At 69.4% G+C, this 57,671-nt stretch carries 47 protein-coding genes and 3 pseudogenes (2 of these 50 cut by a window edge); 24 read left to right on the forward strand and 26 right to left on the reverse strand.

The features are described from left to right. The 5 genes from ATK30_RS05005 to ATK30_RS05025 all read left to right on the forward strand — a co-directional run. Nucleotides 1–855, forward strand: partial view of a hypothetical protein gene (locus tag ATK30_RS05005; protein ID WP_051173144.1) — the 3' portion only. The gene continues 168 nt to the left of window position 1, outside the view; the window shows 855 of its 1,023 coding nt (coding positions 169–1,023); its start codon lies beyond the left edge, outside the window; the stop codon is at nt 853–855. Nucleotides 856–1,040: 185 nt separating this feature from the next. Continuing rightward, complete coding sequence (locus ATK30_RS45550; protein WP_200864550.1) at nt 1,041–1,358, forward strand: pilin; 318 nt, start codon at nt 1,041–1,043, stop codon at nt 1,356–1,358. Nucleotides 1,359–1,362: 4 nt separating this feature from the next. Continuing rightward, the gene (locus tag ATK30_RS05015) at nt 1,363–3,492 is read left to right on the forward strand and encodes a hypothetical protein (protein WP_043839064.1); all 2,130 of its coding nucleotides are present in this window, start codon (nt 1,363–1,365) and stop codon (nt 3,490–3,492) included. Further along, nucleotides 3,489–4,652: a PrgI family protein gene (locus ATK30_RS05020; protein ID WP_037817383.1), complete on the forward strand. Its 1,164-nt coding sequence runs from the start codon at nt 3,489–3,491 to the stop codon at nt 4,650–4,652. Before ATK30_RS05015 ends, ATK30_RS05020 begins: the two co-directional genes overlap by 4 nt. Beyond that, nucleotides 4,649–6,493: a VirB4 family type IV secretion system protein gene (locus tag ATK30_RS05025; RefSeq protein WP_244194521.1), complete on the forward strand. Its 1,845-nt coding sequence runs from the start codon at nt 4,649–4,651 to the stop codon at nt 6,491–6,493. Before ATK30_RS05020 ends, ATK30_RS05025 begins: the two co-directional genes overlap by 4 nt. Nucleotides 6,494–6,521: 28 nt before the next feature. Here the strand turns inward: ATK30_RS05025 and ATK30_RS05030 are convergent, their stop codons facing one another. From ATK30_RS05030 to ATK30_RS05040, 3 genes are read right to left on the reverse strand one after another with little or no spacing between them, the layout of a single operon-like run. Beyond that, nucleotides 6,522–8,297, reverse strand: coding sequence for a hypothetical protein (locus tag ATK30_RS05030; protein WP_101434544.1), 1,776 nt, complete (start codon nt 8,295–8,297; stop codon nt 6,522–6,524). Continuing rightward, on the reverse strand, nt 8,294–8,605 hold the full coding sequence (locus ATK30_RS05035) for a helix-turn-helix domain-containing protein (RefSeq protein WP_101434545.1): 312 nt from the start codon (nt 8,603–8,605) through the stop codon (nt 8,294–8,296). Before ATK30_RS05035 ends, ATK30_RS05030 begins: the two co-directional genes overlap by 4 nt. A gap of 4 nt (nt 8,606–8,609) precedes the next feature. Continuing rightward, nucleotides 8,610–9,695, reverse strand: coding sequence for a tyrosine-type recombinase/integrase (locus tag ATK30_RS05040; RefSeq protein WP_101434546.1), 1,086 nt, complete (start codon nt 9,693–9,695; stop codon nt 8,610–8,612). A gap of 411 nt (nt 9,696–10,106) precedes the next feature. Between ATK30_RS05040 and ATK30_RS05045 the strand changes: the two are divergent. From ATK30_RS05045 to ATK30_RS05085, 9 genes and pseudogenes are all read left to right on the forward strand, one after another. Beyond that, nucleotides 10,107–10,430: pseudogene (locus tag ATK30_RS05045) on the forward strand (GP88 family protein); the annotation flags it as partial. A gap of 93 nt (nt 10,431–10,523) precedes the next feature. After that, on the forward strand, nt 10,524–12,011 hold the full coding sequence (locus ATK30_RS05050; RefSeq protein WP_101434547.1) for a tyrosine-type recombinase/integrase: 1,488 nt from the start codon (nt 10,524–10,526) through the stop codon (nt 12,009–12,011). Then, nucleotides 11,995–13,935: a hypothetical protein gene (locus ATK30_RS05055; RefSeq protein ID WP_101434548.1), complete on the forward strand. Its 1,941-nt coding sequence runs from the start codon at nt 11,995–11,997 to the stop codon at nt 13,933–13,935. The genes ATK30_RS05050 and ATK30_RS05055 overlap by 17 nt, the downstream gene beginning before the upstream one ends. Next, nucleotides 13,932–16,031 (forward strand): integrase, encoded by a 2,100-nt coding sequence (locus tag ATK30_RS05060; RefSeq protein WP_167441835.1) that lies wholly within the window; start codon nt 13,932–13,934, stop codon nt 16,029–16,031. The genes ATK30_RS05055 and ATK30_RS05060 overlap by 4 nt, the downstream gene beginning before the upstream one ends. Continuing rightward, complete coding sequence (locus tag ATK30_RS05065; RefSeq protein ID WP_101434549.1) at nt 16,028–16,468, forward strand: hypothetical protein; 441 nt, start codon at nt 16,028–16,030, stop codon at nt 16,466–16,468. Before ATK30_RS05060 ends, ATK30_RS05065 begins: the two co-directional genes overlap by 4 nt. A gap of 96 nt (nt 16,469–16,564) precedes the next feature. After that, a pseudogene (locus ATK30_RS05070) lies at nt 16,565–17,074 on the forward strand (GP88 family protein); the annotation flags it as partial. Between the two features lie 42 nt (nt 17,075–17,116). Further along, on the forward strand, nt 17,117–19,618 hold the full coding sequence (locus tag ATK30_RS05075) for a type IV secretory system conjugative DNA transfer family protein (RefSeq protein WP_051173148.1): 2,502 nt from the start codon (nt 17,117–17,119) through the stop codon (nt 19,616–19,618). A gap of 70 nt (nt 19,619–19,688) precedes the next feature. Then, nucleotides 19,689–20,723, forward strand: coding sequence for a replication-relaxation family protein (locus ATK30_RS05080; protein WP_037817374.1), 1,035 nt, complete (start codon nt 19,689–19,691; stop codon nt 20,721–20,723). 6 nt (nt 20,724–20,729) lie between these two features. Beyond that, the gene (locus ATK30_RS05085) at nt 20,730–21,683 is read left to right on the forward strand and encodes a M23 family metallopeptidase (protein WP_101434550.1); all 954 of its coding nucleotides are present in this window, start codon (nt 20,730–20,732) and stop codon (nt 21,681–21,683) included. Between the two features lie 58 nt (nt 21,684–21,741). On the opposite strand, the gene ATK30_RS05090 is transcribed toward ATK30_RS05085, so the two are convergent. Then, nucleotides 21,742–22,017 (reverse strand): helix-turn-helix domain-containing protein, encoded by a 276-nt coding sequence (locus tag ATK30_RS05090; protein ID WP_037817372.1) that lies wholly within the window; start codon nt 22,015–22,017, stop codon nt 21,742–21,744. 365 nt (nt 22,018–22,382) lie between these two features. On the opposite strand from ATK30_RS05090, the gene ATK30_RS44625 reads away from it, so the two are divergent. After that, nucleotides 22,383–22,952, forward strand: a complete 570-nt coding sequence (locus tag ATK30_RS44625) for a hypothetical protein (protein ID WP_134662596.1) — start codon at nt 22,383–22,385, stop codon at nt 22,950–22,952. 491 nt (nt 22,953–23,443) lie between these two features. On the opposite strand, the gene ATK30_RS05095 is transcribed toward ATK30_RS44625, so the two are convergent. Next, a complete protein-coding gene (locus tag ATK30_RS05095; protein ID WP_134662597.1) occupies nt 23,444–23,938 on the reverse strand; it encodes a hypothetical protein in 495 nt (164 codons plus the stop codon). Between the two features lie 87 nt (nt 23,939–24,025). On the opposite strand from ATK30_RS05095, the gene ATK30_RS05100 reads away from it, so the two are divergent. The 3 genes from ATK30_RS05100 to ATK30_RS05110 all read left to right on the forward strand — a co-directional run bounded on the left by ATK30_RS05100 (nt 24,026) and on the right by ATK30_RS05110 (nt 26,515). Beyond that, nucleotides 24,026–24,328 carry a transposase gene (locus tag ATK30_RS05100; RefSeq protein WP_143271353.1) on the forward strand — a complete coding sequence of 101 codons (303 nt, stop codon included), beginning with the start codon at nt 24,026–24,028 and terminating at the stop codon, nt 24,326–24,328. 195 nt (nt 24,329–24,523) lie between these two features. Continuing rightward, on the forward strand, nt 24,524–25,597 hold the full coding sequence (locus ATK30_RS05105) for an IS110 family RNA-guided transposase (protein WP_101434552.1): 1,074 nt from the start codon (nt 24,524–24,526) through the stop codon (nt 25,595–25,597). A gap of 36 nt (nt 25,598–25,633) precedes the next feature. Beyond that, complete coding sequence (locus tag ATK30_RS05110; protein ID WP_043836095.1) at nt 25,634–26,515, forward strand: IS3 family transposase; 882 nt, start codon at nt 25,634–25,636, stop codon at nt 26,513–26,515. 23 nt (nt 26,516–26,538) lie between these two features. Here the strand turns inward: ATK30_RS05110 and ATK30_RS05115 are convergent, their stop codons facing one another. From ATK30_RS05115 to ATK30_RS05150, 7 genes are all read right to left on the reverse strand, one after another. Then, nucleotides 26,539–27,114 (reverse strand): DUF3560 domain-containing protein, encoded by a 576-nt coding sequence (locus ATK30_RS05115; RefSeq protein WP_043836097.1) that lies wholly within the window; start codon nt 27,112–27,114, stop codon nt 26,539–26,541. Nucleotides 27,115–27,189: 75 nt separating this feature from the next. After that, complete coding sequence (locus ATK30_RS05120) at nt 27,190–27,771, reverse strand: hypothetical protein (RefSeq protein ID WP_134662599.1); 582 nt, start codon at nt 27,769–27,771, stop codon at nt 27,190–27,192. Nucleotides 27,772–28,016: 245 nt separating this feature from the next. Then, on the reverse strand, nt 28,017–28,469 hold the full coding sequence (locus ATK30_RS05130) for a hypothetical protein (RefSeq protein ID WP_043836101.1): 453 nt from the start codon (nt 28,467–28,469) through the stop codon (nt 28,017–28,019). A gap of 130 nt (nt 28,470–28,599) precedes the next feature. After that, nucleotides 28,600–29,604, reverse strand: coding sequence for a DNA glycosylase AlkZ-like family protein (locus ATK30_RS46015; RefSeq protein WP_244194914.1), 1,005 nt, complete (start codon nt 29,602–29,604; stop codon nt 28,600–28,602). 252 nt (nt 29,605–29,856) lie between these two features. Next, nucleotides 29,857–34,326, reverse strand: coding sequence for a hypothetical protein (locus ATK30_RS05140; protein ID WP_101434553.1), 4,470 nt, complete (start codon nt 34,324–34,326; stop codon nt 29,857–29,859). Nucleotides 34,327–34,338: 12 nt separating this feature from the next. Beyond that, nucleotides 34,339–35,142, reverse strand: a complete 804-nt coding sequence (locus ATK30_RS05145; RefSeq protein WP_009075875.1) for a hypothetical protein — start codon at nt 35,140–35,142, stop codon at nt 34,339–34,341. Next, the gene (locus ATK30_RS05150) at nt 35,142–36,605 is read right to left on the reverse strand and encodes a hypothetical protein (protein ID WP_101434554.1); all 1,464 of its coding nucleotides are present in this window, start codon (nt 36,603–36,605) and stop codon (nt 35,142–35,144) included. The genes ATK30_RS05145 and ATK30_RS05150 overlap by 1 nt, the downstream gene beginning before the upstream one ends. A gap of 77 nt (nt 36,606–36,682) precedes the next feature. Here ATK30_RS05150 and ATK30_RS05155 point away from each other — a divergent pair, with 77 nt between their 5' ends. Beyond that, a complete protein-coding gene (locus ATK30_RS05155) occupies nt 36,683–37,123 on the forward strand; it encodes a PPOX class F420-dependent oxidoreductase (protein ID WP_101434555.1) in 441 nt (146 codons plus the stop codon). Between the two features lie 200 nt (nt 37,124–37,323). Beyond that, nucleotides 37,324–39,369 (forward strand): annotated as a pseudogene (locus tag ATK30_RS05160) (PQQ-dependent sugar dehydrogenase); the annotation flags it as partial. Between the two features lie 48 nt (nt 39,370–39,417). Here ATK30_RS05160 and ATK30_RS05165 read toward each other — a convergent pair. From ATK30_RS05165 to uvrC, 5 genes are all read right to left on the reverse strand, one after another. Further along, a complete protein-coding gene (locus ATK30_RS05165; RefSeq protein ID WP_101434557.1) occupies nt 39,418–40,392 on the reverse strand; it encodes an LLM class flavin-dependent oxidoreductase in 975 nt (324 codons plus the stop codon). A gap of 1,193 nt (nt 40,393–41,585) precedes the next feature. Beyond that, nucleotides 41,586–42,575 carry a DNA-binding protein WhiA gene (whiA, locus tag ATK30_RS05170; protein WP_093574335.1) on the reverse strand — a complete coding sequence of 330 codons (990 nt, stop codon included), beginning with the start codon at nt 42,573–42,575 and terminating at the stop codon, nt 41,586–41,588. 36 nt (nt 42,576–42,611) lie between these two features. Then, a complete protein-coding gene (locus ATK30_RS05175; protein WP_037359138.1) occupies nt 42,612–43,574 on the reverse strand; it encodes a gluconeogenesis factor YvcK family protein in 963 nt (320 codons plus the stop codon). 1 nt (nt 43,575) lies between these two features. Further along, complete coding sequence (rapZ, locus tag ATK30_RS05180; protein ID WP_020658140.1) at nt 43,576–44,433, reverse strand: RNase adapter RapZ; 858 nt, start codon at nt 44,431–44,433, stop codon at nt 43,576–43,578. Between the two features lie 50 nt (nt 44,434–44,483). Further along, nucleotides 44,484–46,523: an excinuclease ABC subunit UvrC gene (gene uvrC / locus ATK30_RS05185; RefSeq protein WP_101434558.1), complete on the reverse strand. Its 2,040-nt coding sequence runs from the start codon at nt 46,521–46,523 to the stop codon at nt 44,484–44,486. A gap of 193 nt (nt 46,524–46,716) precedes the next feature. On the opposite strand from uvrC, the gene ATK30_RS05190 reads away from it, so the two are divergent. Continuing rightward, nucleotides 46,717–47,502, forward strand: coding sequence for an exodeoxyribonuclease III (locus ATK30_RS05190; protein WP_101434559.1), 786 nt, complete (start codon nt 46,717–46,719; stop codon nt 47,500–47,502). Nucleotides 47,503–47,506: 4 nt separating this feature from the next. Here ATK30_RS05190 and ATK30_RS05195 read toward each other — a convergent pair whose 3' ends face one another. The 5 genes from ATK30_RS05195 to rpe form a co-directional block, all read right to left on the reverse strand. Beyond that, nucleotides 47,507–47,953 carry a PH domain-containing protein gene (locus ATK30_RS05195; RefSeq protein ID WP_101440641.1) on the reverse strand — a complete coding sequence of 149 codons (447 nt, stop codon included), beginning with the start codon at nt 47,951–47,953 and terminating at the stop codon, nt 47,507–47,509. Between the two features lie 5 nt (nt 47,954–47,958). After that, entirely contained in the window at nt 47,959–48,465 is a 507-nt protein-coding gene (ribH, locus tag ATK30_RS05200) for a 6,7-dimethyl-8-ribityllumazine synthase (protein WP_037814621.1), read from the reverse strand. Next, a complete protein-coding gene (locus tag ATK30_RS05205) occupies nt 48,462–49,793 on the reverse strand; it encodes a bifunctional 3,4-dihydroxy-2-butanone-4-phosphate synthase/GTP cyclohydrolase II (RefSeq protein WP_101434560.1) in 1,332 nt (443 codons plus the stop codon). Before ATK30_RS05205 ends, ribH begins: the two co-directional genes overlap by 4 nt. Before the next feature lie 33 nt (nt 49,794–49,826). Further along, the gene (locus ATK30_RS05210) at nt 49,827–50,432 is read right to left on the reverse strand and encodes a riboflavin synthase (protein WP_101434561.1); all 606 of its coding nucleotides are present in this window, start codon (nt 50,430–50,432) and stop codon (nt 49,827–49,829) included. Between the two features lie 83 nt (nt 50,433–50,515). Then, entirely contained in the window at nt 50,516–51,199 is a 684-nt protein-coding gene (rpe, locus tag ATK30_RS05215) for a ribulose-phosphate 3-epimerase (RefSeq protein WP_101434562.1), read from the reverse strand. Nucleotides 51,200–51,367: 168 nt separating this feature from the next. On the opposite strand from rpe, the gene phoA reads away from it, so the two are divergent. After that, nucleotides 51,368–52,771 carry an alkaline phosphatase gene (gene phoA, locus ATK30_RS05220; RefSeq protein WP_101434563.1) on the forward strand — a complete coding sequence of 468 codons (1,404 nt, stop codon included), beginning with the start codon at nt 51,368–51,370 and terminating at the stop codon, nt 52,769–52,771. 120 nt (nt 52,772–52,891) lie between these two features. Here the strand turns inward: phoA and ATK30_RS05225 are convergent, their stop codons facing one another. The 4 genes from ATK30_RS05225 to fmt form a co-directional block, all read right to left on the reverse strand. After that, nucleotides 52,892–53,179: an EthD family reductase gene (locus tag ATK30_RS05225; RefSeq protein WP_101434564.1), complete on the reverse strand. Its 288-nt coding sequence runs from the start codon at nt 53,177–53,179 to the stop codon at nt 52,892–52,894. 115 nt (nt 53,180–53,294) lie between these two features. After that, on the reverse strand, nt 53,295–53,801 hold the full coding sequence (locus tag ATK30_RS05230) for a flavoprotein (RefSeq protein WP_101434565.1): 507 nt from the start codon (nt 53,799–53,801) through the stop codon (nt 53,295–53,297). Beyond that, nucleotides 53,798–55,222 (reverse strand): RsmB/NOP family class I SAM-dependent RNA methyltransferase, encoded by a 1,425-nt coding sequence (locus tag ATK30_RS05235; RefSeq protein WP_101434566.1) that lies wholly within the window; start codon nt 55,220–55,222, stop codon nt 53,798–53,800. Before ATK30_RS05235 ends, ATK30_RS05230 begins: the two co-directional genes overlap by 4 nt. Next, nucleotides 55,219–56,145, reverse strand: coding sequence for a methionyl-tRNA formyltransferase (gene fmt / locus ATK30_RS05240; protein WP_101434567.1), 927 nt, complete (start codon nt 56,143–56,145; stop codon nt 55,219–55,221). The genes ATK30_RS05235 and fmt overlap by 4 nt, the downstream gene beginning before the upstream one ends. Nucleotides 56,146–56,270: 125 nt before the next feature. On the opposite strand from fmt, the gene ATK30_RS05245 reads away from it, so the two are divergent. Both ATK30_RS05245 and ATK30_RS05250 read left to right on the forward strand, forming a co-directional pair. After that, nucleotides 56,271–56,729, forward strand: coding sequence for a GatB/YqeY domain-containing protein (locus ATK30_RS05245; protein ID WP_101434568.1), 459 nt, complete (start codon nt 56,271–56,273; stop codon nt 56,727–56,729). Nucleotides 56,730–56,991: 262 nt separating this feature from the next. Then, nucleotides 56,992–57,671, forward strand: partial view of an IS30 family transposase gene (locus tag ATK30_RS05250; protein WP_101434569.1) — the 5' portion only. The gene runs 526 nt beyond the window's last position; 680 of the gene's 1,206 nt are visible here — the first part of the coding sequence; the start codon lies at nt 56,992–56,994; its stop codon lies beyond the right edge, outside the window.

The raw sequence follows: 57,671 nt of genomic DNA on the forward strand, positions 1-57,671 counted from the left end.
CTGGACGAACTGCGGGACCGGGTGATGAGCAAGCAGTGCCCGCCCCGCACGCGCGACGATGTGTGGGCGCACCTGGTGCTGCGCTCCCGCGCGCACGGGGGTGCCTGGACGGTGGCGTGCGTCGGGATGGCCCTGCCGTCGCTGGCCTCGAGCGCGCGATGGCTGGCGGCGCGGTATCGCGGCGATCGCGCGGACGCGCACGCGGCCGTGCTCGCCGGGTTTGTCCACGCGCTCTCGACGGTCGATCTGGCTGACCCGGCCATCGCGGTCCGGCTGCACTTCGCCGCGCGCCGCGCCGGGCAAGCAGCATTGGAGGAGTCGCTCGACGCTCCGATGCCTGCGGGCTCGGGCTATCGGTCCGCGGTGCCGCGCCCGCCGTACGGACACCCCGACTTGGTGCTCGCGCGGGCGGTCGGTGAGCAGATTCTCACCCCCGCCGAAGCGGAACTGATCTCGTCGACCCGGCTCGGCGAAACCTCGGTGACCGGCTGGGCGCAAACCCACGGAGCCGCGCTCAAGACCGCGTTCAAGGCCCGCGATCGAGCTGAAGACCGACTCGTCGCGTGGCTGCGCGATCAGCTCGCCGACACCGACTCCGACGACCCCGTCGCGGACGTAGCTGTCTCCGCTCTGCTCACCGGCTCACCGGCCGCTCCCGCCGAGGAGAAGCCGCACTCGTCACGTGCCGTGAGCGGTCGTCTGCGCAACGGCCGGCCAGTCGATTCCAAGAAATCGTCACGAGCGGTGTCGAAAAAGGACCCGAAATCCGGCCTCTTGGGGCGCGGGGAGATCCCACCCAGCTCTCCGCGTACCGCCGAGCACGAGCCGATTTCGGAGGTGCGCCGATGCGCGTGACACCCCATCCCCAGATCCGACGCGCCACCGCGCCGGCGCGCTCGCCCGCGTCGAGCGCATCCGAACAGAACCGACTCCGCACGGGCACCATCAGGCGCGCGCGGCCGACTGCACACACGGATGGTGCACGTCCATGTCATCGGACCTCTCAGTCGCGACCGGTGCGCAGCACGGTGACCCACTCCGTGGTCTTAGCGCTACTCGGCACGGTCCTGCTCAGTGTGCTCAGCGCGGATGCGGCGCAGGCCTCCACACAGGTTCTCGCGATCGCGAGCAGCGTCGGCCAGGTCTTCGACAACATCCGCAATTGGCTGGTCGGCATCCTCGCCGGGCTGGCGACGGTGTTCCTCACCATCGGCGGCGTCCGGTACCTGATGGCCGCGGGCGACCCCGGCGAAGTGGAGAAGGCCAAGCAGTCGTTCAAGAGCGCCGGGTGGGGCTACGGGCTGGCGGCGCTGGCACCGCTCGTGGTGGAAATCCTGCGCGGGATTGTCGGGGCCTGACGCCATGGCCGCGCCCCGACACCCCGGCCCGTCCGAACCCGATCGCGGCGAGCCCGGCACCGGCGCACGCCCGGCGGACCCGGCGCGCCGGGAGAGGGTCCTGCTCGCACCGCAGCGCGTCGGCCGTGGTTCCCGGCGGCGGCTGGTCTGGCTGCTGGCGCTCGGCCTGACGGTGGTGCTCGGCAGTGTGCTGGCCGTCGGTGCATGGGCCTCGCCCGGCGCGCCCCCGCAGCCCGGTGCGCAGCAGGCGGCGCTGGCGCAGCAACCGCCTCCGTTGCCGCTACCACCCAACCCCAGCAACTCGTGTGCCCCGAACTCGCCGGACCCGTCGTGTCACTTTCCGACAGGCTCTCCGCGCCCGTCGGTCCCAGCGACGCCGCTGCCGCCGATCACCGAGCTGCCGCCGCCGACAAGTTGCTTTCCCGGCCAGATCGGATGCACCCCCGGCGGCCCGACCACCGCACCAAGCACGAGCGCGCAACCGAACCCGCCGTGCACAGGCGAGGACTGCATTCCGCAGCCCACCCCGCCGCCGAGCACTGGCCAGCAACCGGGCGGTCCCAGTACGGGAAACGACGATCCGGAGTGCGGGCTGACCAACATCACCGGCTGTATCGCCAAGGCGATCAACGGTGTCTTCAAGGATCTGGTCAATGCCGCCCTGTCGCCGATCCTGGACTTGCTCGGCCACACCGCGCTGACCACGCCGACGCTGGACCAGCTTCCCGGCATCGGCGAGCTGTGGGACAACTCGTGGCAGATCGTGCTGGCCTGCTACGGGATGCTGCTCCTCGTCGCCGGGATCGTGGTGATGTCCCACGAGACGGTGCAGGCACGGTATTCGATCAAGGAGATCGGCCCGCGGATCCCGATCGGGTTCCTCGCCTCCGCGCTGTCGCTGTTCTTCGCCGAGAAGCTCATCCGGCTGACCAACGCGCTGTCCGCCGCAGTGCTCGGCGACGGAGTGAATCCGCCGTCGGTGGGGTCCACGCTCAAGGACGCCGTCGAGGGTGCGGTCTCCGGCGGGTTCTTCATGATCCTGCTGGCGCTGGTGCTCGTGGTCGTCGGGATCGCCCTGCTGATCGTCTACGTCTTCCGCGTGGTCATCACGCTGATTCTCATTGTCACCGGGCCGCTTTTTCTGATGTGCCACTGCCTGCCCCATACAGATGGCATCGCCCGGTGGTGGTGGAAGGCGCTCGGCGCGACGCTGGCGATCCAGGTTGCCCAGTCACTCGTGCTGATCAACGCCGTGCGGACCTTCCTGTCCGGCGGGGTGCGTCTGTTCGGCTCGACACTGTCCGCGCTCGGCATGCTCATCGCCGCGATCACCTTGTTCTACATCTTGTTCAAGATTCCGTTCTGGTTCCTCTCGGCCACCAAGCTCGGCAGCGGCCGTTCCTTCCTCGGCGGGCTCGCGAAGGCGTACATCGCGGCGAAAACGTTCGGGATGGTCGCCGGGAAGTCCGGAGGGTTCGGCAAGGCCGGAGCGGTCGCCGGTGGCGGAAAAGGCAGTAAGCGCGGCGGTGCCGCTGCCGATCCGCCGTGGCCCGCTCAGCCGCGGATCGCGCCGACACCGGAGGCGGTCAACCAGCGGATGCAGGCGGCCTACGACAAAGAGCGCACCCGTGCTGCCCAGCACCCTCGCCCGCCCTCGCAGCGACCGGAGTTTCTGCAGCCCGGCCCCCAGGAGACCACCCACGACCCAGCCGTCACCCCGGCCAATCAAGGACCCGTCATGCCCGAATTCAGTTCAGCATCCAAACCCGACACTCCAGTCCCACCGCCGGCCGGACGGCGCCGCAGGCAGGCTCCGGCGGCGCCCAGGTTCCAAGCACCCGGTGCACCGCGCCGCGCAAGCGGCAACACGCCCCCGGCCCGGCCGGTCGCGGCGGCCGCAGTTCCGCCGCACTTGCGGTTCCAACCGCCGACGCCGGACCCGTCCCACGTGTCCCGGCCAGTCACGCCCGCGACGGCGCCACCCGCCGCACCGGCGTTCCGGACCGCGCACCCGGAGCCTCGCCTCGGAGACGCCCGCCCGCGCACGCCGTCCGTCCCGCCGGTGACGTTCCGGGCGCCCACCCCACCGAAATCCGCGCCGACATCCCCGCCTCGCGGAGGTGAGAAGTCATGACTCAGCCCGTGCGCATCCCTGCCGACGTCGACCGCGAAGACCGCGTCCTAGCCAATCTCACCGTTCGTCAGCTGGCGATCCTCGCGGTGACCGGGATCGTGCTCTACGGCGGCTGGACGCTAGCCCGCGGTGTGGTCCCGCTGCCGGCGTTCCTGATCGTCGCGATTCCTATCGGGGTCACCGCCGCGGTCCTGGCGCTGGGGCGACGCGACGGCATGAGCCTGGACCGGCTCGTGCTCGCCGCACTTCGCCAGCGGCTGCAACCCCGCCGCCGGGTCGCCGCCCCCGAAGGTGTCCGGCCCGCACCGGAGTGGCTGACCAGCAGCATCACCGCGTCCGACGCCACCGGCGCGGCGGGCACATCGGAGGTGTCTCCGGCGGCGCTGCGGCTGCCCGCGGAAGGGGTCACCGAGGCCGGTGTCGTCGACCTCGGCCCCGACGGGGTCGCGATGGTCGCGGTGGCCAGCACCGTCAACTTCGCGCTCCGCACGCCCGGTGAGCAGGAGGCGCTGGTCGCCAGCTTCGGCCGGTATCTGCATTCGATCTCCGCGCCGGTGCAGGTGCTCATCCGGGCCGAACGTCTCGACCTGAGCCGCCAGATCAGCGACCTGCGCGAGGCCGCCCCCGGCCTGCCGCATCCGATGCTCGAAGCCGCCGCACGGGAGCACGCGACCTACTTGGACCAGTTGCGCCGCTCCACCGATTTGTTGCGCCGCCAGGTGCTGCTGGTGCTGCGCGAGCCGGTCCGCGCCACGGGGCCGACCGACGGGCTCGGCGGCGCGTCCCCGCTCACCCTGCTGCGGGCGCGACGCGCCCGCGGACGGGACGGCGAGATCACCGAGACCGCGCGGCGCTCGGCGGAGGCCCGGCTCGTGCGGAGGCTGGGCGAAGCCACCGAACTGCTCTCCCCAGCCGGGATCACGATCACGCCCCTGGACGCTGGGCAGGCCACTGCCGTGCTGGCCACCGCGTGCAATCCCGACAGCCTGATCCCGCCCTCGGCGGGTCTGGCCGGTGCAGACGAGGTGATCACCACCGCTGCCCCGGATCCCGACGACGAACCGCCAGTCCATCACCGAAGCACGGCCACCCGGGCCGGGCGTGACAACGCGCCGCCGGAGCCGTCGGCCTTGGATGAGTGGGAGGGCGGGGACCTATGAGCAGGAAGTTCGGCCGTGATCGAGGCCGCGGCGCGCGGGATACGAATGCACCGTTGGGAAGGGCCAGTGCGTTCACACCGGATTCGCTGTCGGTCGCGCCCCGGCATCTGGAGATCGGCGGCGAATGGGTCTCCTCTTTCGCGATCACCGGCTATCCGCGCGAGGTGCACGCGGGGTGGCTGCAACCGCTGCTGTCCTACCCCGGCCGCGTCGACGTGTCGCTGCACATCGAGCCGATCGACCCGGTCACCGCCGCCCACCGGCTCAAGCGCCAGCTGTCCAAATTGGAGTCCGGGCGACGACACACCAGCGAGAAGGGACGGTTGCTGGACCCGATGGTCGAGGCCGCGACCGAAGACGCCTACGACCTCTCGGCGCGCGTCGCCCGCGGCGAAGGGAAGTTGTACCGGCTCGGGCTGTATCTGACCGTGCACGCCACCAGCGAAGCCGATCTCGACGAGCAGGTCGCCGCAGTGCGGGCGCTCGCGGCATCGCTGCTGATGAACGCCCAGCCGACCACCTACCGGTCGCTGCAAGGCTGGGTGTCCACCCTGCCGCTGGCGCTGGACTTGATCGGCATGCGCAGAACTTTCGACACCAGTGCGCTGGCCGCCGCGTTTCCCTTCACCAGCCCCGATCTGCCGCCCGCTGACCCGACCAGTGTCGCCGCACCGGCCGGTGTGCTATACGGGTTCAACGTCGGATCGCAGGGTTTGGTGCATTGGGATCGCTTTTCCGCCGACAACTACAACAGTGTCGTGCTCGGGCGCTCCGGCGCGGGCAAGTCCTACCTGGTGAAGCTGGAAACCCTGCGCAGCCTCTACCGCGGCGTCGAGGTCGCGATCATCGACCCGGAGGACGAGTACCGACGACTCGGCGAGGCCATCGGCGGCACCTACATCCACCTCGGCGACGCCGACGTCCGCATCAACCCGTTCGACCTTCCGATCGCCATCAGGCCGGACGGTCGCCGCACCGCCCCCAAAGACGCCCTCACGCGCCGGGCGCTGTTCGGCCACACCGTCACCGGGGTGCTGCTCGGCACCGACCTGTCTGCACAGCAACGCGCCGTGCTCGACCGGGCGATCATGGCCACCTACCAGCAAGCCGGGATCACCAGCGACCCGCGGACCTGGGGCCGGCAGGCACCGCTGCTGGCCGACCTCGCCGCAGCCCTCACCGGCACCGCAGACCCGGTCGCGGCGGACTTGGGCACCCGGCTGCACCCGTTCGTCGAGGGCGCGTTCTCCCCAATGTTCTCCGGGCCCACCACCACAAGGCCCGAGGGACACCTGACCGTGTTCAGCCTGCGGGACCTGCCCGACGAACTCCGGCCGATCGGGACGCTGCTCACGCTGGACACGGTGTGGCGGCGGGTGTCCAACCCGGCCATCCGGCGGCCGAGGCTGATCACGGTCGACGAGGCATGGCTGCTCATGCAAGACCCTGCCGGGGCGCGTTTTCTGCACCGGATGGCCAAAGCAGCCCGGAAACACTGGGCGGGCTTGACGATCGCGACCCAAGATGTCGGGGACGTCCTCGGGACGGACCTGGGCAAGGCGATCATCGCGAACGCGGCTACGCAGATTCTTCTCCGTCAAGCGCCGCAAGCGATCGAGGAGATCGTGGCAACCTTCAACCTGTCCGAGGGCGAGAAGCAGTTCCTGATTTCCGCGGACAAGGGACAAGGTCTGCTTTCGACTGGGACGCAGCGAGTCGCGTTCCAGTCGCTGGCTTCGCCGCAGGAAAACGCGCTCATCACTACTTCCCCAGAGTTCCTCGCAACTTTACCCGAATCTGAGCGGAACTCTGGGTATTTGGTGCTTGACGATGATAGCTGAATCCCGGAGTTGGGGAACTATGGAATCGTCATTCCTTTGTGGATTGTTCGTATTCGGCGATGCCGGGGTGGTCGACGCTGCTGGTGTAGCGGTAGGCGCCGGCGATGGACAGGCCGAACAGTTCGCAGAGCTGGCGGACGTCGCCGCCGGTGGCGTGGGCTTCGTCGAGGATGCGGTCCTGGCGGATGGCTTGCGCGATCATGCCGAGCCGTTTGCGGATCCACCACGGGGTCGCGGGCGTGGTGGTGTTGGCGTTGCGGTAGTGGATGAACAGGTGCGGATTGGCGGTGTCGGGCCAGGTCCGTTGTCGGTAGTCCAGGTAGGCCGACACTCGTGCCCGGACCGGCTCGGCGAGCGGCACGATGCGGTCGGGCAGGTAGAGGCGACCGTCGCGCACGTCGGCGAGCTGCAGCTGGAGCAGTTGCCAGATGCGGATGGCGTGGAAGGCCAGCAGCGCGGCCAACGCCGCGCGGGTCGGGTCGTCGGAGTTGAGCGCGCCGCGCAGCTCGGTGAGATCGATCGGTGCGGGCACGTGTTTGTCCGGGGTGGGCACGCTGATGCGCGTGGTGGGGTTGATGAAGGTGAGCTTGCGGGCCTTGAGGATCCGGAAGATCGACCGAAGCCCTTGCAGGGTGCTGCTGCGCGGACTGCCGCTGGGCGGCAGGGCGGCGAGCACGTCGTCGCGGCCGATCTCCCGCAGCGAGGGGTGGGTGCGTGCCCAGGCGCGGATGATCGGCAGCGCGTAGCCCAGCTGCGAACGCACCGTGTTGTCGGAACGGGGACGAAATCGCGGTGGGGTGGTGCTGCCGTTGCGGGCGATGTCGAACCAGACCTCGAGTTCGTGACGGATGTCCTCGGGCAGTCCGGTGATCTGCAGCTGGAACCAGCGCTCGGTGGGCGGGACGCGGTCGTCGGCGAGCATGCCGGCGACGGTCAGCACGTCGAGCACCGGGCGCACGGGGTGCCGGATGCGCGAGAGGGGCAGGACGTCGCTGGCGCGGATCGCGGCACCGGGGGTGTCTTGCATGCCCAGCAGCATCCGGATCGCCCGCTGGGCGCGTTCGGTGACGGTCCTGCTCCAGCCGTGCGCGGCGGCGTGCTCGCGCACGAACTGGTGCCAGGCGGCCTCGCGGGCCGGGTCGGGCGGCGGTGGGAATCCCTTGCGCAGTCCGGCTTTCAGGTCCCGCGGCAGTTCGAGCAGCACCAGCTGTTCGTAGGGCACCGGGTGCAGCAACGACAGGTTCGGTGGGATGGTTTTCTTGACGTAGGGCCGTTGGCCCTGTCCTTCGCGGTGCCACATGCCGGCGAAGAACAGCTGCTGCCCGAACACGTTGGCCTCGGCCAGACTGATGCTGCTGGGCCGCTGGTCGCGGTCCTGGGCGAGCAGGCTGCGCGTCTTGCAGCACAACCGGCACGACCCGCCCTCGTTGAGCGCCACCTCGTTCCCGCAGGTGTCGCACACACCCTTGTGTCGGTATTTCTCGCGCCAGCTACGGCAGCCCACGCACAGCCAACCGTAGGTGCGGGTCACGCCCCAGGCGTGGCAGTCGAGACACGAGTCGACCACGACCGTTTGTCGCGCGAGCGTGCCGGGCGACTGCCACAGCGGCGACTTCTCGCCGGGCGCGTGGCTGTGGCAGCGGGCGCACAGCCCGGACGTGTAATAGTCGTTTGTGGACCCGCATTTGCGGCACGGTGGCGGGGCGATCGGGCCGCCGGGCCAGCACTGGAAGCAGTACGGGACCTCCCGCATCGCCGGGGGACGCACCCCGCACACCCGGCAGCGGCGGGGACGCCCGGTCACGCCGGCGGCACCGATCGATGTCGCCCCAGCCGCGGGGTGATCGGCGCGACCGTGCCCGTGTCGGCCTTGCGGGGCCGACGAGCGGCGACCTTCTCCGGCTCGGGGATCAGCAGATCAGTCGGTGCGCACTCCAGCACCGCGCAGATCACGTCGAGATCATCGAGCCGGATCGTGGTGGGATTGCCGATCCACAGGTTCGACATCTTGCCCGCGCTGATATCCAATCCCGCCTCGGCGAGCCTGCGGCGCATCTCCGTGGACTTCCAGATCCCTGCCTCGGCGGCTTTCATTCGCAGGTTCCAGCGCATCGCGCTACCCTTCCTCGGTGCCCAGCCGGGCGGCCACGCGCTGGTTGGCCTTGGCCCAGGCATGTTCGACGTGCTCGGACTCCACGTGGATGTACGCGGTCGTGGTCGAGAGCCACGAGTGGCCCAAAACCTCTTGTATAGCTTTAAGATCCATGCCTCGCGCATACAGCGACGATGCACAGTAGTGCCGCAATGTATGCGGTGTCAGCCTTCCTGCCCAGTCCGGCAGCCATCGTCCGGTCGCCTCCGCCAACCCGTCCCGCAACGTCTGGTCACCAACCCGGCCACAGAATCCGGTGTGCGGGTCCTGGCGCTCACTCGGCAGCAGCGGCGCGTCGGGATGCTCCCAGTCCTCGCCGAACTGGTGACGCACTTCCACCAGCCACCAGTCCAGCAACTCGGCCACCGAGTTGATCGCCGGAACGAGCCTCGTCTTCGGGCCGCGTCCCCGGCTTCCTTTGCCGAATCGGACATGCAGCTTGCCGTACTCGCCCAGATCCCGGCGCCAGTCGCGCATGTCGAGCATGTAGGTCTCCTGGATCCGCAACCCCGCCCGGCGCCACAACGACGCCGCCAGATAGTCCCGAGCCGCAGTGCGGAACTTCCGGGCGTGCTCCAGCGAGTCCCGCCACTCGGTGAACAACAGCTCGGTTTCCTTGTCCGAGGGCGGTATTCGAGGTGTCCCGTAGTCGGCCTTGGCCGGCCGGTTGTGCTCGTCGATCGGTTGCGCCACCACACACCCGGCGAGCGCGTGAATGTCGCCCTGATAACGGCCGATCAGGAAATCGAAGAAGTGCCCGATCGCCCACGCCTTGTGCTGCACCGTCAACCGGGACCTGCCCAGATCCTTGCGCTGGCGAACCAGAAACCGGTCCGCGTCAGCAGGCTCGGCTGTCCACACCGGACGACCGAGGAATTGGATGAACTCGAAGATCGCTGCTCGGTCGTTGTTCACCGTGCTGTCGCAGACTCCCGCCCCCATCGAGGCAAGCAGGTACTGATCGACGAGCTCCTGCTCGAAGTCCTCCAGGTCCTGGGTCGTGCTCAGCTTCCGCGGCCCGCGCAGCGACCGCACCACCGCCAGCCCCACCGCGCCTCCCGACCGTGTCCCCGAGTTGAACGGAAACGACAATGCCTCATCAACATCGGCAGCCTGTCGGAAATCCTGACGTCATGTCAGAGAGTCCACACCATCGAGTGAGAGCGCGCTGGCCAGCGCCCCAGCGTCGACAAAGAACAGCCAGCACCGACGAACACCGGGAAGTTCCGGTAACAGATCCGGCCGAATTGGCGCGGTACGCGGAGCACGAATCTAGCACGGACGACGGCGCGTTTGTGGACCTCGGCGTCCATGACACTGAGCTGGCTCTTGATGCGGACGCTGACGGTCACGTCGACCTCGACATCGCCGCATAGCCTGCCCCGCCACATGCGGGCCTCCTGAACCACAACCGTTCTGCCCAATTTATTTGCTCGCCTGACTTCTTTTGCGAGGTGTCGTATGTCTTCTTCCGCCAGCGTGACCCGACCGGGTCGGTTGCTGACGCAAAACCGGGAGATGCGCGCAATCGGTGTCTGGAACTGGACTCTGCCCGCGTTAGCCGCCCGGCTGCCCGACGGACGCACGCAGGTGACCTGCCCGGCGGCAAGCGCATGCGCTCGGATCTGCTACGCGCGCAATGGAACCTATCTCTTCCCTGCGGTCAAAGCCAAGCATACCGCCAATCTCGCGTACGTCCTCGAAGACTTGCCCGGTTGGGAAGCAGCCATGATCAGTGAACTGTCGGCACCGCGCCTCGCCGGGAAATTTATCAGGGTGCACGACTTCTTGGGGCAGTTCAGGTGTGTCTCATGAGAGCACGTTTTCGCAGTGTAGACCGCCGGGAGGGTGTGTCGTGAGCACTGCTATCCATGACCGATGCGTTTGTACTTCGTGGACACTCAAGCCGCACGGAGGCACCTCGACGTGGGGGTGCTTGCTGGTCGGGATGTCGTTGCCCTGCTTGATGATCGAGGCGTTCTTGACGGCACGCCGGTCTTCCTTGACGAGGAGACGATGATGCCGGTCGAGCCCTTGTGCTCGTGGGCGCGGACCCTGTCGAACGCGGAACTGTCGCCGGCCACGATGAAGGACTATGGCCGGATCATCGCCCGGTTCGCAGACTTCCTGACCGGTCGAGGACGAGATCTCCTCATGGCTACCGAGTCGGATGTACTGGCATACAAGAAGGTTCGCACCAGGCTCCAGGAACGACCCATCGGCGGTTCGGCGTGGAAGAAGGAAGCTCAACTGCTCGACCAGTTCTACAAGTGCCTCGTGTCGGCGGGGATTCGGAACGATCTGCCGGTCCGGGCCCTCGCTCGCGGACGGAGCGCTTTGGCACCCGCGATCAAGCAGCGGATGGACATCCGACACCTGACGTTGGCCCAGTACCGGTATTTCCGCGACGTGGGGCTGGGCGGGCAGCGCTCCGACTCCACAGTGGACACCTTGTTCCGAGGTTGGTCACCCCATCGGAACAGGGCTGCGGCTGATCTTGCCTTGGGAACCGGGATGCGGTGGCAGGAATGGGCGACCGTGCTCTTGCCCGAGCTGGGCATCGACGTCGGGCACCCGGTCGACCAGGTGGAGTTCACGGTGCAGGCGTGCGCGAAGTACGGCAAGGCCCGCAACATCTACGTGCCCGAGGAATCGATGCGAGCACTGGAGCTCTATCTGTTGTTGGAGCGGCCCGAGCAGGCCGCACGATCCGCAGCACGGCTGCAGCAGCGTCATCGGGACCTGTTCGTGGTCTCTCGGATCGACCACGCTTCCGGACGGATCTCCGGCCAGCTGGACGGACTCAAGCGCGAGTTCGTCATGTCCGCGATGAGCGCCGACCTCCGGCGGATCACCGTCCGCGAAACGAGCGCCGGGTTGGAGGCCCTGACCGTGTTCATCTGCCACGGCGGGTTGATGCCGCGCGCGGACTCGTGGAAGCGGTATCGGCATGCGGCCTGGAGGCGCATGGTCGCGGGGGCTGGCGAGCGCACGCCGCTGCTCCCGCGCCGGCGCTGGCGATGGCACGACCTGCGGCACACCTACGCGCTGCAGATGCTGAATTACCTGGAGAGCCTGATGGACGGCGACGAGCCCGACGCGGCCGCACGCCGCCGACGGCACCGGTCCTGGCTGTCCAGCCACGTCAAGCTGAACCCGCTGCTGATCGTCAGCCGACGGCTGGGCCACTCGGACCCGGGCACGACCTACGAGTACCTCGAATACACCGACGACCTGCTCAACGAGTTCGACGACGCGTTCCGCGGCTGGGTCGGCGACCTCGGACAGGAAGCGACCTACGCGCAGATCGCCTCGCACGCGCTCTCCTTGGAGAAAAGGAGGCCCGCCGATGCCTCGCAAAGGTGACTATGTCAGGGATTTCCCCGATCTCGAGGTCGAACCCGGCTCGTCGCGCGACAGCGGTCCTCATCGGAACGAGTGGGTGGTCGTCGCGTCGACGGCGACCAAGCGCAACCAGTCCAGCCGGATCGTGCCAGATCGTTACGCCTGTTCCGGGCTGGCGGCCGAGCTGGCCCAGGAATGGGTCGAGTATGTCGAGGCGGCCGGGCTCGCCGCCGGATCGGTGCAGTCCTATCGGCAGGCGATCGCGAGCTTCTGTGCCTGCGTCGACAACCGATTCGGCGCTGCCGCACCGGACGCGTCGCTGGAGAAAGACGAGCCAGATCTCGCGCGGGCGGTCGCGGCCTGGGAACGCTGGCTGCCCTCGAACTTCCCGGAAGGTTCGACCCGTCCTTCCATCCTGGCCGGCGCGATTCGCGTGCTGATCCGCAGGCGGGTCGAGCATCCGGAAAGGCCCGTGGCGGACGCGGTGATCGCGCTCGCCCGCGCGGGCAGCGGGGTTCCCGTCGGGGACTGCGGCGAACTGGACGAGTTCTCCCGCCAGGAGAAGCTCGAGCTGGTCCGGACAGCCTGGACGGCGGTGGTCGCCCTGGAGAAGCGCCTCGCAGGGGGATGGGAACTGGCCGCCGCGGGGCGGCATCCCGATCACGGTTGCTGGACGTCGATCCCCGATTTGCTCTGGGGCCTGGCCCATCAGGCCATCACGCCCAAGGACATCCACGATCGCCTGCCGGTCTCCACGTCCTGGCCCGCGCACCTGCGCGAGTGCATCGGGCTTCCCGACGGACCGCTTCCACGCACTGCCAAGCAGTTTCTCAGCCGCTGGCTTGTCGCGCAGTTGTGGCCCAGCACGCTGGACTTGCACGCTTTCCGTGTCCTGCTGACCGACGCGACCGGCCGTGCTCCCGAGGAGATCGGCCAACTGACGGGCAACGACGTGGAGTTCGTCCCGAACGGCGTCCGGCTGACGCTGGTGAAGAAGCGGGCCCAGCGCCGCTACTACCGCTCGTTCACCGACAAGCCCGTCGACAGCGTCGGCGGTGTGGTCGAGACCGAGGACTTCCGGAACCTGCCGCGCCGCGAACCGGGCGAGATCATCCGCCGGCTGATGGGCGTCACCGAGCGAGCGCGGCAACGGGCCGCCGACCCGGAGGGCAAGCTGTTCGTCCGGGCCGTGGTCGACGTCGGTCTGCGGTTGAAGTTCGCCGAGTGGAATCCCGAGGCACCTCCCGTCCGGTTCAGCGTCTGGCTGCGGGAGCACGGGGTCACGATCACCGGCAAAGCCGATATCAGGCGGCTGCGCAAGTCCACCAAGGTCGAAAAGATCGCCGTCGCCCGAGGCCGCATCCACCAAGCTGCCGACGACCACCACGAACAGACGTTCCGCGGTCACTACGCCCAGGGGACCACGCTGCGCGTGATCTCCGCCGAAGTGATCAACGCCGCCCAGCAGCACTGGTTCGACCACGCCGTCCAGGGGCCGACCGTCCTCGCCGAGCAGCCCGGGCCGACGCGAGAGGACACCGAACGCCTGCATAGCCTCGGCCTGACCGACCAGCAGGCCGACGACCTGATGCACGGCCAGCTGGACATGGGCGTGACCCACTGCTCCGCTCCTTACGATTCGCCCTACAGCCCTCGCGGCGAGCTATGCGCAGTGGCGCCGCTGCGCTGCCTGGAATGCCGCAATGCCTGGATTCTGCCCAGCCAGCTTCCCCAGTTGCTGTTGTTCGCCGACCACCTCGACCGGCTGCGGCAACGGATGGCGCCGGCACGGTTCACCGCCGTCTGGGGCCAGTCATGGACCAACCTGCACGCCGTCCTCGCCGAACGCACCGAGGAAGAGATCGCCCTGGCCCGCGAACACATCGCCGGAAGCGACGTCTCCCTCACCTTGCCGTTGGCCGCACACGTGGAGTTCGACGCATGACCCGACCCGCCGAACACCGGCTGCCCCCATCAGTTTTCGCCCCTGACGAGCCCGTGATCCAGAGCCATCCGCTGCTGACCGGCGCGATCAGCCCGAGGTTCGGGCAGACCGACGTCTGGGACTTCAACGGCGTCGTCCGCCGCAACGCCAACCTCCCGGAATGCGGGTGGAGAGCGCGTTTCAACAAGGCGCTGGACGATCCACAATGGAATCTCACGGCACGCGAGCTGGCCATGATCATGGCGAACCCGCGACACGACGCCGTCATCGACGCCCGCGTCCACCTCCCGCCCACGCCCTGCGACCTGGGCACCGTCATCGGCGCCGTTTCGCGTCTGCGCCTGCTCGCCCGCTGGGCACAGGACAACGAGTTGCCCGCGCAACTGCGCAAGTGGTCGGCGACCGACTTGCGGCGCTACATCACCAGCCGCGGCAACAGCGGTCTGACCGCAGGAACCGTGAAGAACCACATCTTGCTGATCAAACGCCTCCACGAGATCGGCCCCGCGCTGAGCCTGGGCGGCCCGCCGACCGACCCCTGGCGCGGCATCAGCGCGCGCAAAGCGGCCGACATGCCGCCGCCAGGCCACCTGTCCACTCCCGTCATTCCGCCCGAGATCTGGTTCCCACTGACCAAAGCCGCCTGGCGTTACGTCCGCGCCTTCGCCCCCGATGTCCTGCGCGCCTCCCGACGACTCGCCGAACTCCGGGTCGCTCTCGCACGGCCGTCCAGCTCGCGAGGGAACATGCACCACCTGCTGGAGGACTACCTCGCCGACCCGACGAACCCGATCCCCATGCACGCCAAGCGATACACCGTCGCACACGAACAGACAAGCGAGGCGATGGTCAACTGGGACGTGCTCAGGCTGTTTCTGGGCAACCGGGCCACCGACAACCTGTTCGCCCGGACAAGCCTGGGAACGCAGCGTCGGGCTCGCGTCCTCGACGCCGTGCACGCCGGGCACCGAACGACCACCGGTCTCATCGACGACCTCGCCCGCACAACCCGCCCGGACGGCACCACCGGTCCCTGGCACCCCGGCTTGGACCCGCGCGAGATTCACCGGCTGCTCCCGAAACTGCGCGACGCGGCTTTCTGCCTGGTCGCCGCGTTGTCGATGATGCGCGACAGCGAAATCCACGAAATCTGCCGCGGCGCCGTCGTCGACTACTTCAACGCACCAGCGATCGCGTCGTCCCTGGACAAAGGACATCCCGGCAGGCCGGGGAAATACTGGTGGATCACCGCTCCGGTCGCGGAAGCCATCGCCGTCGCCGAGGCTGTTTCGACCCACCACGAGCGCGTGTTCGCGCCCATGAAGCGCTCGACCGACACCGCCGTCCACGGCGACCGAATGATCGACACCTTCATCGGCACTGTCAACGCCGATCGCGACTGGACCGGCTTGGACGAGATCCCCGCCGGCCGCGTCCGGCCGCACATGTTCCGCCGGACGATGGCGATGCTTACCGACCAGTTCCCCGGCTCGGAAGTAGCGCTGGGCTTGCAGCTCAAGCACGTCGCGGCACGGGCGCTGGCCAACCGCACCACCCAGTCCTACGCCGCGTCCGACTCCAGCTGGGCAACGTTGCTCGACAGCGCGCTGGAGGCGACCCGGTTCCGCCGATTCACCGACCTTTACGGCATGCACAAAGCCGGCCAGCAGATCGGCTACGGCCCCGGCGCCGACCGAGTCAAAGAAGCGTTCGACGAGATCCTCGCGACGGTCCACGCTCGCGGCGGAGACGCCCGCGTCGAGACCGACCTGCTTCGCAAGAGCCGCATCACCATCCGCTTCGGCGCGCTCAACAACTGCCTGTTCGACCCGGCGAACCCCACCGGAGCCCTCTGCCTGGAAAACGCCACCATCCCCGACGGGCACTCCGGCCCGCTGCACGAACGCTGCCGACCCGACCGTTGCCGCAACAGCATGATCGGCGTCGAGCACCTCGCCATCCACGACTCGCACCGGCGCACCCACCTCAAGCTCCTGGACACCCCGAGCCTTCCTCCCGCGCGCAAAGCCCTTATCCGCCGCGAGATCGACCAGGCGACCACCATCCTCGACCGCGCCCAAGGAAAGAACCAATGACCACCGCGTCCGACCGCACCCTCACCGAGGACGGCGTCACCGCAGCAACCGCCCGAGCACTACGAACGGCCATGCACCGCCTGCTCACCGGAACCGCGCGCCATACCGACGGACAGCTGACCAAGCAAAACTTGTGGAAAGAAGCCCGAGTCAGCCGCGCGACCATGAACCGCGCGCGCACCATCCTCGCGGAATGGGACGACCAGGTCGCTCAACGCAGCACCGCAGATCCCGAAGCCTCCCGCCGCGACGAAGAAATCCACGAACTGCAACAAAAACTCGCCACCCAAAAACGCGAATACACCGACCTCCAACGACGTCTCGACGCCGCCACCACCGCAATCGCCGCACTGCACCACGACAACACCCTGCTCCGACAAGAACTCGCACACCACCGCGCTGACGTCATCCCCATCCGCCCCACAGCCAGTCAGTGACCTAACTCACAAGCCCTGCTCGACGGCTCCGCGCAACTCCGCAACCCGACGGAGGACCACATGCCATGTCTCGTGAGACACACAAATCATCAAGAACACGACGCAGGGGATTTTTTCAGCGATGCCTACACTTTGGCGTGGTGTCGCGTGATGCGAGCCTGCCCGCAGGTGACGTTCTATGCGTATACCAAGGAAGTTCGGCGGTTCAAGCGACTGATCGAACCGGGCCCGCCCGAGAACTTCCTGTGGGTCTACAGCTACGGCGGTCGTGAAGATTCGTTTATCGATCCCGACCGTGACCGGGTCGCCGATGTGTTTCCCGATGAGGACGCCATCACCGAGGCCCCCGAGTGGTCATCGCAGGAAGCCTCGGATCTGCTCGCCGTGCTCGGCCCGCGATTGGTCGGGGTGCCCGCGAACCGCATCCCGCAGTTCCTCAAGCGCATGGGCGGACGACGGCTGTCGGAGTGGCAGGCCGAGATCGACGCCGAACGGGCACACAGACGGCAGCGTCATCTGCGGCTCGCACCCAACGACCCGTCCGCTCCTGCACCGACGCCGGAAGCCCGAGCGAGCGTGAACGATGCCGAGCGACACGCGGCCTGAATCCACGTCCTTACGACTCTTCCTTGCGAGAGGGGATTTCTGATGCCTTCTACCCAGTCTTTTGCCGCTTCGGCGAGGCTGCTCGCATCGCCGTTGCAGGACTACCTCCGCGATCCCGGTGCCGCAGTGCGCGCTGTCTTCGCCGCGCTGCGGGAATTCGCACTGTCCTGGGGGCCACTCGCCGGGCCGGCCATTGCGCTCGCGGTGACTGGCGTCGTGGCCGGGCGCCGGTGGTGGGCGCGCCGGTGCCACGACCGGATGGCCGCCGACGCCCGGGTGGTCACAGTGCTGGCTCCGCCCACGGTCGATCCGGACGGCGCAGCGGCCTTGTACTCCAACCTGGTCGGGTTGTTGCGATCCGGCTGGAAACGGCGGATGCACGGCCAGCCGCACATCGTGTGGGAGTACGTGTTTTCCCACACCGGGGTTGCCTTGCGGCTGTGGCTGCCGGGCGTCGTGCCGCCCGGCATGGCCGAGCGCGCCATCGAGGCTGCCTGGCCCGGCGCGCACACCCGCACCGCACCCGCCAAGCCGCCGATCCCCTTGTCCAATCCGCCGGGCAAAGCAGTCGAGGCCGTAGGCGGTGAACTGCGCCTGGCCCGGAGCGAAGCACTTCCTATCCGGTCGGACTTCCCCGCTGATCCCGTCCGCGCCTTGCTGGGCGCCCCGGTCGGCATGGCCATCCAAGAACGTGCCGTAGTACAGATCCTCGCGCGCCCGGTCACCGGCGCTCGTGTTCGCAAAGCTCGCCGAGCCGCCCGCCAGGCCCGCGCAGGCAGCTCGGTCAAGCTGGCCGGACGCCTGCTAGACCTCATCACCCCGCACACCGGATCACGCAAGCCCAGCACGACCGCCAAGAAGCAGGTCGTCGATCACCAAACCTCCCTGGAAACCTCGGCGCAGGACCGGGTCATCGTGACCAAACAGCGCAGCTCCCAGTACGAGACCCGCATCCGTTATGCCGTGGCCACCCTGGTCGACGAGCACGCGACCAGCGCTGAGCGGGTTCCGGTGCGTGAACACTTGCGCGGACGCGGCCATGCCATCGCCAGCGCGTTCGCGGCCTACAGCGAACACAACTACTACCGTCGCGTCCGGCTCACGCATCCGGTCAAGTCCGTGTCCGAACGACGCCTCACCTCCGGCGATCTGCTCTCGATCGCCGAGCTGGCCGCGCTCGCGCACGTCCCGACCGACGAGGCCGTGCCCGGTTTGCAGCGCGCCGGGGCGAAGGCGGTTCCGCCGCCACCGGGTATCGCCACCGAGGGAGCCGGGGTGAAACCGATCGGGATCACCGACTCCGGCCACCCCCGGCCGGTGGGGCTGCGCGTCGCCGACTCGCGCCATCATCTGCACATCCTGGGTGCGACCGGTTCGGGCAAGTCCGAGTTGATGGCGCGGATGATCCTCGCCGACGCCGACGCCGGCCGCGGACTGGTCGTCATCGATCCCAAGGGAGACCTGGTCGCCGACACCCTCATGCGGCTGCCATCACGGCTCGGAAAGAACGTCGTGCTCTTCGACGCCGACAGCCGCTACCAGCCGCCCGTGCTCAACCCACTCGAAGGCGACGACACCGCCCGCACGGTGGACAACCTGGTCTCGATCTTCTCCCACGTTTACGCCTCCAGCTGGGGGCCGCGCACCGAGGACATCCTGCGCTCGGGGCTGCTGACATTGCGCGAGCTGCCCGGCACACCCACGCTGACCGACCTGCCGAAACTGCTGACGGGGCCCGCCTTCCGGCAGCGTGCGCTCGAACAGATCTCCGACGACGTCCTGACCGGCTTCTGGCACTGGTACGACGATTTGTCCGCCGCCAGCCGGGCACAAGTCGTCGCGCCCCTGATGAACAAGCTCCGCGGCCTGCTGCTGCGCCCGTTCGTGCGGGCATCCCTCGCCGGGGGTGAGTCCACCGTGGACATGGACGCCGTGCTCGACGGCGGAATCTGCCTGGTGCGCTTGGGCAAGGACGCGCTCGGGATGGACACCGCCCGGCTGGTCGGCTCGATCGTGGTGGCCCGCACCTGGCAGGCCGCCACCCGACGCGCCCGGATACCGCAGCGCGACCGCCACGACGCCGCGCTCTACATCGACGAGTGCCACAACTTCCTCAACTTGGCGTACCCGATGGAGGACATGCTCGCCGAAGCCCGCGGCTACCGGATGTCGATGACGCTCGCGCACCAGTACCTGCGGCAGCTGCCGCGCGAACTCGAGGAAGGCATCAGCACCAACGCCCGCTCGAAGATCATTTTCTCGGCGTCGCCCGAAGACGCCCGGCACCTGGCCCGGCACACCGCGCCCCGGCTCTCCGAGCACGACCTCGCCAACCTCGGCCGCTTCCACATCGCCGCGCGACTGGTCCTCGACAGCGAGGAAGCTCCTCCGTTCACTGCGGTCACCGAGAAGCTGCCGCCCGCGATTCCCGGGCGAGCCAAGCAGATCCGTCGACTCGCGCTCGTGAACACCGAACCTCGACACACACCCGAACCGGCCGAGAACGACCAGCCGGTGACATTCGATCCACGCCGCGCGGCCTGACCCCGCTCAGCCTTTTCCGTTGGTGCGCACGGCGTTCCCGCGTCCCGCAGACCTGGAGGTGCCTGTAACCATGGCGAGCAATCCCACGCCGCAAAGGCAATTGCGCACGCATCGGCCGAAACGACCTGTTGCGCGCGTGCTCAACTCGGCCGAGCACCACGCGTGGCTGGCCCGGCATCTCACCGACCGCGACCGGTGGCTGTGCCGGATGCTGTTCGAGCACCACGTGCTCACCAGCACTCAGATCATCGACATCGCCTTCACCGGGCGCCGCGGGGCGAACCTGCGCCTGCGCAACCTCTACCAGTGGGGTGTGCTGCACCGGTTCCAGCCGCACCGCGACCGCGGCTCGCACCCGATGCACTACGTCCTCGACACTGCCGGAGCCGTCGCCCTCGCCCGCGAGGACGGCATTGACCCCAAAGAACTGGGCTACAGCCGTGAGCGCGAGATCGGACGTGCGTTCTCACTGCAGCTGGCGCACACCGTGGGCAGCAACGGGCTGTTCACCACCCTGATCCGCCGAGCCCGCCAGCCCGGTGCCGCTGGCGTGCTCGCGGCGTGGTGGTCGGCCGCCCGGTGCGGCCGGCACTGGGGCGACATCGTCACCCCGGACGGCTACGGACGCTGGCGCGAGGCCGGCCGGGACGTCGAGTGGTTCATCGAGTTCGACTTCGGCACCGAGCAACTGTCACGCCTGGCGAGCAAACTCGCCCGCTACGAACGGCTGGCCGAGGTCACGGGCATCACCACACCCGTGCTGGTGTGGCTGCCCAGTGCCAGGCGCGAGGTCAACGCACGCAGGGCGATGGCCGAGGCGCTGCGCGGTCTCGACCGGCCTGCACGCGTCCCCGTGGCGACCAGCAGCGGCGAGGCCACCGCTGACCCGCTCGATATGGCCGCGCCGCGCTGGCTACGGCTCGACGAGCCCGGCACCGCCGGTCGAGTGGCGCTGGCTGACCTGCCCACCCTCTGGCCGGACCTGCGTGCCTCGGCTCCCGGTGGTGGGCAGCGTCCGACTGCCGCGGTGCCTGGCGCCGCACGTCCGGAGATGGCCCCGCCCTCCCCGATGCCCCCGCCCGATCCCGCGTGTCCGTGGAGGTGATGCGTCATGGGCAAGATGGCCGCCGCCGGTGCCGGGTTCGTCGTCGTGATCATGCTCTTCATCGGCGGCGGCGCCATCGCGGTGGTTCAAGCCGTCTTCGGCAGTTCCAGCAGTTCCGCCAGCGGCTCGAACTGTGCCCCTGTTGGGGCCAGTGCGACCTCGGCAGCGGGGTACGGACCACAGGAGATGGGCAACGCGGCGACGATCGTCGCGGTCGGCAAACGGATGAACGTGCCCGAGCAGGGCTGGGTCGTCGCGGTCGCCGCGGCGCTCACCGAGTCACGGCTGAAGAACCTGAACGATGGCGATCGCGACAGTGTCGGCCTGTTCCAGCAGCGGCCCTCGCAAGGCTGGGGAACGGTCGCACAGATCATGGACCCCGCCTATAGCAGCGAGCAGTTCTACCGGCATCTGCTGGCGCTTCCGAACTGGCAGAACATGCCGGTCACCGTTGCTGCCCAGACCGTGCAGCGATCGGGCTTTCCCGACCGCTACGCGAAATTCGAGCCAGCAGCGCGCCAGATCGTCGGAGCGGTCCAAGGAGCCACCTGCACGAACGGTGCGACGACCGGCGGCTGGACGACCCCCACGAGCGGCACCTGCACCTCCAGATTCGGGTACCGCGGCAATGAGCTCCACAAAGGACTCGACATCGCCGCGCCCATAGGCACGCCGATCCTGGCAGCCAACTCCGGCACGGTGATCAGCTCAGGCCCGGCGTCCGGCTACGGACTGTGGGTGCGCATCCAGCACGGAGACGGGATCGTGACGATCTACGGTCACAACGACCACAATCTGGTCCGCGAAGGACAATCCGTTCGGGCCGGCGAGCCCATCGCCGCGGTCGGAAACCGGGGAGCGTCCACTGGAGCGCACCTGCACTTGCAGATCGAGGCCAATGGGCAGGCCGTCGACCCTGTGGAGTTCTACCGGCAGCGAGGAGGCCAGCTATGCGGATAGGTGCGCACAGTGGCGTTGTCTCTCGATTTCTGTCTGCGGGCCGGGATAGCCCGGCGGATTACTCGTCGGCCGGGGTGCCTTTGAGATGGTTGTAGAGGTTCGCCCGGCTGAGGCCGACCTCCTTAGAGATTCTGGTCTTCGGCACACCGGCCTTGTCTGCTTCCCGGATGTCGGCGAGCCGCTCGGTGCGTTCGGCTTTCAGCTGCTTGGTCAGGATCTCTTTCATCTCCTGCAGCGAGCTTTCCACGTCCCGGATGCTCTCCAGCGTGGTCTCGATCGCCTCCACGCGTTGTCGGCGAGCGCGCAACTGCGCGATGTGCTCGTCCTTGTCCATCTGCGGCCCTCTCTCGCGTGGCCAGGTTGACCGGTCTCCGGGCTTGGCTGTCCATCTGTTCGACACTATGTCGCCCTAGACACCTTACCGAGACAATCCGCGACCAGAGGGAGTGCCACGACTAGGGTGTCGTGGTCACAGCCCGAGGCTGAACTGGTCCAACGGGGCGTCGGCACCCACAGACGGTGACCTCGGCGGCACATGCGCTCGCCGGCCTGACCCGCCCCCTCGTCCGGCCGAGGGGGCTCAGCCCGGTTGACCCCGGCGCATACAGGGCCGGTCGTACGCTGGCATCAGATGCCTCTTCGCGGCTTGGTCGCGATAGGGAAACGCCGCCGCCGGGCCGGCGCGATACGTTGCGAGACATGCAAAGCGGACAGGTATCGGTGTGGGTGCCGATCGTTGTTGGGATGATCGGGCTCGTCGGGGTGGTCGCAGGTCAACTCGTCAACGCCTGGCGCGAGGATCGGCGCTGGCGCCGCGAACAGGAACGCGAAGACGTACGGTGGGCGCGGGAGAGCAAACGCGAGTCGGTCAAACTCGACCGCGACACGAAGATCTTGATCTTTGGTGAACTGCTTCAATCCCTGAACCGGGCTCATTCGCTGCTCGACAGAATTCGCGAAGCAAGTGGTAAAGAGGCCCTCAAAGGAATCACTTCGGAATATCTGAACAATGTCCACAAAATTCGCGCAAAGGCTGCCGAAGTTCAACTGATCTGTTCACCCGACATGCACCGGTTCTTCTCTAAAGGAATGTCTGACATGTGGTTGCTTCCCGCGATGATGTACGGCGTCGACGTCGACGATCCCAGGACTGGTGAGCCCGCGGGGACTCTCAGCGCCGAGGATGCGATGGATAGAATCAGCGGGTTTCGGAGCGATTTTCTGCGCCTTGCCCGCAATGAACTCGTCATCGGGGCAACAATGCGGTAAGCCTCGAGGCATGAAGACCTGCCGTGGGAGTTCCGGGGTTGACTCGCGGTGAATCCGCCGAGTAGACCCAGGCGTATAGATCGCAATCCGTGCGGGCGTGCAGGCTGCAGTAGGGGTGTGGGGCGTACTGCTGGCCTGCGGGTTTGCGCGACGGTGGCAGTAGTGCGGACGTCGCCGACTTCGATTCACGGGCACACACCCAGGTGCGACGAGGAGGTCCACGAGCGCCGGCCACCGTTGACGCCGAACTATCTGCTGACGCTGCAGGTGGCGAGCTGGGTCAAACGGTCGAGCGGCAACCGATGGGTGCGGTGCCTCGTTGGCCGGGTGTCGCTCGGCCGGGTAGATGGTGGCGAGATGCGCACCTGACCCGGTCATAAGCGTGACACTGTCGCCGGAGACCCGGGGCAGCGAAGCGGGTTGCGTGATTGAGTGCGTCACGCTGTCGTTCGCTGGCACACGCGTAACAGGCGGGTTGCGGAGCGCCTGCATCAGCTATCAATGACTGGGTCGGTGCCCGGTGCCTCATACGCGTCGACGACTTCCGGCGGCATCTGCTCAGTGGTGCGGTAGCCGCGCAGCTTGTGCCAGGCGACGGTCCAGGTGGCTTCTTTCTCTCCGCGCCGGGGTGGCGGGAAGACTGGGTTCGGCACGGTGACCGACTTCTTGTTGACTCGCCGTACGCGCATCCACATGTTGTTGTACAGCACCCAGTCGCCCGTGCTCACGGTGTCCGGCCCCAGCGTGGACGCCTTGCCCTCAGCCTGGAGCTGGGCGTAGACGCCCTTCCAGTAGTCGATTTGCTCGGTGAGGGTGGCGATTTCGCGCCGCAGGTAGACCGCGCGCTCCTCTCCGGGGTGCTGGATTCCCCAGCGGTGCCGCGGTTGGCCGTGCTCGTCGGTCTCGGTCACCCAGCCCGGTTCGCCGGCGAGTTCGCGTTGAAGACGCCTGCGGTCGGCTTCCTGCTTCTCGATCCGATTGGCCACGGTAACCGGGTGGGCCTGACCCGTTTTGACGGACATCCGAGATCAGGGGGCTGATGCCCTCGGGAAGGATGTTCCATCATGGAGACCATGGGCAGGAAGAAGCCTCGGCCTCGTCGTTCGTTCACGCCTGAGTTCAAGGCCGAGATCGTTGGGCTGTGCCAGCGGGGCGACCGGTCGATCGGGCAGGTCGCGAAGGATTTCGACTTGACCGAGACCGGTGTGCGGGAGTGGGTCAAGCAGGCCGAGCGTGACGCCGGGACCCGCGCCGACGGCGGGCTGACCAGCGACGAGCGGGCAGAGCTGGCCCGGTTGCGGCGGGAGAACCGCCGCCTGTCCGAGGATGTGGAGATCCTCAAACGGGCCACGGCTTTCTTCGCGTCAATGTCATGATCTTGGTGTCCGGCAGGGTTCGCTCGTTTCTTCGCTGCCCCAGGCGACTGGTGGCTTGTCCTGATGTGCGGCCCCGCCGGACACCCGCTGGGCGAGGATGTGGCTTCATAGGAGCGCGCCGCAGGCCCGATTGACGCGTGCCCGCCTCGCCCGATGGTGTCATCGGTCTGCGAGGAAAGGGAACCCGGGTTGAGCATGGTCGTGATCGGTGTGGATGCGCACAAACGCAGCCACACGCTGGTAGCCGTTGACGGGATCGGCCGGAAGCTGGCCGAGCGGACGGTCGGCACCACCAGCGAGGACCACTTGAAGATTGTGGAATGGGCCGGCCAGTGGCCGAACGCGCGCTTCGCGGTCGAGGATTGCCGGCATGTCACACGCAGGCTGGAACGTGACTTGCTGAGCGCCGGGTGCGCGGTGGCGCGGGTGCCCACCCATCTGATGGCCGCGTCCCGTCGCAGCGGGCGCGCGCCCGGGAAGTCCGACCCGATCGATGCGTTGGCAGTGGCGCACGCGGCTCTGCGCGAGCCAGACCTGGCCGTCGCGCAGCTGGATGGGCCGACTCGCGAGGTGAAGCTGCTGGTCGACTACCGCCACAACCTCGTCGAGCAGCGCACGGAGCTGATCAATCGGTTGCGCTGGCACCTGCACGAAATCGACCCGAACTTGCATGTCCCCGCGCGTGGTCTGCGCCGTTACTGCGTCATCGATGAGTTGGCCCGCCGCCTGGCCGGCCGCGACGGTCTTGTGGCGCGCATCGCCCGCGAACTGCTGGCTCGCTGCCGGGAGCTCACGATGCAGATCAACGCCCTGGAGCGTGAACTGCGTGACCGGGTGCGCGTCCTGGCGCCCACGCTGCTGGAAGTCCCCGGCTGCGGGGTTCTGGGCGCCGCGGTTATCCTTGGGGAAACGGCTGGGGCGCAACGGTTTCGCTCGAAGGACGCTTACGCCCGGTTCAGTGGAACCGCCCCGATCCCCGTCTGGTCGGGCAGCAGCTCTGGCAAGGTCCGGCTCAATCGCGGCGGCAACCGCACCATCAACTGCGCCCTGCACATGATCGCCATCACCCAGGTTCGAGGCATCGGACCGGGCAAGGACTACGTCGACAAGCTCCTCGCGCGCGGCAAGACCCGCAAAGAGGCCATCCGCCTGCTCCGGCGACGGCTCTCCGACGTTGTGTTCCGCGCACTTCTGGCCGACGAGCACCGTGCCGCGCCGGCCAAGCGGCCGACCACAACCGAATCTGCACCGCTGCCGCAGGCGGCTTGACATAGGGGCTTGACATAGGAGCATCAAGGAGACCCGGTGAACGTGTACCCGTTCATCGAGGCGGAGAACGCCGGCAGCGACGGCAACGTCAAGCGTGCATGCGAACTGCTGAAGGTCTCCCGAGCCGCCTACTATGCCCACCGTGCCGCCGGACCGTCCCAGCGCAAACAAGACGATGCGGATCTTACCGCCGAGATCATCACGATCCACGACGAGTCGGACGCCACCTACGGAACGCCACGGGTCCACGCCGAACTCCGCGCCCGCGGCAAACGGCACTCCCGCAAACGGGTCGCCCGGCTCCTGCGCGCCGCCGGGCTGGCCGGGCGGACACCGAAACGGTGGCGCACCACCACCGTCCCCGATCTCGCCGCGGCCACCCCAGCCGATCTGATCAAGCGTGATTTCTCTTGTGCCGCAGGCGATATCAACACCCGCTGGTGCGGGGACATCACCTACATCCACACCTGGGAAGGCTGGCTCTACCTGGCCACCGTGATCGACCTGGACTCCCGACGCGTCGTCGGCTGGGCCACCGCGGACCACCTGCGCACCGACCTGGTCGCCGACGCGCTGCACAGCGCCGTCACCCAGCGCCGCCCCGATCCCGGGGTGATCTTCCACTCCGACCGCGGCTGCCAGTACACCTCCGCGCAATTCAACGCCCTCGCCGCCGACGCGGGCGTGCGATTGTCGGTGGGACGCAAGGGACAATGCTGGGATAACGCGGTCGCCGAGTCGTTCTTCGCCACGATCAAAGCCGAACTGCTCGACCGGCAGGGCTGGCCCACCCACACCGCCGCGCACAAAGCGATCTTCGAGTACATCGAAGGCTGGTACAACACCCGCCGCCTGCACTCCAGCCTCGGCTACCTCAGCCCCGCCACCTACGAAACAACCGCGCGCCGGGTAGCCTGACCACACCTCAACGACCCTGTCCGTCAAAACGGGTCAATCCCAGGGTTGTGGCGGGCACCCATGTGGTGCGACGCGGTCTCGGCTCGGCGCGCCAACTCGTCGGCGTACTCACCCTGCTTGATGGATTTGCCGAGGTTGTTCCACGCGCGCTCGCGACGGTTGCGGTCAGCCTTGTAGCTGTAGTGGTCGACCAGCAGCGGCTGACCCATCGGGATGTTGTGGAAAACGTAGTCGGCTTTCGCCCGCGTGGCGTCGGCCTTGGTCTGGTGCTTCCCAGAGCGCTCAGTGAGCCGGTCGACCCGGTCGTCCATCCGGTCGGCGAGATTGGTCTCCTGCTGCTCGACGCTGGGCATCGTGTCGTCAATGTCGCGCTCGACCGTGTAGCCCGCCTCGGTGAGCACGCGCTCGATGTCTGCGAGGGCGTACGGCTTGGACTGGCGATGCCGAGAGGATCGCAGCAGCCACGCTGTGGAGTAGCGAGACCAGGTCCACGACGGATGGGCCTTCAGCGCCAGGTGCGCGGGACTGTTGCGGGTGGTTCCCTCGACGGTGGTGCCAGACTCGTAGTCGTGGTGGATGGTCAGAGTTCCCAAGGACATGGTGATGTGCCTCCTTCACTTCGTTTCGCCTGTGGTGCGGGCCGTCCTGTTCAGTCCGCCGGAATCCCGGGCGGGTCAGTGGCCCTGGTCCCAACCCATGCGCGCGCTGCCTCGTGCGGTGTCGTAGGTGGGTTCCTCGCCGGCGGCAGGAAGGTCGGGCCGGATGCTGCTGCCGGTGAGGTCGCGGACGGTGTAGCGCTCGCAGTCCCCTTCGGTTATGCGGCGGACGGTGTCGATGCCGAGTCCGTTGACCGTGATCGGGCATGCGTGGGTGAACGCGAACCGCTCATGCTCCGGGACGGTGGCGCGGGGGTGTTCGGGCCAGCGGTACGCGGCCCACCAGTTGGTGACCATGACGTCGATGACGCGGTCTCCGGCGTCGACGATTGCGCTCACGAGGCCTCGTGTAGCGGTGGCGCCGATCAGGTCGGCCAGCCGGGCGTATGCGTCACGCGCGGCGGTGAGTCGCACCAGGGTCGGTGCCGCCTCGCTGCGGAGGGTGTCCGCGTCCATCTCGCCGATCGCGTCGGTACGGGCGTCGTAGGCGTCGCAGTCGGTCATACCGGGTGTCCAGCGCGGGGCCAGCGCGTTGATGCAGTCCAGACACGTGCTGCACCGGTAGACGCTGGGCCGGGACACCGGAATGGAGATCCCCATGCCGAGGTTGTCGCACCCGCAGAAACCTGGTTGCGACTGAAGTGCGGCGTCTCCGAGTCCGTCGGTGTCGGTGTCCTCTCCGGTTCGGGCTCGGCCGGCTGGTCGGTGTGCGGGAACGTCGCGAGGAACGCGGCGACCTCGGCGGCGTCGTCCGAAGCGACCGAAAAGGCGAACGCCACGTGCCTGCCGTTGCGGGGCACCGTGGCGGTGCCGGCCAGCGGCCCCTGATAGCGCACGATGGCTTCCTACGGGTCGTGACCGAGCGGGCTGGGTCCGGGAGTTTGGACAGTCGCGCCGAGCGGGGCCGCGATGGCGTGCGCGAGCTGGTCGCGCGCGGCGGCCTGGTCATCGAGTCGTTGTTTCAGCTCGCGGGTTTCCGCGAGGGTGACCCGATAGCCGGGCAGCAGCCGCCGGGCAGTCTCGGCGGCAACCGTTTCGGGTGTCTTGGCCGGGGACACCGTGATTTCGTGTGATGGCAGCGGGTTTCCATGGCAGTGCCGGATTGTCGCCAGTGTGGCCGGGAGGCTGGCGGACAGCCTGACCCGTGGTGTCTTCTCCCAATCGGAGTAGCACACGTGAAGCTCTTCACCATCTGGGCCGATGAGGTACCGGTCGCCGTAACCGTGGTGGCCCGGTTCGACCGTCCACGTCCCGTCGAGCGCTTGCGCCATCGCTGCTGCGAATGCCTGCATGTCCATGTGTGTTTTCCTTCCTGTGCCTGGGTTTCATGTGCGTCGGAATCGTTCGGTCGCGGGTTGTGGCCATCTCGCGGCCACGGCACCCGCGCGGCGCGTGGCCGCGCGGGCACCGAAGCGGCGGCGGTCCCTTTCAGACCGAAGCCAGCACCTTGCCGAGCGTCGTCACGGTTTCCTGGTCGAGCGCGTCGGCTTTTCCGTCCACCGCGCGGGACATGTTGCGTTCGGCGCGGGAGGCGTTGCGCACGATCGCTTCGTGATGGGTGTAGGTGTTGATGGCCTGCACCACTCCCCACGCGGTACCGCGCCACGGGCTGACCCCACCGCGACCGGAGCGAGCCGACTGGCCACTGCTGCCGGAGCCAGAGCGGTCCGGTCGCCCGACGGCACCGCGGTCGGAGCGACCTGGCTGGCGAGCGCCGTCGAAGTCGGAGCCGTCTGGCTCGGCAGCTGAGCGGCCTGACTCGGCTCCCCCTTCAGAGCCGGAAACAGCCGACCCAGCGGCACTTCCCGCAAGCCAATCCGTCAGCGGAGACCAGTAGTACTGCGTGCTTTGCCAGCTCCCCCGCGGGCGACCGCGCACGATGCGGCCTTCGGCGGCCAGCTGGAACAGCACCCGGCTGGTGACGTTGCCGATCGACTCGTACGGTTTTCCCTTCGCCATCAGCAGTTGCTGCCGCAGGCGCGGTTCGTCGTCAGCCAGTTGCTGGGCGGTCGCCGATCCCCTGGCGCGCAAGGCTTTGTCGACGCTTGCCATGACCTCGTCGAGCCATTCGCCGGGACGCGGCACATTCTCTGGATGGCCTTGGGTGCCCAGCTGCTTTTCCAGCAGGCGGCGTTGGCGGGCGGCGATGTCGTACGAGCAGGCAGCCTGTACCAACCCCGCAGTGGCGAGGTCGGTGACAAAAACCGTGCGCCGTATGCCGAGGATGCGCAGGAGGGTGCGCCGGGAGTACAGCGCGTCCTCGACGTCAGCGACCGAGAGCGCACGCACGCGCGACCAGGCGGACAGGTAGACCGAAGCGGGGTCGGTGGCGTGCAGCGCGACGACGCCGTCGACTGCTTCCTCGACGGTCGTCGCCCGAGCCGCGAGGTGGTGGCGTACGCCGAGGCGGGCTCGGCGCTGGGCGAGGGTCATCTTCACGGCTCGATTCCTACCACCAAGGTCCGACAGAAACCGCATCCGTGCTGGTCAGCCGGGGAGCATGACGGTGCGCACGTGGTTTCGGAACCAGAGCTGCGCCGGATCGGCGGCGGTCCGGCTGATGACCACATTGGACACCCAAGCGGCTGGAGCGCCAGGCGGACACGGGCTGGCGTACGTGCCCGTCGCCTGACGGGTCTCGGCGCGCGGTGTGCCGCCCGGGCAGACCGCGCGCCAGCCAGACCGTCAGGCCGGTTGTTCTTCTTCCGACGGCTCCACCGACGGAGAAGAAGACGCCCGGCTGAACATCCGCGTCGCCGAAAGACGAGCCACCCCGTCCGGGTCCCCGAGATCGTCGAGGGAATTCCGGATCGTCGCGTCCACCGACAGGTACTTCCGCCCGGCACGCAGGTCCGCGTCGTTCCGAAGCCGCACGATCAACGGGAACTCCGCGAGCGCGCCCGCGTCGAACAAACCCGTCGTGTAGATCAGCTGCACGCCCAGCGCCTCCGCCACGGCCCGCTGCAGCTCCAGCAGGTACCCGGCGGAAGCACGGCCGATCGGGTTGTCCAGGAACAGCACGCCCGAATGCCGGTTCCGTGCCTTGCCGCGGTTGTTGGCCCGGAGCGCGGCAAGCGTGCAGTACAGGATGATCGCCGCGGTCAGCTGCTGCCCGCCGGAGAACACGTCGCGGATTTCGGACACTCGCTGCCGTTCGGTGCGCAGCACGGAGTCCGGCTTGAGCATGTCGACCCGGTACCCCTTGGGCGCGGCGACGTGCACGCCGCGCAGCACCAGCGACAGCCCGTCCCGCTTCACGTCGCGGCCGTCGGCGGTCTTGCCCGCGGCCGCCTCGTCGACGACCTCGCCCAGTTTTTCCGCCAGCACATGGTCTTCCAGCTCGGTGAACCGGATCCGCAGGAACTCCTGGCCGGACCAGTCGCCGAGCCCGTCCGGCAGCCGCGACACCCGCTGCGCCGACCGGAGGGTGCGCAACGCGCCTTCGACCATGCCCTGCAGCCGCGTGATGATGCCGCCGCGATGCCGGTCGATCTGCGCGAGATCGTCGGTGAGCGTCCGCAGCCGGGGCCGCAGCGCCTCGCTCCATTCCGCCGCGTGCGCGGGAAGCTGGTCCCGCTTGACGGAAATCACCTGCTGCCGCACCGGGGTGCTGAGCTTCTCGAACCGCTTTTCGGTCGCGTACTGCGCCAACTGGTCCGCCGCCGCGCGCACCCGCCGGTCGCCGGAGTCGGCCGCCGCCTGCGCGTCGTTGAGAACGGTGTTGAGCTGGTTGTACCGAGTCCGCGCGGACTCGACATCGCCGTCGTAGGGATCCGCGGGCTCCTCGGAACGCAAGTGCGCCAACGATTCCGACAGCAACCCGAAGCCGGACGCCGACGCCTTGCCCGCCTCCAGCGTCGCTTCCGCCGCGGCTCGGCGTTCCTGCAGCTCTTCCCATTTCCGGGCCGCCGCAGACACTTCCAGCGAAGCCGCGTCGATCAGCTCAAGGCCATGCTCGATGTCGCGCGGCCGCTCCGCCGGGGAAGCGACGCCGGTCTGCAACGGCAGCGCGTCCAGCTCAGCCCGGCGCGTCGACACCTGGCCGATCGCCTCGGTGCGCTCCTCTTCCAATGCGTCGACAACCCGCCGCGCTCGCGCCAACGCAGCCGCCCGCGTGGAAGCATCGGAACCGTCGGGCGTTTCCAGCAACGCCGCCGCCCGCACCCGGACCTCCTCGTCCAGCGCTTCCAACGCCGACGACGCCGCTGCCTCAGCGGATTCCGCCTGCTCCAGCTCAGCCCGGAGATCGCTGCCGACCTCGACCTTCGCGTACGCCTCCGAAGCCGACGCGAAGGTTCGCCGCAACGCGTCCACTGGTTCCGAGGGCGCTTCGACGTCCTCCGGCAGTTCGGCCGCGCCCGGCACCTCGGCCAGCTCGGACCGTGCGGTGGTGACGGTGCGACGGTGTCCGTCGGCGGTCCGCTGCTCCTCCGCCGCCTGCTCGCGCAACCGCGCCGCCCGCGCCGACGCCTCGGCCGCCGAGGTCTCCGCGCGTTCCGCGATTTCCGTTGCCCGCTCGACTTCTTCGGTCCATTCCGCGACGCGCGCGGCCCGAGCGGACAGTTCGCCGAGCCGACGCGCCTTCTCCTCGGCCTCCGCGGCGGCGGTCCGCAACGCTGGGACGCGCTCACGCAAGGCAGCGGCTTTTTCGCTCAACCGGGCGAATTCCGCCTCGGCCTGCGCCAGCGCGGTCTGCGCGGTCTCCCGCGCGACGCGAGCGCTTTCGGCCTGCTCCGCGAGCGTCCCGATCGCACCCGCCGGATAGTCCTCGCGCCAGGTGGTGAGCTTCCAGGTCAACGCGCCATCGGCCGCCAGCGACTCCGACAGCCGCTCCAGCCGGCGCTGCCGTTCCGCGTGGCGTTGCGCCACGGCCTCCCGCTCGGTGTCGGCGGCTTCCTCGTCGTACATCGCCGGGTTCGGCGGCACGAGGAACTCGACGCCCGCCGCAGCCGGAACATCCGCCGCCTGAAACGCATCTGTGGTACCGACCGCGACAACCGCGCTCGGCAGCAGCCGGGAAGACTCCAGCACCTCGCGCGCCCGCTTGACCTGCGCCGCGTCGTTCAACAGCACGCCGGCGACGAGCTGCGGCATCCGTTCCAGGACTTCGGCACGCCGGACAGAGTCCAGTTTGGACAGATAACGCCAGCCCGACCACGCGGTGATCCCGGCCTGCTCCAACGCATCCAGCGCGGCCTGCACGTCTTCCGGCGGCGGCAGCAGTCCGCCCGACCCGAGCGCGGCGAGCGCCCGCTCGTCGGCCTGCTCCTCCATCCGCAGCGCGGTCTGCTCCTTCTCGACCGCCGCGCTCGCGTCGCGCAACCGCTGCAGCAGCACCGGAAGATCGCTCTCCAGCTTGACGTCGTCCGCACCGAGCAGCTCCATCAACCGCGGTTCCGCGGCCAGCGCGTCGGTGCGCCGGTGCGCGCGCTCGAGGTCTTCCGCCGCCCGGACCAGACGGTCCTGCGTGGACCCGGCGAGCTGATGCGCCTCGTTCACCGAACGCTGCGCCGCTTGCAGATCCTCGCCGACCCGGTCGAGTTCCTGTTCCCGGCGAACGGATTCCGCAGCCGCGGCCTCGGCTTCCGCGCGCGCGGACCGCGCGGCTTCCGCGACATCCGCCCCGGACGGCAACAGTCCACTTCGGACAGAATCGGAGATTTCCTCGCGCAGCTCAGCGATCCGCGACGACAGCCCGCGCGCCTCGGCCCGACGGCCAGCAGCCAGGTTCGCCGCTTCGTCCCGCTCGGTCTGCGCCTTCTCCGCTTCGGCGCGCAACGCGTCCGCGTGTGCCTCGGCCTTGTCCGCCTGCCGCTGTGCATCACGCGCCAGCGCAAGCAAACCACGCCCGAGTGCGACCGCCGCCGCATCCCGCGCGGCCAGCGCCGGTTTCGCCTTCTCCTCGCGGTTTCCGACCAGCTCGCGCAGATCTTTCGCCTTGCGCGCAGCATTCAACCGGTTCAGCACAGTCGCGGTTTCGCGCCACGCTTCGGCTTGCGTCTTCGCTTCCGCCAGCTCGCCGTCGACGCGCTCGCGTTCGATCTGCGCTTCTTCCAAACGCAGGACCGCAACCAGCCGCCGCAGCTCGGTGACGCCCGCGGTCAGCCGCCGATGGTCGCCCTCGGCGAGCTTTTCGGCGGTCCGCACCTCCTCGACATGCTCCTCCAAGCCGGACAGCCGCGCGTTCTCCAGCTCGTTGCGCGCGTGGATCCGCCCGGCCAGCTCGCTGAGGTCTTCCCGTGCCGATTCGGCGATCCGGCGCGACGCCGCGGCCACGCCTTCCTCCTCGGCCAGCGGACCGAGAAGCTCCAGCGCGCCCTCGACGAACTCCTTCTCCGCCATCAGATCGCCGCGCTGCGCGAGGTTGTTCGCGTACGTCGACACGACCTCGGCGAGGTCCTTCGGCTCGTCCTCGGACAGCACCGCGCGCAGCAGGAACTCCACGAACGCCTCGTCGGTGGAGAACTGGAACGCGTCGGCCGCCTCGCCCTCGCCCGCGTTCATCGCGCGCTGGTAGCGGAACAGCTCGGTGTCGAGGCCGAGCTGGTCGAGCCGTCCGGTCCACTCGTGGTGCCGGCGCGTCCAGAACAGCTCCAGCTCCGGTTCGGCCATCGCCGCGCCCGCGATCCGGTCGTGGAACCCGGACATGGTGAGCAGCCTGCCGTCCTCGGTCAGCGGCAGCGAATCGAGGCCGACGTCCGCGGTCGGGCGGAAGCAGTACCAGGAGTCGATCAGGTTCTCCGAGTCCGCGGACGTCACGTGCCCGCGCCACTCCGACACCTTGCCGGTGATCACCCGCTGGCCGGTCTCGACGTGCAGCCACTCCAGCACCACGTGCGCGACGTCCTTGGCCGTCACGAACTTCTCCAGCACCTTCGTGCTCGTGGTGCCGACGACCTGGCGCCGCCCGGGCAGCATCACCGAGAAGATCAGCTTGATCAGCACCGATTTGCCGCCGCCGTTCTCCAGGAACAGCACGCTCGCCGGCGACGGGCGGCGCACCGGGCCGCCGGCGTGGATGCCCGCGGAGAACAGCGCGTCCTGCTTCGGCGCGGTGATCGCGGCCCCGACGCCGCTGAAGTCCAGCACCACGTCCTGGTACCGGGCGCCCGCCGGACCCACCGAATGCAGGCGGACCCGCGAAAGCTCGTACATCCGTTTCCCCTCTTACTGCAGCGTGTCCGAGGCCGTCGCGCGCAGCGTTCCCCCAGGCCCGGCGACCGCGACGACGTCGAGCGCGAGCAGGTCGTCGAACGCGGCGTCCGCGGCCAGTTCCCGCACCTGGATCTGGTACCGCGGCGTCGTGCGGTAGGTCCCGCCCTGTTCGTCGCTCACCGGAACCAAAAAGCCTTGGTCGGCAAGGAATCGCAGCGCCCGCGACACCATGCCGCGCGTGGTGTCCGCCGCCATCCGGCCGTCCTTCGTCGCCGCGGCGGCCGGACGACGAGCGTACGCGCGCCACGCCTGCTCCAGCTCCGGCGCGTCGGCCAGCGGGTCGTTGTTCGCCTCGGCCAGCTGCGCGCGCTCGTCGAGCACGCGCGCCGCTTCGCGGACCATCGCGTCGACCTGCTCGACGCTCACCCGTCCGATGTAGGTGTCGTTGGCCAGGTCGTCCGGCCGCGGATAGCCGAGCGCGGCCGTCGCGAGGTGGATGAGGCCGTGCAGCACCTTTTCCGTCTCGCGCCGCTCGCGGATCTTGGCTTGCCGCGCGTAGCTGTCCATCTTGATCTCGAAGACGGACTCGTCGGTGGCCGCGAGCACGCATCCGGCCTGCTGCGTCACCTCGAGCACCATCAGCCCGAGCCCCGAAGCGACCGCGTGGGTGAGCGCCTTGAACGCGTTGTCCTCGCCGTAGCGGCGCACCAGCTCGCCGTAGACGACGTCGCGAGCCGGCAGTTGCTTCGGGCGCATCCCGAAAGCGACGAGCCGCGCGGCGGCCTCGGCGTCGACGCTCGTGTGCGTCACGGGCATCAGGCGACCTCCTCGGTCTCGTCGTCCGCTCGTTCGACCTCCGCGGTGGACAGCAGCAGATCCGCGCCGCCGAACTCCGGGTCGTCGAGCAGGGTGCCGTCGTCGACGGCGAGCAGCACGTGGCGTTCCCCCTGCCGGCGCGCCGCGCCGACCTCGGGACTGTAAGCGTGCAGCGCACGCAGCGCGACCAGGGACGCCAGGTTCGGCTGCCCGGAGCGGCGCGCGTCCTCCAGCAGCCCGGACAGCCGGCGCGGCACGTCGGGCAGGTCGAGCAGTTCGTCGGCGAGACGCCAGACGTCGTCGCCGAACCGGTCGGTCACCTCGGCGGGCACCAGCTCCGGCTCCGGCACCTCGCCGACCAGCTGGTCGCGTTCCGGGGCGGGCCGCAACAGCAGCGACACCAGCGAAGACAACGACGGCACGACCGGCGTCGCGATGCCGGCGACGGCGTGGAAGAAGTGCTCGGCGGGCGCGGTGGCGTCGGCGAGCGGCAGCCCGAGCGTCGGCATCAGGAGCTGGCCGAACAGGTCGAGCGTGGCCCGCTGCGGCGGTCCGGAGAACTGCTGGCGGTCCTGTTCGGCGCGGAAGACCGCGCCCGCGTCGGCGATCCGCGACTGAAGCTTGGTGTGCCGCCGGATGCAGTCGGCGACGATGTCGACCAGCTCGGCCGCGCGGCGCTTGTGGTCGGCGTCCTCGGATTCGTCCCGGGCGGTGGTGATGTTCTTGAGGATCGCGTTCTCCGCGCGAAACCGCGACTCGATGTGCCCGAGCGCCGATTCGATCAGCTCCGGCACCTCCTGCTCCCAGTCGACCGCGCGCACGTCGCGGCGAGTCGCGTCGAGCTTCGCGCGCAGCGTCTCGCCGTACTGCACGGTGCGGTAGCGCGCCTGCTCGGCGGCTAGCTTCGCGTCCGCGAGGCGGCCGCGGTTGATCAGGTTCTCCAGCTTCACCTCGGCCGCGATCTGCGCCGACTCGACGTCCGTGTCCAGCGCGCCGACCAGCACGTTGATCGCCTCGTCGGTGGCGCGCAGGTACACCTCGCCGTCGGGGGCGGCCAGCTCGACCAGGAGCTTGAAGTCGAACTGGCGGCGCTGGTAGCCGCCGGGGCCGAGCGAGCCGTACACGCGCCGGAAGCCGCGGTCGGTGGTGCCGACGTTGATCAGGTTGTCCAGCACCCACTTGGCCACGCGCACGTGCTCTTCCGGCGTGCGCGAGGGGGCCTGCAGCGAGATGAACGGCAGCAGCCGGTCGATCACCTGGTCGTGCCCGGCCCCGGTGTCGAAGTCCATCGCGATGGTGACCTGGTCGATCGTGTGCAGCGCGATCTCGGCCATCTGGTACACCGTGGCGTCGGCCCAGTCGAGCTTCGCCTTGCGCGCGTCGAGGTCGTGCAACGGCGCGGTGCAGGCGAGCGCCTTCAGCCGACGGGTCAGCCCCTCGTCGGCGAGCCCGGCGGCGCCCATCTCGTCGTATCGCACAGCAGGTCAGGCTAGTCGGCCTGCCCGAGCGCCCGCACACGCGGACGGCTAGCGTGGCGGGCATGCGGGAGATGACCAGGGCGGAGTGGTGGAAGTTCGCGAGCGAGGGCACGCGGACCGGGATGCTGGGGATCGTGCGGGCCAACGGGGCCCCGGTCGTCACGCCCGTGTGGTTCCTGCTGAACGAGGGCCCGAACGGCGACGAACTGATCTTCACCACCGGCACTGACACGCTCAAAGGCAAGGCCCTGCGCCGCGACGCGCGGCTCTCGCTCGCCGTGGACGACCAGCGGCCGCCGTTCTCGTACGTCCAGTTCACCGCCGAGGCGGAACTGCACCACGACCTGGACGAAATGCTGGAGTGGGCCACCCGGCTCGGCGCGCGGTACATGGGCGAGGAGAACGGCCCGGCCTACGGCAAGCGCAACGCCGTGCCGGAAGAATCCCTCGTCCGGGCGAGGATCACGAAGGTGATCGCCCGGGCGGACATCGCCGGGTTCTGACCTGCCGGTTCCCTCGACGCACGCTCCGCGGCGCTCGCTGCGGAGCGTAATGCCGCGATCGCACTATTGACACCGCGCCTGCCGAGGGTGTGTGATCTGTCCCGATAAATAGGAAACTTTCCTAACGAATATCTTCCGCCGCCGCCCCGACCCCCCTCAAGCAGGAGGCCCCCGTGGCACGACGCTCGACGTTGAGCGCGCTGTTCGCCGGTACCGCGGCGACCGCGCTCGGCTGCGCACTGCTGACCCCGGTCACCGCCACCGCGGCGACCGGGGATTACGAGTCCGAGGACGCGACGCTCTCCCCGGCCAAGATCGCCACGAATCACTCCGGCTACTCCGGCAAGGGATTCGTGGACTTCGACAACCTCGTCGGCAGCTACGCCGACTACTCGGTCAACGCGGCTCAGGCCGGCACGCACACGCTGACTTTCCGCTATGCCAACGGAACCTCCGACGACCGGCCGATGAAGCTCGTGGTCGACGGCGGCGACAAGGGCACGGTTTCCTTCCCCAGCACCGGTTCCTGGACGACGTGGAAGACCGTCACCGCGACCGTCCAGCTCACCGCGGGCGTCAACCACGTGCGCACCGTTTCGGCGTCCGCGAACGGCGGCCCCAACACCGACAAGATCATCGACAGCTTCAGCGCCCCGGTCGACACCGAACCGCCGACGCCGCCGAAGAACTTCCAGGTGTCGAACATCCGGCCCACCGCGGCGGATTTCCGCTGGGACCCGGCGACGGACAACGTCGGCGTCACGCGGTACGAGATCAACCGCGGCGGCAACACGCTGAAGGTCGTGGACGGCAAGACCAACTCCGCGACCGTCGACCAGCTGACGCCGAACACCTCGTACGACATCTCGGTGATCGCCTACGACGCGGCGGGCAACCCGTCCCAGCCGAGCAACGTCGTCGGCGTGAAAACCCCGCCCAGCGACGACAAAACCCCGCCGAGCGTGCCTGGTTCGCTCAAGGCCACGGGCAGCACTTCGGACAGCATTTCGTTGTCCTGGAAGGCTTCCACCGACGACAGCGGCTCGATCGCGGGCTACGACGTGTACCAGGACAAGGACCTCGTCTCGACCACGACGCAGACTTCGGCGACGGTCACCGACCTCAAGCCGAACACGTCGTACACGTTCACCGTGAAAGCCCGTGATCCCAACGGAAACGCCTCCGCGGCGAGCAACGCGGTCACCGCGAAGACGACGAGCAGCACCGGTGCGGGCGGCGGAATCCCGTCGTACGACAAGGACATCGCGAAGGTCGACCTCGGCTGGGCGGTCGGTTTCCTGCCGAACGGCAACGCACTGGTGACCGAACGGGACCGGTTCGAACTGCTGCAGATCACCCCGGACGGCAAGAAGACGACGCTCGGCAAGATCTCCGGCGTGGTCACCACGAACGGCGAGGGCGGGCTGCTCGGGCTGGCGATCTCGCCGCAGTGGAACACCGACCACGCGGTGTACCTGTACCACACGTCGGCCAGCGACAACCGGATCGTGAAGGTCACCTACGACGGCACCACGCTCTCGAAGACCACCACCCCGGTGCTGACCGGCATGGCCAAGAACCAGTACCACAACGGCGGCCGGATCGCGTTCGGCCCGGACGGCAAGCTGTACGCCACCGTCGGCGACGCGAAGGTCAAGGCGAACGCGCAGAACAAGAGTTCGCTCAACGGCAAGATCCTGCGGCTCAACCCGGACGGTTCCGCGCCGAGCGACAACCCGTTCTATGCCACCGGCGGCAACGCGCGGTACGTCTGGAGCTACGGGCACCGCAATCCGCAAGGGCTCGCCTGGGATTCGCAGGGGCGGCTGTGGTCGTCGGAATTCGGCGAGAGCAGCCAGGACGAGCTGAACCTGATCCAGAAGGGCGGCAACTACGGCTGGTCGGCCTGCGAGGGCACGATCGGCGACTGCTCGGGGACGATCGCGCCGAAGAAGACGTGGCCGACTTCGCAGGCCGGACCGTCCGGCATCGAGATCGTGAACGACTGGATCTACATCGCGGCGGTGACCGGCAAGCAGCTGTTCGTCACGCAGATCAAGGGCGACAGCGTCGGCGACGTGTCGGCGGTGTTCTCCGGCCGGTGGGGACGGCTCCGCTCGGTGACCAAGACGCCGGACGGGCACCTCTGGGTGACCTCGACGAACAACGACAAGCTCGGCGGCACGCCGGACACCATCGACAACGTGGTGGTGCAGCTGAAGTTCCCCGGCGCGGCGCTCGCCGGATAAGCCGCGGCAGGGTGACCGGAGCGGCGCCGGTCACCCTGCCGCACCTCATTCTTTCAGCAGTTCGTAACAGCGGATGCGTGCCTTCGCGTCGAAAACCGGGACAGTGACCATGATTTCGTCCGCGCCGGTCTGCTTCGCCAGCTCCGCGAGCCGCGCCTGGACCTGCTCCCGCTCGCCGTACGCTTGCGCCGCGCGGAAATGTTCGAGCTGCGGAACCATCTCCGGTGCGAACTCGTAGCCCGCGGCCTCCTCCGGCGTGAGCATCGGCTGGTCTCCCCCACCGCCGGTGAGCAGATGGGATTTGAGCACGTTCATCGGCCCGGACAGGTATTCCGCCTCGGCCTCGGTGTCCGCGCAGATCGTCTCGACGCACAGCAGCACGTACGGTTGGGAGCGCCACTTGGACGGCTGGAACTTCTCCCGGTAACGCTCCAGAGAGGCCGCGGTGTTGTCCGGCCGGATGTGGTGCGCGAACGCGATCGGCAACCCGCGCTCGGCGGCGACCTCCGCGCCCGCCGGGCTCGAGCTGAGCAGCCACGGCTCCGGCACGGTCACTCCGCCCGGGAGCACCTTGTCGCTGCCGAGATGCTTCACCAGCTCGTCGACGTCGGCGTGGTAGTCGGCTTCCTGAGCTGGCTCACCTCCGCGGCGCAACGCGCGGATGATCTCCGGATCGAGCGCGCCCGGCCCGCGGCCGACCCCGAGATCGACCCGGCCGCCGGTGAGCGCGGACAGCGTCCCGAACTGCTCGGCCAACGCGAACGGCGCGTGGTTCGGCGCGAGCACCCCGCCGGACCCGACCCGCACCCGGGACGTCACCGCGCCCGCGTGCGCCGCGAGCACCTGCGGGGACGCACTGGCGATCGCCGGGGAACCGTGATGCTCGGCGAACCAGAGCCGGTGGTAGCCGAGGTCGTCAACCCGCCGCGCGACGGAGGAAAGCGGCTCAAGCGCCGCCGTGGCCGACTGCCCGGCTTCGACCAGCGCGAGTTCAAGTGCGGAGAGCGGCACATCGATCATGCCCCCACGGTAGCGAACCCGGCGGTGTGGCGGGGGTGATTTGTCCACTGTGGACGAAGTCTTGCCAGTGTGCGGCGGGCGGCGGCTCCACCGAGTGCTGAAGCCGGGCATGTGTGGAAAGCGCAGGACGTGGCAGCGGGCGCTGCGGAAGGCGCAGCAGAACGCTCATGGGACGGGTCGATCGGAGGCTCGGCCAGCATGGTGGGGAGGCTCTTCCGGGGGGGATCGTCGTGAGTGTTTGTGCCGGTTCTCGCCGGAGGGTTCCGCCAGCGCTCGACGTGGCTCCCGCGCGGGCCCTCAGTCTCGGTGCTGGCTTCGCCCCAGTCTGGGCCTAGCAGTTGCGCCGCGGCGCGCCAGAGGGTTCGCGGAGGCCGTGCAGCCGCCGGGACCCGCAGCACAGGATGTCGGACAACGGTTCCCCGCGTAGCTCAGCCGCAGCGGCTCCAGGCAGGCCCACGCGCAAGCCACCGAACCGGCCGGGCACCCATCACCACCCCCAGCTGCCGCGACCGGCTAAGCGGACTAGCCCGCCCCTGCTCGAGTCGCCGCGACCGGCCTAGGCAGGCCACCGTTCCACTGCACAAGCCACCGCCACCGGCCAGGCACCCACCGCAGCGGCCGGGCTAGGCAGGCAATCCCACCTAGGCGCGAGTCACCGCGAGCGACCCAGGCGGGCCACACTCCCCGCATAGCCACCAACAACCGGCCAGACACCCACAGCCACCACAACCGCCGCGACCGGACTAGGTGGCAACCCCGCCCCCACGCGAGTCACCGCCATCAGCCCAAGCAGGCCGCCCTCCCCCGCACAAGCCACCAACAACCGGCCGGGCACCCATCGCAGCCCCCAGCCCGAGCAGGCCACCTCTTCCCGCGCAAGCCACCACAACCTGGGCACGTTCCGGCCGGGCTCAGCGGACAACCCCGCCACTGCCCAAGCCGCGACCTGCCCAGGCAAGCCCCCGCCCCAGCCCGCCAGCAGCAGTGTCAGGCTTCTTCTTCCAGCATCTCCGGGTCTTCCAGCATCTCCGGGGTCACCGCCAGCAGCAGTGTCAGGCTTCTTCTTCCAGCATCTCCGGGGTCACCGCCAGCAGCAGTGTCAGGCTTCTTCTTCCAGCATCTCCGGGGTCACCGCCAGCAGCAGTGTCAGGCTTCTTCTTCCAGCATCTCCGGGGTCACCGCCAGCAGCAGTGTCAGGCTTCTTCTTCCAGCATCTCCGGGGTCACCGCCGATTCGGTGTCCGGGATGCTCAGCTCCTTCGCCCGTTTGTCCGCCATCGCCAGCAGCCGCCGGATCCGTCCCGCCACCGCGTCTTTCGTCATCTGCGGGTCGGACAGCTGGCCCAGTTCCTCGAGCGACGCCTGGCGGTTCGACAAGCGCAGGCGGCCGGCGGCGAGCAGGTGGTCCGGGGCGGTGTCGCCGAGGATTTCCAGCGCGCGCTCCACCCTGGCGGCCGCCGCGACGGCCGCGCGGGCCGAGCGGCGCAGGTTCGCGTCGTCGAAGTTCGCGAGGCGGTTGGCGGTCGCACGCACCTCCCGGCGCATCCGGCGTTCTTCCCATTGCAGCACGCTCGTGTGCGCGCCCAGGCGGGTCAGCAGGGCACCGATCGCGTCACCGTCGCGGACCACGACCCGGTCCGCGCCTCGGACCTCCCGGGATTTCGCTTGGATGCCCATCCGCCGGGCCGCACCGACCAGCGCCAAGGCCGCTTCCGGGCCCGGGCAGGTCACTTCCAGGGACGACGAGCGGCCCGGTTCGGTCAGTGAGCCGTGGGCCAGGAAGGCGCCGCGCCAGGCCGCTTCGGCGTCGGCCACTCCGCCGGACACCACCGCGGCGGGCAGGCCTCGCACAGGACGGCCGCGCTGGTCGATCAGGCCGGTCTGGCGTGCCAGGCCCTCGCCGTCCTTCACCACGCGCACGACGTACCGCGTCCCCTTGCGCAGGCCGCCGCTCGCGGTGATCACGTGCACGTCCGAATGATGTCCGTACAGCTCGTGGATCTCCTTGCGCAGCCGCCGCGCGACCGAACCCGTGTCCAGCTCCGCCTCGACCACCACCCGGCCGGCCACGATGTGCAGCCCGCCCGCGAAGCGAAGCAGCGACGCGACCTCCGCCCGGCGCGGCCCGATCTTCGTGATCTCGAGCCGGCTCAGTTCGTCCTTCACCGCGGCGGTCATCGCCATGTACTGCCCCTCCTGCCTTTCGCTGCGCGCCCGCCGTCACCCACAGTGCTCCCCGCCGAGGCCCAATGCCTCTCGCATGCACTGGGCGAGCGCACCAGGATCATGCCGTCCCGCCACGACCGGGTCGGCCACCGCCCCCAGGCAGGCCCTGGCTCCGAGGCGTTCGGCCGCCCGGCGCAGGCTTGCCGGGTCAGGGACGGAATCACGGTCCGCGACGACGGCGTCGACCCGCAGCGCGGGCGCGTGTTCGAAGAGTACGTCCAGATGCCGCTCCGGGGAGAATCCGCCGGTTTCCCCCGGTTGGGGGACCAAGTTCAGCACGACGACCTTGGTCGCCGTCGTGCGGACGAGCGCGTCGTGCAGATCCGGGACCAGGAGATGCGGCAGCACGCTGGTGAACCACGAGCCGGGGCCGAGGAACACGACGTCCGCCGCCAGCACCGCCTCGATCGCCTCCGGGCAGCCGCGCGGCGGGCGTTCCTGGCGTCCGGCCGGGTGCAGCGAGATGCGGTGGACCTGGCCGGGCGTGCTGGCGACCGCGACCTGGCCGCGGATGCGCCGGATCGCGTCCGGGTCCTCGCTGTCCAGGCCGCTGACCTCGCCCTCGATCTCCAGCGGCTCCGGCGACATCGGCAGCACCCGGCCGGAGATGCCCATCAGCCTGCTCGCCTCGTCGAGCGCGGCCACCGGGTCGCCGAGCACCTCGAACAGCCCGGCGAGCAGCAGGTTGCCGACGGCGTGCCCGGCGAGCGCGCCGTCGCCGCCGAAGCGGTGCTGGAACACCTCCGCCCACAGCCGCCCGCCGTCCTCCGCGGCGAAGGCGGCGAACGCCTGGCGCAGGTCGCCCGGCGGCAGCAGCCCCAGTTCGCGCCGCAGCCTGCCGGACGACCCGCCGTCGTCGGCCACCGTCACCACCGCCGTGACGGCGCGGGTGATCCGCCGGAGCGCGGTCAACGTCGCGTGCAGCCCGTGTCCTCCGCCCAGCGCCACCGCGCGCACGTCACTCCCGGCCAAGATCCCGGTGCACCACCTTTACTGCCATGCCGTCCTCATTGGACAGTCTCTGGGCGAGTTCCTCGGAGATCGCGACGCTGCGGTGCTTGCCGCCGGTGCAGCCGACCGCGAGCGTCAGGTACCGCTTGCCCTCGCGCTTGTAGCCGGCGCCGATGAGCCGCAGCAGCTGGTGGTAGCGGTCGAGGAATTCCTCGGCGCCTTCCTGCGACAGCACGTAGTTGCGCACCTCGCCGTCGAGGCCGGTGTGCTCGCGCAGCTCCGGGATCCAGAACGGGTTCGGCAGGAACCGCACGTCCATCACCAGGTCGGCGTCCATCGGCAAACCGTACTTGTAGCCGAAGGACAGCACGGTGACGCGGGTCTGCGTGCTGGCCTCGGAACCGAACGCGTCCTCGATCTTCGCGCGCAGGTCGTGCACCGACAGCGCGGACGTGTCGAGCACCAGGTCGGCCTCCTCGCGCAGCGGCGAAAGCAGCTTGCGCTCGGCGGTGATGCCGTCGGCGAGCCTGCCGTCGCCCTGCATCGGGTGGCCGCGGCGGACCGATTCGAAGCGGCGCACCAGCACCGCGTCGGTGGCCTCCAGGAACAGCACGCGCGGCTTGTACCCGCGCGCGTCCAGGTCCTTGATCACCGAGGCCAGGTCGTCGGTGAACGCGCGCGAGCGCACGTCCATCACCACCGCCACCTTCGTGATCGCGCCCCGCGCCTGCGCGCCGAGCTCGACCATGGTGGCGATCAGCTCCGGCGGCAGGTTGTCGACCACGAACCAGCCGAGGTCCTCCAGGCATTTCGCCGCCGTGGAGCGGCCCGCGCCGGAGAGGCCGGAGACGACCGCGACCTCCATCCCGCTGCCTCGTTTTTCCTCTTCCGCACTCACGTGTGCTTCCTTCCCGATCACGACCCCTGGTCCCCTCCCGGTACTGCCCGCGGTGCGGCGCCGGTCTCCCCGGCCAGTGCCGCCACCACGGCCTCGGCAGTGCGCCTGCCGAAACCGGGCACCGCTTCGATTTCCTCGACCCGGGCCTGTTTGAGCTTCTTCACCGAGCCGAAGTGCTTGATCAGCGCGGTGCGCCGAGCCTGCCCGAGTCCGGGCACACTGTCCAATTCGGACGCCTGCATGCGTTTGGCGCGCTTTTCGCGGTGGTAGCGAATGGCGAACCGGTGCGCCTCGTCGCGCAGCCGCTGCAGCAGATAGAGCGCGTCGGACGTGCGCGGCAGGATCATCGGGTCCGGCTCTCCGGGCAGCCACACCTCTTCGAGCCGCTTCGCGAGCCCGACGACTGCGATGTCGGTGATGCCCAGTTCCGCGAGCACGTCCGCGGCCGCGGTGGCCTGCGGGCCCGCGCCGTCGACGACCAGCAGGTTCGGCGGGTATGCGAACTTGCGCGGGCGGCCGGTCTCCGGATCGATCCCGGCGCGCACCGGCCGGACCGCCTCGTCCCCCGGTTCCTCGCCGTCGGAAGCGGCTTCCGGAGCGGTTTCCGTTGCCTCGGCCGCGTTTTCGGCCGTTTCCTTGAGGTACCGGTAGAACCGCCGCCGCACGACCTCGGCGATGGACGCGACGTCGCCCTCGGTCGCCGCCTCGCGCAGCGCGAACTTGCGGTACTCGGACTTGCGCGGCAGCCCGTCCTCGAACACCACCAGCGACGCCACGACGTCGCTGCCCTGGATGTGGCTGATGTCGATGCACTCGATGCGCAGCGGCGCGCTGTCGAGCGCCAGGTAGTCCTGGAGTTCCTGCAGTGCCGCGGACCGCGCGGTGAGATCGCCCGCGCGGCGCAGCTTGTGCTGGGTGAACGCTTCCTTGGCGTTGCGCTCCACCGTTTCCGCGAGCGCCTTCTTGTCGCCGCGCTGCGCGACCCGCAGCCGCACCCGCGAACCGCGCAGACCGGACAGCCATTCGGCGACCGCGTCGGCGTCCGCGGGCAGCTCCGGCACCAGCACCTCGCGCGGGACGACCGGACCGGTCTCGACGTCGTCGCGGCCCGCGCGATCGGATTCCTCGCCGTAGAACTGGGTGAGGAAGTGGTCGACCAGCGCCGGGACGTCCATTTCCTCGGCCTTGTCGATCACCCAGCCCCGCTGCCCGCGCACCCGCCCGCCGCGCACGTGGAACACCTGGACGGCCGCCTCCAGTTCGTCGTGCGCGAAGGCGACGACATCGGCGTCCGTGCCGTCGCCGAACACCACGGCCTGTTTTTCCATCGCACGGCGCAACGCGCCCAGATCGTCCCGAAGGCGCGCGGCACGCTCGAACTCCAGCTCCTCCGACGCCTCGGCCATCTCGCGTTCGAGCCGCTTCACCATCGCGTCAGTGCGGCCGGCGAGGAAGTCGCAGAAGTCCTCGACGATCGCCCGGTGCTCGTCCGCGGACACCCGGCCGACGCACGGAGCCGAGCATTTGTCGATGTAGCCGAGCAGGCACGGCCGCCCGATCTGCCCGTGCCGCCGGAAGACGCCGGCGGAACAGGTGCGGGCCGGGAAAACGCGCAGGAGAAGGTCGAGCGTCTCGCGGATCGCCCACGCGTGCGAGTACGGCCCGAAGTAGCGGACGCCCTTCTTTCGCGCGCCGCGGTAGACGTGCAGCCGGGGGAATTCCTCGTTCAGCGTGACGGCGAGGACCGGGTAGCTCTTGTCGTCGCGGTAGCGGACGTTGAACCGCGGGTCGAACTCCTTGATCCAGTTGTACTCCAGCTGGAGCGCCTCGACCTCGGTCCCGACGACGGTCCACTCGACGCTCGCCGCGGTGGTGACCATCTGCCGCGTGCGCGGATGAAGGCCGGACAGGTCGGCGAAGTACGAGTTCAGCCTGCTGCGCAGGCTCTTCGCTTTGCCCACGTAGATGACTCGCTTGGCGGCGTCGCGGAACTTGTACACGCCAGGCGAGTCCGGGATGCTCCCCGGCTGAGGTCGGTAGGTGGTCGGATCAGCCACGTGCCCACTGTATGGCGAGGGCCTGACAGTTTCCGTGAGACCCCGTGCGCGAGGCGAGCACGGACGGGTTCAGCCGACGCGGGACGCGATGTCCGGGAGCCGCGGTGCGCGACCCGGTCGCCTTGCACCGTCGGCGGAGTCCTGCCGTAGCGTAGGGCTTCGACGACCCGCCGAGCGATCAGGGAGCGCAGCCATGACCGTCCGCGTCGCCACCTGGAACGTGAACTCCATCGTTCCCCGGCTGCCCCGCGTGCTCGACTGGCTCGACCGGACCGCGCCGGACGTTCTGTGCCTGCAGGAAATCAAGAACACCACCGAAGCCTTCCCCGCCGAAGAGATCACCGCGCGCGGATACGAGGTCGCCGCGTACGGGCTGGGGCGGTGGAACGGCGTCGCGATCCTCTCCAGGGTCGGGCTCGACGACGTGGTGCGCGGGCTGCCGGGCGAACCGGGCTTCGACGGGCAGGCCGAGGCGCGGGCGATCGGCGCGACGTGCGGCGGGATCCGCCTCTGGTCGGTGTACGTGCCGAACGGGCGCGAACCGCAAAATCCGCACTACGCCTACAAACTCGAGTGGTTCGAGAAGCTCAGCGACCTCGTCGGCGAAGAACTGCGGAACGCGCGTCCGTTCGCCGTGCTCGGCGATTTCAACGTCGCGCCCACCGACGACGACGTCTGGGACATCACGCTGTTCGCCGAGTCCACGCACGTCACCGAACCCGAACGGGCAGCGCTGAAGAAGCTCCGCGACGCCGGGCTGTCCGACGTGTTCCCGCGGCCGCTGAAGTACGACCACCCGTTCACGTACTGGGACTACCGCGCCGGGAATTTCCCCAACAACAAGGGAATGCGCATCGACCTCGTCTACGGGAACGAGGTTTTCGCCAAGGCAGTCACCGATTCCTACGTAGACCGCGAAGCCCGCAAGGGCAAAGGACCGTCGGACCACGCGCCGATCGTCGTGGATCTGGAGCTGTAAGACCTCAGGCCTCGGTCGCGGCCCGGTGCAGCTTCCGCAGCGCGCGCACCGCCGTCACCGCGCGTTCCCGGTCCACCGCCTGGACAGCCATCACCGAGAAGTACTCGTCGTCCGGCAGTTCCAGGCGGGCCCACGAGGCACCGTCCGGGAAGCTGATCGACAGCACCTGGTCCCAGGTGAACGCCCGCCGCGCAAGGACGTTCCGGACCTCGATGCCGGTGGCGTCCGCGCGGACCCGGGCGGTGCCGAACAGCATCGTGCCCGCCGCGAGCGCGATGCCGATGCCGATCATCGCGATCTGGTCCGACGCCTCGAACACGACGCCGGTGTGCGAATTACGCAGCAGGACCGCCACCACCACGAACGCCGCGAGCAGCGCCACCGCCAGCACGCTGCACATGATCAGCGCGCGGCGCGGCCGGATCACGAGGGTGGTCTGCTGCTCGGTCATCACGCTCACACGAATCCCCGCTCGGTCCACGGCTTGCCGAGGCCGCGCAGCACGTGCGCGGTGTCGAGCGCCGCCACGGCCGCTTCGTAGCCCTTGTCCTCCACCGAGCCGGGCATGCCGGAGCGGTCCAGCGCCTGCTGCTCGGTGTCGCAGGTCAGCACGCCGTTGCCGACCGGGGTGCTCTCGTCGAGCGCGACCCGGGTGAGACCGGCGGTGACCGCGTCGCACACGTACTCGAAGTGCGGGGTGCCGCCGCGGATCACGACGCCCAGCGCGACGACCGCGTCGTGGTTGCGCGCCAGCGCCTGTGCCGCGACCGGAAGCTCCACCGCACCCGCCACCCGGATGACCGTGGGCTCTTCCTCCAGCCCGGCGTCCTTCGCCGCGGCGAGCGCGCGCTCCAGCAGGACGTCGGTGATCTTCGCGTTCCACCGCGTCGCGACGACAGCCAGCCGCAGGGACTTGCAGTCGCGCAGGTCGAGCGCGGCTTCCGGCCGCCCCTCGCCGCTCATCGCGTGGTGTCCTCCTCCGTGCCCGCGTCGGCCGCGCCGACCTGGTCGTAGTGCTCGAGCTGGCTGAGGTCGTGCCCCATCCGGTCGCGCTTCGTGCGCAGGTACCGCAGGTTTTCCGGGTTCGGCGAGATCGGCAGGGAGACCCGGCCGGTGACGCGCAGGCCGTAGCCCTCGAGGCCGACCCGCTTCGCCGGGTTGTTCGTCAGCAGCCGCATCGAGCGGACGCCGAGGTCGCACAGGATCTGCGCGCCGGTGCCGTAGTCGCGCGCGTCCGCCGGAACGCCGAGCGCCAGGTTCGCGTCGACAGTGTCCGCGCCCGCGTCCTGCAGCTGATACGCCTGCAGCTTGTGCAGCAGCCCGATCCCGCGGCCCTCGTGCCCGCGGATGTACAGCACGACACCGCGGCCCTCGTCGGCCACCTTCTGCAGCGCGGCGTCCAGCTGGGGGCCGCAGTCGCAGCGCAGCGAGCCGAAGACGTCGCCGGTGAGGCATTCGGAGTGCACCCGGACCAGGATGTCCTCGCCGTCGCCGATCTCGCCGTACACGAAAGCGACGTGCTCGATGCCGTCGAGGAGGCTGTCGTACCCGACCGCGCGGAACGTGCCCGCGGCCAGCGGGATCCGCGCCTCGGCAACGCGTTCGACCTGCTTCTCGGTGCGCCGCCGGTAGGCGATCAGGTCCGCGATCGAGATGATCTTCAGGTCGTGGTCGGCGGCGAACACTTCCAGCTCGTCGCGCCGGGCCATGTCGCCCTCGTCCTTCTGCGACACGATCTCGCAGAGCACGCCGGCCGGGTGCAGACCGGCCAGCCGGGCCAGGTCGACCGACGCCTCGGTGTGCCCGGGACGGCGCAGCACGCCGCCTTCCTTGGCGCGCAAGGGCACCACGTGGCCGGGGCGGCGGAAGTCCTTCGCGGTGGCCTCGGGGTCGGCCAGCAGCCGGGTGGTGTGCGCGCGGTCGGCGGCGGAAATGCCGGTGGTGATGCCCTCGGCCGCGTCGACCGTGACGCTGTACGCGGTGCCGCGCTGGTCCTGGTTCGTGTGGTACATCGGCGGCAGGTCGAGCCGGTCCGCCTCGTTCTCGGTCAGCGCGACGCACACGTAGCCCGAGGTGTAGCGCACCATGAACGCGAGCAACTCCGGCGTCGCCTTCTCGGCGGCGAAGATGAGGTCGCCTTCGTTCTCGCGGTCCTCGTCGTCCACGACGACCACCGCGCGTCCGGCGGCGATGTCCGCGATCGCGGCCTCGATGGCGTCCACGTCGACCGCCGCGCCTGCTCCGCACGGGGTCCATCCGGTCTGCGGCTCGGCCGCCTTCGTCTCGCTCACGGGTGCTCCTTCGCTGCCGCCGCCGGGTGGATGTCACACATTGTGCGCGTTCGCGGCCATGTGTGGCGCAGTGAGCTTCTCCACGTACTTCGCCACGACGTCCACTTCGAGGTTCACGAAGTCGCCCTCCTCGCGCCTGCCGAGGGTCGTCGCCTCGAGCGTGGTGGGGATCAAAGCGACCGAAAACCGGTCCTCCGAAACGCTCGCGACGGTGAGCGAAACGCCGTCGACGGCGATCGAGCCCTTCTCCACGACGTACCGCGACAAGGCCGGGGGCAGGGAGAACGTCGTCACGCCGCGCTCGTCGCGGGAGAGGAAGACGCCGGTGCCGTCGACGTGGCCCTGCATGATGTGGCCGCCGAGGCGTCCGCCCGCGGGCGTCGCGCGCTCGAGGTTCACCGCGTCGCCGACGGCCACCTTCGCGAGGCTCGAACGCTGAAGTGTTTCGTTCACCACATCGACGGTGAACTCGCCGCCGGAGACCGTGACGACGGTCAGGCAGACGCCGCTGACCGCGATCGAATCGCCGTGGCCGGCGTCCGAGGTGACCAGCGGGCCGCGCACGGTGAGCCGGGCCGCGTCGGTGAGCTGCTCGACCGCGGTGACCTCGCCGACCTCTTCGACAATTCCCGTGAACACTGCTGCCTCCTCGCCGGGCCACCGCCCTCGGTGGCCCCTCCATCCAACACCCGTCCGGCTCCGGGAGCTTCCCGGCCCGAAGGTCAGCTGACGCGGAGGCGGGCGGCCTGCTCGCGCAGGGCGGCGACGGCGCGGCCCGGGTCCTCGGCGCCGTAGACGGCCGAGCCCGCGACAAAGCAGTCGACGCCCGCTTCGGCGGCCTGTTCGATGGTGTCGGCGTTGATCCCGCCGTCGATCTCGACCACCAGCTTGAGGTGCCCGGTGTCGACCAGCCGGCGCGCGGTGCGCACCTTCTCCAGCACGTCGGCGATGAACGACTGGCCGCCGAAGCCGGGTTCGACCGACATGACGAGCAGCGTGTCGTAGTGCTTGAGGGTTTCGAGGTGCGGTTCGAGCGGCGTGCCCGGCTTGATCGACAGGCCCGCCTTCGCGCCGGCGGCACGCAGGTTCTTCGCCAGCTTGACCGGGTCCGCGGCGGCTTCCACGTGCACCGTGACGTTGTACGCGCCGGCCTCGGCGTAGCCGATCGCCCAGCGGTCCGGGTCTTCGATCATCAGGTGGCAGTCGAGCGGGAGGTCGGTGGACTTCAGCAGCGACTGGACCACCGGGAGGCCGAGGGTCAGGTTGGGCACGAAATGCGCGTCCATGACGTCGACGTGCACCCAGTCGGCCCGGGTGTCGCCGGGGTGCGCGACGGCCGCGATCTCCTCGCCGAGCCTGGCGAAATCGGCGGACAGGATGCTGGGTGCGATGAGAGGTGAAGCCACGACCCGAGTGTAAGAGGACCGGGTTCCCGGCTGTTCACCGGCCGTGACCGCACCGGAGTTCGCTTTCCGGACACCGGGTGCTCATCCGGATTCCCCGCGTCGAACACATCGGCGAGCACTAATAGGTCACACCGGAAGTTCCGGACGATAAGCACTTCGAGGAGAACCATGAGAACGGTCTTGGCAGGCCGCCGCAAGTGGCTGGCCGCGGGCGCGCTCGGCGTCGCGATGGTCGCCGCCGCCCCGGTCGCGATCGCCGCGCAGGGCACCCAGGACGACCAGGGCGCGCGCACCGCTTCGGCCGGTTCGGGCGACCGCACGCAAGAGGTCCGCCAGGCGATCCAGGGCGGGCACGCGCGCAACGTCATCCTCTTCATCGGCGACGGCATGGGCCAGTCCGAGATCACCTCGGCGCGCAACTACGAGCGCGGCGCGGCCGGCCGGCTCGCGATGGACGAGTTCCCGCTGACCGGCGACTACACCACCTATGCGGTGGAGAAGGGCAACCCGGCGAAGCCGGACTACGTGACCGACTCCGCGGCGTCCGGCACCGGATGGGCGACCGGCACGAAGACCTACAACGGCGCGATTTCCGTGGACGCCTACGGCAACCCGGTCCCGACGCTGCTCGAGCTCGCCAAGCGCAGCGGCCTGCGCACCGGCGACGTGACCACCGCCGAGGTCCAGGACGCGACGCCGGCCGTGCTCGGCGCGCACGTCGTCGACCGCGACTGCAAGGGCCCGGACGAGACGACCAAGAAGTGCGCGCGGAACGCCAAGGAGAACGGCGGCGCGGGCTCGATCTCCGAGCAGCTCGTGCAGACCCGCCCGGACGTGCTCCTGGGCGGCGGCTCGAAGTACTTCGAGCAGAAGGCGACCGCCGGGCAGTTCAAGGGCAAGCCGGTCCTGGAGCAGGCCAAGGCCGCCGGGTACACCGTGGCGAACACCGCCGACGACCTGGCCAAGGCCCGTCCCGGCACGCCGCTGCTCGGACTGTTCGCGCCGGGCAACCTGCCGGTGAACTGGACCGGCCCGAAGGCGGCCCAGGGCGGCACCGCGCCGACCCGCTGCACCCCGAACCCGGCTCTGCCGAAGACGCAGCCGAAGCTGGTCGCGCAGACGCGGAAAGCCTTGCAGCTGCTGGACGACCGCCGGAGCGACAAGGGCTTCTTCCTCCAGGTGGAGGGCGCCTCGATCGACAAGCAGGACCACGCGGCGGACCCCTGCGGGCAGATCGGCGAGACGATCGACTTCGACGCCGCCGTCGCCGCCGGGCTCGCTTACGCGCGCAGCAACCCCGACACGCTCGTCGTGGTGACCGCGGACCACGGGCACACCAGCCAGATCATCTCGAACGACGCCAAGACTCCTGGCCAGACCGCCACGTTGGTCACCAACGAGGGCGCGAACATGACCCTCAGCTACGGGACCGCGCTGCCCGGTTCCTCGATGGAGCACACCGGCACGCAGGTCCGGATCGCGGCTTACGGGCCGCAGGCGGCGAACGTCGTCGGGCTGACCAACCAGACCGACCTGTTCGGCACGGTGAAGCGCGCACTTCGCCTGCGCTGACACCCAGCCACCGTCCGAGAGCGCTCGCCAGGCCGAAATCCGGTTAGGGCACAGAGGGTTGGTGACTGTCATATGTCCCGGACAGTCACCACCCCGGCATGGTCACGACTGTCGCGTTCGTCAGCTCAGGTTGTAGTGCATTACCTCTACGCCGCCGGTGGCGTAGTTCGGCACGTCCGCGGAAACTGCCTTGCCTGCTTCCGAGGCCTGCGCGGCCGCCAGCGCCTCGGCTGATTCGAAGTCGGCGTGGAAGACGGCGAAGTACTTGCTGCCGGCGACGTCCAGCGAGTACTGCGACTGGATCAGCCCCGGCATCTTCGCCACCAGCGGCAGGTGCGTGTTGACGTAGTACTCGCGGAAGTGGTCGGGATCGGCGGGCGGAGGGTAGAGCACGGTGAGCCGGTGCATCGGATTCCTGCCTTCTGCGTACGGGGCACAAAACGGCCGGGAGCCGGGCCGCTTCCCAGACGGCAACCCTATCGCGCTCAGAACGTCGGCGGGCGGCCCCAGATCGGTGCCCTCGTTACGCGGGCGAGGGCAGGAGGTCCAGGGGTTCCGACCAGGGGCGGCGCGGGTCGAGCCGGTGCAGCCGGACGCCTGCTCCGGCCAGGGTGTCGAGGTGCCGCTGCCAGGCCGGATGATGCACCCGGGTGTCCTGGATCTGGTAGGCGACCACGATGGTGATCCCTGGTGCGCCAAGGACATCGCCGAGCAGCGTGAGCGCCTGGTTGTCGGCGATTCCCAGCGCCAGCTTCGCCACCGAGTTCGCGGACGCGGGCGCGAAGAGGAACACCTTCGGGTCCGGATGCGGACGGGGTTCGCCGGGCAAGCGGGACGTGCTGCGCACCGGAAGGTCTGTCGCGGCTTCGAGTTCGCCCAGGCCGCCGGTCGCTTTCAGCCAGCCCCACGCGGTCGGCGTGAGGGTGACGGCCAGCCGCCAGCCGCGGGCGACCGCGGGTTTCGCCAGCTCGTCGGTGAACCGGGTGTCCAGTCCTCCGCACGAGCTGGCGACCAAACCCAGATCCGTCACGGCTTTCGCAGCACCGCGCAGAACATCGCGTCGGTGCCGTGTCGGTGGGGCCACAGCTGGACGTACGGGCCGTCGCCGAGCTGCGGGACGTCGGGGAAGAACTCCCGGGCGTCCACGATCTCGGACTTGGTCCGGCGGGCGGTTTCGCCTACCACGCCTTCGGTTTCGGCCAGGTGCGGCGAGCAGACGACGTACGTGACGATGCCGCCCGGACGCGCCAGCTCCAGCGCCGCCATCAGCAGTTCGCCCTGCAGCTTCGTGAGGTCCGCGACGTCCGACGGCTTGCGTCGCCACCGCGCCTCGGGGCGTCGGCGCAGTGCGCCCAAGCCGCTGCACGGCGCGTCGACCAGGATCCGGTCGTAGCCCGGTTCCAAGCCGCTTTCGCGGCCGTCGGCGACGTGCACGGTGACCGGCAGGCCCTCGGTGGCGTTCTCGATCAGCCGAGCCCGGTGCGGAGCCTTCTCGACGGCATCCACGTGCGCGCCGCCGATCTTGGCCAGCGCGCCGAGCAGCGCCGCTTTGCCGCCGGGACCCGCGCACAGGTCCAGCCAGCGTTCGTCGGAGCCCTTCAGCGGGACCTTGGCGACGGCGATGGCGCACAGCTGGCTGCCTTCGTCCTGCACCGCGGCGAGGCGTTCGCGCACCGGTTCCGCGTCGGCCGGATCGCCCGCGCCCGCGGGAAGGTGCACGCCGTAGGGCGAGTACGGCGCGGGGTCGCCGCCGGTGATGGCGGCCAGTTCGTCGGCGCTGATTTCGCCGGGGCGGGCGACCAGGTGCACCGCGGGGCGGGCGTCGTCCGCTTCGAGGGCGGCCTTCAGCTCAGCGCCCTTGTCCCCCAACGCTTCCGCGAACGACCGGGCGACCCAGCGCGGGTGCGCGGTGCGGAGCGCGTACGCGCCGATGGGGTCGGTCGCCTCGTCCGGCGTCAGTTCGGCCAGCCATTGCGCTTCGTCCTTTGTAGACACTACGCGCAGGATGGCGTTCGCGAATCCCGTTGCCCACGAACCGGCTTCGGCGCGCACGAGGTCCACAGTGGACCCGACCGCGGCGTGCTCGGGGATCCGGGTGCGCAGCAGCTGGTAGACGCCGAGCCGCAGCGCGTCGAGCACCACCGGGTCGGTCTTCTCGATCGGCCGGTCGGTGCACGCGGCGATCACGGCGTCGAGCAGGCCCTGCGCGCGCGAAGCGCCGTACGTCAGTTCGGTGGCCAGCGCGGCGTCGCGGCCGCTCACCCGGCGTTCCCGCAGCAGCTGCGGGAGGACGAGGTTGGCGTACGCGTCCTTCTCGCGAACGGCGCGCAGGACGTCGAACGCCACCTGGCGGGCCGGGTCGATCTCCGGCGGACGCCGCGGTCCCTGTTTGCGCGGAGCCGGACGGCCCCGCTGCGGCCGTGACGGCCGTCGTTCTCCACGCTCGTTCACCGCAGGCGCTCTCCTTCGTCGATCCTCGTGCCGCGCGCCCAGTCGGTGGCCGCCATCCGTTTCTTGCCGGCCGCCTGGACCTCTCCCAGCCGCACCGGTTTCGTCGCCGTGCCCACGAGCACGCGCTTGCGCTCGACCACCAGCTCGCCCGGCCGCGGACCGGGTTCGTCGAGCACGGTGACCGGTCCCAGTTTGAACCGCTCGCCGCGGAATTCCGCCCACGCGCCGGGATCCGGCGTCACCGAACGGATGTGCCGGTCGACCGCCGAAGCCGGGTCCGCGAACGACACCCGCGCGTCCTCGACGGTCACCTTCGGCGCGTAGCTCATGCCCTCGCTCGGCTGCTCGACCGCGCGGATCGTGTCGTCCTCGATGCCGTCCACGGTGGACACGAGCAGATGCGCCCCGGACTCGGCGAGCCTGCCGAGCAGCGCGCCGGCCGTGTCGTCCGGGCCGATCGTCTCGGTCACCACGCCGAACACCGGCCCCGCGTCGAGCTCCTTCACGATCCGGAAGGTGGACGCGCCGGTCATCTCGTCCCCGGCGCGGATCGCGGCCTGCACGGGAGCCGCGCCGCGCCACGCGGGCAGCAGCGAGAAGTGCAGGTTGACCCAGCCGTGCGCGGGAATGTCGAGCGCGGACTGCGGCAGCAGCGCCCCGTACGCGACGACCGGGCAGACGTCCGGGGCCAGCTCGCGCAACCGGGCGAGAAACGCCGGGTCACCGGCGCGCGCGGGGGTGAGCACCTCGATGCCGTGCTCGTCGGCGAGCATGCCCACAGGAGACCGCGACACCTTGCGGCCGCGCCCGGCCTGGGCGTCCGGCCGCGTGACGACCGCGACGACCTCGTGCCGCTCGGACTCGATCAGTGCGCGCAACGACGGCACGGCAGGCTCCGGGGTGCCGGCGAAAACGAGACGCATCACCGCACCTCCGGAAGGAAAAGGGGGATTTCAGGCTGGTCGGACATCGGAAGCGAGTCTAGAAGACCCCCTCGTCGACGGCGCGGCGCGGGCAGCCGGGCGGGGCGGGCGCCAGGATCGGGTATATGACCACGCTGAAGGCGACCCTGCACGACGACCTGACGACCGCGATCAAAGCCCGAGACCAGCTGCGCTCGGCAACGCTGCGGCTGACCCTCTCGGCGATCGGCTACGAAGAAACCGCAGGCGACAGCGCCCGCGAACTCTCCGACGACGAGGTGCTGAAGATCATCACCCGCGAGGTGAAGAAACGCCGCGACGCCGCCGAAGCCTTCGAAAAGGCAGGCCGCGCGGACTCGGCGGAACGCGAACGCGCCGAGGCGGAAGTCCTCACCGCCTACCTGCCCGCCCAGCTTTCGGACGACGAGCTGCGCACCCTGGTCACCGAGGCAGTGACGGAAACCGGCGCCTCCGGAATGGCCGGAATGGGCGCGGTGATGAAGGCAGTACAGCCGAAGGTCGCCGGCCGCGCGGAAGGCTCCCGGGTCGCCGCCGAAGTGAAACGCCAACTCTCCGCCGGTTGATCCGGACCGCTCCGCTGGCAGACCGCACTTCTCGCCGCGAGCCCCAGGGCCCTCGCGCCCGACATCCGTGAAGGGCCCCTTCACGGACCCAGATTCCCTCAAGGAGCCCCTCACAGCCCGCCACCATCCGTGAGGGCCTCCTTCACGGAGCCTGAGCCCCAGGAATCCCCTCAAGGCCCTCCGCCGCCCGTGAAGGGCCCCTTCAGGGACCTAGCTTGGGTTCTAGTGGTGGTTGCAGCACCTGAGTTGTGCAGGAGTTGCAGTGGCCGGGGTCGGTGGGGATCGGGCGTCGCGGGGTCGGGTGCGGTTGGCTGCGGAACGCCGCCGGTATTTTGATCTTGTGGCGGAGGGCGTGGGCACGGTCGAGGCGTGCCGGATTGTCGGGGTCGGCCGCAGGACCGGGCATCGCTGGCGGCACGGGCGGCCGAGCCGGGCCGGCGCGAACGCCCGCCCGGCTCCCGCCCGGCCCGGGCCGGGTTCGGACCGGTTCCTCTCGGTCGAGGAACGGATCGCGATCGCGGACGGGCTGGCGACGGGCCGCTCGCAGCGGGCGATCGCGGCCGAGCTGGGCCGCAGCCCCTCCACGGTCAGCCGGGAGATCGCCCGCAACACCCCTCCCGCAGGCGGCTACCGGCCCCATGCGGCGCACGACCTGGCCCGGGCACGCCGCCCGAGGCCGAAAACGGGCAAGATCGCGGCCTGCCCCGAGCTGCGGGAACGAGTGCAGGCCATGCTGGGCGAGAAATTCAGCCCGGAGCAGATCGCCCGCCGGCTGCGCCGCGACCACCCCGACCGGCCGGAGCTGCACGTGACCCACGAAACGATCTACCAGGCCCTCTACGTCCAAGGCCGCGGCGAACTGCGCCGCGAACTGGCCCGCGCCCTGCGCACCGGCCGCGCCAGGCGCAAACCCCGCGCCGGCCAGCAACGCCGGCCCCGCTT

Origin of the sequence: Amycolatopsis echigonensis (genome assembly GCF_002846615.1) — a bacterium.
In the GTDB taxonomy this organism is placed as follows: Bacteria; Actinomycetota; Actinomycetes; order Mycobacteriales; family Pseudonocardiaceae; genus Amycolatopsis; species Amycolatopsis echigonensis.

Coding starts and splice junctions, on each gene's coding strand:
- ATK30_RS05015 (WP_043839064.1), top strand. CDS start 1,363: ATGGCCGCGCCCCGACACCCCGGCCCGTCCGAACCCGATCGCGGCGAG.
- ATK30_RS05020 (WP_037817383.1), top strand. CDS start 3,489: ATGACTCAGCCCGTGCGCATCCCTGCCGACGTCGACCGCGAAGACCGC.
- ATK30_RS05025 (WP_244194521.1), top strand. CDS start 4,649: ATGAGCAGGAAGTTCGGCCGTGATCGAGGCCGCGGCGCGCGGGATACG.
- ATK30_RS05035 (WP_101434545.1), bottom strand. CDS start 8,605: ATGCGCTGGAACCTGCGAATGAAAGCCGCCGAGGCAGGGATCTGGAAG.
- ATK30_RS05050 (WP_101434547.1), top strand. CDS start 10,524: ATGCGTTTGTACTTCGTGGACACTCAAGCCGCACGGAGGCACCTCGAC.
- ATK30_RS05055 (WP_101434548.1), top strand. CDS start 11,995: ATGCCTCGCAAAGGTGACTATGTCAGGGATTTCCCCGATCTCGAGGTC.
- ATK30_RS05060 (WP_167441835.1), top strand. CDS start 13,932: ATGACCCGACCCGCCGAACACCGGCTGCCCCCATCAGTTTTCGCCCCT.
- ATK30_RS05065 (WP_101434549.1), top strand. CDS start 16,028: ATGACCACCGCGTCCGACCGCACCCTCACCGAGGACGGCGTCACCGCA.
- ATK30_RS05075 (WP_051173148.1), top strand. CDS start 17,117: ATGCCTTCTACCCAGTCTTTTGCCGCTTCGGCGAGGCTGCTCGCATCG.
- ATK30_RS05080 (WP_037817374.1), top strand. CDS start 19,689: ATGGCGAGCAATCCCACGCCGCAAAGGCAATTGCGCACGCATCGGCCG.
- ATK30_RS05085 (WP_101434550.1), top strand. CDS start 20,730: ATGGGCAAGATGGCCGCCGCCGGTGCCGGGTTCGTCGTCGTGATCATG.
- ATK30_RS05090 (WP_037817372.1), bottom strand. CDS start 22,017: ATGGACAAGGACGAGCACATCGCGCAGTTGCGCGCTCGCCGACAACGC.
- ATK30_RS44625 (WP_134662596.1), top strand. CDS start 22,383: ATGCAAAGCGGACAGGTATCGGTGTGGGTGCCGATCGTTGTTGGGATG.
- ATK30_RS05100 (WP_143271353.1), top strand. CDS start 24,026: ATGGGCAGGAAGAAGCCTCGGCCTCGTCGTTCGTTCACGCCTGAGTTC.
- ATK30_RS05105 (WP_101434552.1), top strand. CDS start 24,524: ATGGTCGTGATCGGTGTGGATGCGCACAAACGCAGCCACACGCTGGTA.
- ATK30_RS05115 (WP_043836097.1), bottom strand. CDS start 27,114: ATGTCCTTGGGAACTCTGACCATCCACCACGACTACGAGTCTGGCACC.
- ATK30_RS05120 (WP_134662599.1), bottom strand. CDS start 27,771: ATGGGGATCTCCATTCCGGTGTCCCGGCCCAGCGTCTACCGGTGCAGC.
- ATK30_RS05130 (WP_043836101.1), bottom strand. CDS start 28,469: ATGGACATGCAGGCATTCGCAGCAGCGATGGCGCAAGCGCTCGACGGG.
- ATK30_RS46015 (WP_244194914.1), bottom strand. CDS start 29,604: ATGACCCTCGCCCAGCGCCGAGCCCGCCTCGGCGTACGCCACCACCTC.
- ATK30_RS05140 (WP_101434553.1), bottom strand. CDS start 34,326: ATGTACGAGCTTTCGCGGGTCCGCCTGCATTCGGTGGGTCCGGCGGGC.
- ATK30_RS05145 (WP_009075875.1), bottom strand. CDS start 35,142: ATGCCCGTGACGCACACGAGCGTCGACGCCGAGGCCGCCGCGCGGCTC.
- ATK30_RS05150 (WP_101434554.1), bottom strand. CDS start 36,605: ATGGGCGCCGCCGGGCTCGCCGACGAGGGGCTGACCCGTCGGCTGAAG.
- ATK30_RS05155 (WP_101434555.1), top strand. CDS start 36,683: ATGCGGGAGATGACCAGGGCGGAGTGGTGGAAGTTCGCGAGCGAGGGC.
- ATK30_RS05165 (WP_101434557.1), bottom strand. CDS start 40,392: ATGATCGATGTGCCGCTCTCCGCACTTGAACTCGCGCTGGTCGAAGCC.
- whiA (WP_093574335.1), bottom strand. CDS start 42,575: ATGGCGATGACCGCCGCGGTGAAGGACGAACTGAGCCGGCTCGAGATC.
- rapZ (WP_020658140.1), bottom strand. CDS start 44,433: ATGGAGGTCGCGGTCGTCTCCGGCCTCTCCGGCGCGGGCCGCTCCACG.
- ATK30_RS05190 (WP_101434559.1), top strand. CDS start 46,717: ATGACCGTCCGCGTCGCCACCTGGAACGTGAACTCCATCGTTCCCCGG.
- ATK30_RS05195 (WP_101440641.1), bottom strand. CDS start 47,953: ATGACCGAGCAGCAGACCACCCTCGTGATCCGGCCGCGCCGCGCGCTG.
- ribH (WP_037814621.1), bottom strand. CDS start 48,465: ATGAGCGGCGAGGGGCGGCCGGAAGCCGCGCTCGACCTGCGCGACTGC.
- phoA (WP_101434563.1), top strand. CDS start 51,368: ATGAGAACGGTCTTGGCAGGCCGCCGCAAGTGGCTGGCCGCGGGCGCG.
- ATK30_RS05225 (WP_101434564.1), bottom strand. CDS start 53,179: ATGCACCGGCTCACCGTGCTCTACCCTCCGCCCGCCGATCCCGACCAC.
- fmt (WP_101434567.1), bottom strand. CDS start 56,145: ATGCGTCTCGTTTTCGCCGGCACCCCGGAGCCTGCCGTGCCGTCGTTG.
- ATK30_RS05245 (WP_101434568.1), top strand. CDS start 56,271: ATGACCACGCTGAAGGCGACCCTGCACGACGACCTGACGACCGCGATC.